Here is a 57671-nt window from a genome sequence, read left to right as displayed (position 1 = left end):
GGGAACAGCGTTCGCCTATCTGCGCCATTATCATCACGAAGACGACTTCTGACGTAAAACCAGAAGCCGCCTATGGATTTAGAAGTTTATGCGCTTTTGCGCACGCTCTTTATTGTGTCGCTGAAACCAGCGAGAAGGCCACGCCCTTCGGATCAAGACATTGGATGATCCACTCGCCATTCGGGACTTCCGTTGGTCCGAATGTCACCGTACCGCCCAGCGATTTCACACGTTCGGCAGCAGCGTTCGTTCCATCCACCATGAAATAAAAGCCCCAGCCACTTGGCACATTCGGCGGTGCGGTCATGATGCCGCCCGCATCTGCTCCGTTTACGCTAAAGATCTTATATTTGCCCATTGCGCCCATATCGAAGTCGCGCGCCAGCTTCCAGCCAAACACTTTCTCATAGAAACCAAAGGCTTCTTCGCCATTCTTGGCATAAAGCTCATGCCAGCTCGGATGGCCCACCTTGCGCGAACCGAAATCAGCCGGAGGCTCCGGCGGGTCTTTCGGCTCGAACAGCGCAAAGACCGAGCCTTGAGGGTCTGCCACGACAGCAAATCGCCCGACGCTTGGGATATCATGAGCCGGTTGCAGGATTTTGCCGCCTGCGGCTGTGACCTTCTCGGACATGGCGTCTACGTCGGCCACGCCGATATAGCCAAGCCAGCCGGGCTTTGTGTCACAATTTTCGCTCGGCATATCGGAAAGCGCCATCATACCGGCAACCGCACAACCCGGTGCTTCAAACAGCGTGTAGTTCACGCCGGGAACACCTGAGTCTTTCGTGTTCCAGCCGACGACCTTGCCGTAAAAATTTGCGGCCTCGGCGGCATCTTCAGTCATCAGTTCGTACCAGACGAACGGTGATGCTCTGTTATTCATTGTCATTCCTCCCAGAATTTGATTTTGGCGTTCAACTGCAGCAGCTGTGGTTTGCTGCAGGCGCGGCATATTCATCGTGGCGCCTCACGAAATGCATGGTGCTGTCTTCGTTGCGTCCTTTGGGTGCGCGGTCGAGGATCATGAGTGTGCTGATCCACTCCTCAATGCCGCGCGCATAGCTGGAATAGGTATGGTAGATCGTGCCGTCGTCGGCCTTGATGAAGGCGCTCATACCGGGCAGTTCATCATGCGCCTGTTCCGGCGGCAGCTTGTCGAAATTGTAGAAGACGCGCCCTTCTTCGATCTCGGCCTTGTCGAACGATACATGGAAATCGAAGTTGAAATCACCGCCATAGGACGACACCCATGGAAAGTGCCAGCCCATGCGGCGCTTGTAGTCTTCAAGCTTCGCAAGCGGCCCACGCGAAACGGCAATGAGCGTGACATCGTGATTGTTGAGATGGGGCAGCGCGCCGTCGAGATTGTCGGCCAGGAATGAACAGCCGACGCAGCCCTGCTCCCATTCCGGCCCGAACATGAAGTGATAGACGACCAGCTGGCTGCGTCCGTCAAAAAGCTCTGCCAGCGTTCGGCGTCCTGTCGGGGTGTCGAAGACATAGTCTTTCTCCACCTTGACCCAGGGCAGCGCCTGTCTTTCCTGATTGACGCGATCGCGAAGATGCGTCGCTTCCTTTTCTCTGGCCAAAAGCGCGCGCCGCGCCTCCAGCCAGACTTCGCGGGATACGACTTCATTCATGATGCAAGTCCTCCTCCGCCCCCGGATGGTAAAACGCCCAGTTTTTATAGGATATTAGCTTGACGATTTACATTGATATCAATATTAATGGATCATGTCAAACGCTGCCGAAGTTCCTTTTGAAACGACCCTTTTAGTCAAAGACACCTGCCTTTGTCTGCATGTTCAGCGCGCGGCCCGCGCACTTGCACGGCGATTTGACGAAGCACTTCGTCCGGCTGGCATGACGAATGGGCAATTCTCCCTGATGATGTCGCTCAATCGGCCCTCGCCGCCGCCAATGAAGCCGGTTGCCGAATTGCTGGCAATGGATCAGACCACCCTCACCGCCGCTTTAAAGCCGCTGCAAAGGCAGGGCTGGGTGGAAATACTGGTCAATCCCGCTGACCGGCGTGAGCGCCTGCTGCAACTGACACCGGAAGGCAAAGCGGCACTGGCTGCCGCTGTCCCCATCTGGACCTCCACGCATGCGGAAATCGAAAAGAACCTGTCGCAAGGCAATGGCGACCAGATCCGTAGCGATCTGATTGCGCTGTCGTTCTAAAATTTCAAAACTCGGCCTCAGATAGTCTGCAAGAATTCATGCAGCACGACGGCCTGATTGTGTTCCTCGTCCTTCGCGCCATAGAGTAAAGTCAGCGGCGCATCACCGGCCTTGGCAACCAGCGCTGAGAGATCCGGCAATTTATTTTGCAACTCGCGGTGATAGCGTTTCTGAAACTCGCCCCACTTCGACAGATCATGATTGAACCATTTGCGAAGCTCCGTGGACGGGGCAACATCTTTCGCCCAGAGATTGATGGCGGCCTTCTCCTTGGTCATGCCGCGCGGCCAGACACGATCAACCAGAACCCGGTAGCCATCATCAGGTGATGGCGCTTCGTAGATCCGTTTGAGGCGAATATCGGTCAAGTTGGAATCTCCGCATCGTCGCTACTGTCACTTATTTAACGTAGCTGCGGGGAATAGGCGACAACAGAAGCGCCACGCGGGGGCGCAGCGCTTCTGTGTTTCGCAGGATTACGCGGCTTTGCCGAGCAAACCGTGCGGATCCAAGACGAACTTTTTCGCCACACCCTGATCGAAGCTTTCATAACCGGCTGCCGCATCTTCAAGCGAAATGACTTCCGCATTGACGATTTCGGCAATATTCAAACGCCCGTGCAGGATCGCCTGCATCAGTTGTCGGTTATATTTCAACACCGGCGTCTGCCCGGTATGGAACGATTGCGCCTTGGCCCAGCCAAGCCCGAAGCGAAGCGACAGGCTTCCCTGCTTGGCCGCGCCGTCCACCGCGCCCGGATCTTCCGTCACGTAAAGTCCCGGAATACCAACGGACCCGGCAGGGCGCGTGATTTCCATCATCTGGTTCAGCACGATGGCAGGCTGCTCACCACCGCTATGGCCTCTGGCTTCGAAGCCCACCGCGTCAATGGCGCTGTCAACCTCGTTGCTGCCGGTGACTTCCGCAATCATGTCGCCCAGACGGTCGCTGGCGGAAAGGTCGATCGGCTCGAACCCGACCTTGCGGGCATGTTCCAGACGTTCCTTGTTGAAGTCTCCGACCATCACGACAGCCGCGCCAAGAATTCGCGCGGAAGCCGCCGCCGCCAGGCCGACAGGTCCGGCACCGGCCACATAGACCACCGACCCGACACCGACACCCGCCTTGACCGCGCCGTGAAAGCCCGTTGGCAAAATATCCGACAACATGGTCAGATCGCGAATTTTCTCCATCGCCCGGTCACGATCCGGGAATTTCAGCAGATTGAAATCGGCGTAAGGCACCATGACATAGCGGGCCTGCCCACCGATCCAGCCACCCATATCGACATAGCCATAGGCGCCGCCAGCGCGTGACGGATTGACGGTCAGGCAGACGCCTGTGTCCTGCTCCTTGCAGCAACGGCAACGACCACAGGCAACATTGAACGGCACGGATACGATGTCGCCGACATCAAGCATCTCGACATCTGCGCCCTTTTCGATGATCTCGCCGGTAATCTCATGACCAAGCACAAGTCCGGGCATCGCCGTCGTGCGACCGCGCACCATATGCTGGTCCGACCCGCATATATTGGTCGAGATGACTTTGAGAATGACGCCGTGACCGAGTTTCCTCCCATCAGGTGCAGACAGCACCGGGTCTTCGATATCACGGACTTCGACTTTTCCGGGTCGCATATAGACGACGCCACGGTTCCTGCTCATGTCTACCTCCTCCAGGTTGGACAACAAACGAAGATGTCAGAAGTGAAAACGTAACGGCGATGGGAGCAATGCTCAGTCTCAATCGCGACACGTCTCATTCAATTTGCACGCCGCAGAACAGCCGTCATAATTGCGGGTGATGATAATAGAACATTGTATATATTAGCGAAGCAGCTTGACTCTGGGTTGTGCGCAAGCTTCACATGACGCGGATTCTTTCCGCTCTTCCAGGGGACATTGGTCGGGCATGAAATCGCAAGGAGAGGCAGATGCTTAACGGTTTCAAACGGCAACTCGGGCGTGCGCTATCGGCACAGATTTTCCTGACGCTGGCTGCAATCACCGGTTTGACCGCAGGGCTTGCGATTGCGCCTGCGCCTTCGAACGCCGCTGAAACGCGCCGTATCGAGATAACTGAAGATAGCGATTATTTCGGCTTCGACCTGCGCACCCAGAAGAACCTCACGCTGGACCAGTGCAAGAGCACCTGCCTCGGTGACAATGCCTGCCGTGCCTTCACCTATAATCCGAAGGTGAAGTGGTGCTTCCTCAAGACGGATTTCAACAAGCTCAATCCCTCTGTCGGTTCCATTGCGGGTAAGGTTGTATCGGGCGCGGCCAAGGACACCGCCAAAGCTGACATTGGTGCCCCACCGGCCATCACCTTCTTCGCTGACAATCTTGTCGACGAAGCGCGCCGTTTCCGCACCTCTATCCTGGCTGCCGACAGCAGCGAGGGCCTCAGCACCCTGAAGGCCGATGCAGCCACGGCGCTCGCCAACAGCGACCCGCGCACGGCGATGGAAAAGTTTGCAGCCGCAGCGGGTGCTGCTCCTGACGACAGCGCGCTCTGGACCGGGCTTGCTCTCGCCACTTTGGCGACCGAGCCTTCCAACAGCGAAGAGACGGCCAAGTTCAAACGCGACGCCACATCAGCAGCCTGGAACGGCTATCAGACCTCGCGCAGCAAGGCCGCGCGCGCCGACGCGCTGAACGCGATGGCGCAGGCGCTTGACCGTCGCGAGCTGTCCCGCCCTGCGCTTCAGGCCTATGATGCGAGCCTCAATCTCGTCAATTCAGCTTCCGTTCGCGCTGCCTATGAAGACCTCAAGGCCCGCAAGGGTTTCCGCATCGTTGACCACAGCGTCGATAATGACAATGCGTCGCCGCGCATCTGCGCCCAGTTTTCCGAAGAACTGGTCAAGAGCGGTGCCGACTATTCCAGTTTCGTGACGCTGGATAGCGCTGCGCCCAAGGCGATTGAAGCCAAGGATCGCCAGATTTGTGTCGAAGGTCTGGAACACGGCCGCACCTATAGCGTGACGTTCCGCGCCGGCTTGCCTGCCGCCATTGGCGAAACGCTGCCAGCGCCGGTAACCCTGTCTGTCTATGTGCAGGACCGCGCACCCTCGGTACGCTTTACTGGCGACAGCTTTGTGCTGCCTGCCAAGGCGCGTCGTGGCATTCCGCTGGTCAGCGTGAATATGGATGCGGCCAAGGTGAAGCTCTATCGCATCGGCGACCGCTCCTTGGCGCAGCTTCTGTCTGGTTATCAGTTTCTGCGTCAGCTCGACGGCTATGATGTCAGTACGGTTTCCGACCAGATGGGCGCGCCCGTCTGGGAAGGTGAGATCGAAACGGCTGGCGGCGAGCTGAACAAGGAAGCCACCACCAGTTTCCCCATCGATGAAGCACTGCCGCAGCGCAAACCGGGCGTTTATGTGCTAACGGCAGAACCGATCAAGGCAAGCGGTGAAAGCTATGACACCAAGGCAACGCAATGGTTCGTCGTATCGGATATCGGCCTTTCGACCTATGCCGGTCAGGATGGCATCAATGTCTTCGCGCGATCACTTGAAACGGCTGAGCCCCTTTCCGGCGTCAAGCTGACGCTGCTGGCCCGCAACAATGAAGTGCTGGGTGAAGCGACAACCGATAGCGACGGTCGCGCCACCTTTACCGCCGGTCTCACCCGCGGCTCCGGCGGCATGGTTCCCGCCGTCATGATGGCCAATCAGGGCGAAGACGATTTCGTCTTCCTCGATATGGCGCGTGCTGGCTTCGATCTCTCAGATCGCGGCGTCACCGGTCGTGCAGCGCCCAAGGCGCTCGACGTCTATGCCTGGACCGAACGCGGCATCTATCGTGCAGGCGAAGTGGTTCATGCCGCTGCCCTTGCCCGGGACGATGCGTCGCTCGCCGTGGACAATCTGCCGCTGACCTTCATCTTCACGCGCCCAGACGGCGTGGAAGACCGCCGCCTCGTCTCGGACAGCAGCAAGGTTGGTGGACATTCCGTCGACCTGACACTGCCCGCCAATGCCATGCGTGGCACATGGAACCTGAATATCTACACCGACCCCAAGCAACCGGCGGTCGCATCGCAGATGTTCCTGGTTCAAGATTTCGTGCCAGACCGCATCGAGTTCGACCTGACATCGGACAAGCCGGAAATTGCGAGCGGCGAAGCTGCCAATGTGACCGTCGATGGACGTTTCCTTTATGGTGCGCCCGCAGCCGGTCTGGCGCTGGAAGGCGAAGTCACGCTTTCAACCAAGCGCGACTGGGACCGTTTCGAGGGCTATTATTTCGGTTTGGCCGATGAAGGTCAGGGCGAAGCTACCCGTCTGCCACTCGACCAACTGCCCAAGGTTGGCGACGATGGCAAGGCGACATTCCCGGTCGTGATTGACGACCTGCCATCCACCACCCGTCTGATCAATGCAGCCGTCACCGTTCGCATGCGCGAAAGCGGCGGTCGTGCTGTGGAACGCAAGCTTGACCTTGCCGTTCGTCCGCAAGGATCGATGATCGGTATCCGGCCAGATTTTTCCGGCGATGAAGTACCGCAAGGCGGCACCGCAAAATTCAGCTTCATCGCTTCCGACGCCAAGGGCAACCGCACCAACATTGACGGCGCGGTCTGGTCGCTGGTGAAAGTCGAGCGCAATTACCAATGGTATCGCAGCGGCAATAGCTGGAACTACGAGCCGGTCACATTCACCAAGTCGATCGCAACCGGCAAGATCGACCTCAAGGCCGATGTGGAAGCCAGCATCACTCAGCCGGTCGACTGGGGCCGCTATCGTCTTGAAATCGAGACGGGGGATGCTTCGGGTCCGGCTTCAAGCTACGAATTCGACGCGGGCTGGTATGTGGCCGCAACCTCGACGGAAACGCCCGACGGCCTCGAAATCGCGCTCGACAAGGATCATTATGCAGCCGGTGAAACCGCCAAGCTGAAGGTCAGCCCACGTTTTGCCGGTGAACTGCTGATCACCATCGGCGCAGAAAAGCTGCTGACGACCATCAGCGAAAGCGTTTCGGCGGATGGCGCAACCATAGACATTCCAGTCGGCGAGGACTGGGGTGCTGGCGCTTACGTCACTGCAACGCTGTTCCGTCCGGGCAGCGCGCAAGAAAGCCGCATGCCCGCCCGTGCTATTGGCCTCAAATGGCTGAAGGTTGATCCTGCCGACAAGCAACTGGCAGTCAAGCTGACGCCACCGGAGAAAGCCACTCCGCGCGGCACGCTCTCGGTTCCCGTTTCTGTGGAAAATGCAGGCGGCGAACAGGCCTATGTCATGGTCGCCGCTGTCGATGTCGGCATTTTGAACCTCACGCGCTATCAGCCGCCTAATCCGGACAACTGGTTCTTCGGCCAGCGCCAGCTCGGTCTTGAACTGCGCGATATGTACGGACGCCTTATCGATGGTTCGCTGGGCACCACCGGCAAGCTGCGCACCGGCGGCGACGGCGGCAACATGGCAGCTGAAGGCAGCCCGCCGACTGAAAAGCTGGTCGCGCTTTTCTCCGGCCCGGTCGAGCTGGATAGCGATGGCAAGGCAACCATTGATTTCGATATTCCGCAATTCAACGGCACTGTCCGCGTCATGGCCGTAGCTTGGACAGTCAAGGCCGTGGGTCACGCTTCCAGCGATGTGATCGTGCGCGATCCGGTGGTCATTACGGCTGGTCTGCCGCGCTTCATGGCGCCGGGAGATCAGGCGACACTGCGCCTCGATATCGCCAATACGGACGCGCCCGATGGAAATTACCGTCTTAGCGTCGAAACGAGCGACAATCTCGGCACGGAAATCGGCTCTTATCCCGACACGCTTGCGCTGGCCGGTGGCAAACGCCATTCCGTCGCTGTGCCGCTCAACGCGCAGAAGACCGGACAGGGCAATATTACGATACGCCTTGCCAATGATGCCGGACTGGCCATCGAACAGAAGCTTTCGCTGCCGGTGCGTCCCGTCGATCTGCCAGTCACGACACGTCAGGTGGTCAGCCTTCCGGCCAATGGCGGTAGTCTCAAGATCGATGGCGGCCTGCTTTCCGAAAGCCTGCTCGACGGTGCTTTCGTGAGCGTCGGCGTCACCCGCAGCGCGGCGTTCGACGTGCCGTCGCTTCTGATGGCGCTTGATCGCTATCCTTATGGGTGTGCTGAGCAGACCACGAGCCGCGCCCTGCCCTTGCTTTATCTGAGCGAGATGGCGGCAGGCTCCGAAGCAAGTGCTGGCCTTGGCGATCAGGATGAACTGAAAAAGCGCGTGCAGGACGCCATCTATCGCGTGCTGAGCTATCAGTCTTCGTCCGGTTCGTTCGGCCTGTGGGGACCGGGTTCCGGCGACCTGTGGCTTGACGCCTATGTCACCGACTTCCTCACCCGTGCCCGCGAGAAGGGCTATGTGGTTCCGCAGGAAGCCCTGCTCTCGTCGCTGTCGAACCTGCAAAATGCGCTCGGCTATACGACCGACGCCAAGGAAAAAGGCAACGAAATCGCCTACTCGCTCTATGTGCTGGCGCGCAACAAGAAGGCTTCGGTCGGCGATCTGCGTTATTACGCGGATACGCAGCTCGATAATTTTGCAAGCCCGATGGCGATTGCCCAACTGGCCGCCGGACTGGCGCTTTATGGCGACCAGCAGCGTTCGGACCGGGTGTTCAACGTCGCTCTCGACCGGGCAAGCACCAATACGGCATTTGACTATAATCGCTCCGATTATGGTTCGCGGCTGCGTGATGGCGCGGCCATGCTGGCGCTGGCCGCCGAAAGCAAGCCTGCGCCGAAAGTGCTGCCTTCGCTTGTCACGCTGGTCGGTTACGAACGCGACCAGGCGAAATATCTCAGCACGCAGGATCAGGCGTGGATGCTGCTCGCAGCCCGTGGTCTCAAGGAGAACAATGCAGCGATTAATCTCGATATCAACGGCACGGCCCATGATGGCGCTTTCTCCGAACGCGTCAATGGCAACGCGCTGGAAGCTGAACCGCTTGTTCTGACAAACAGGGGCAGTGATGCAGTGGACGCGGTTGTAACAGCCGTTGCGCCGCCCGCGCAATCGCTGCCTGCCGGTGGCGAAGGCTTCAACATCGAGCGTGCCTATTACACGCTCGATGGACAGGAAGCCAACATCACCAGCATCAATCAGAACGAGCGTTTCGTCGTGGTGTTGAAGATCGACGATCTGCAACAATGGCAGTCGCGCCTGCTGGTCACCGATCTTCTGCCAGCCGGTCTGGAACTCGACAATCCGGGCCTCGTTTCGAGTGCCGATCTCGGCAACTTCCCATGGCTCGAAAGCACGCAGGCCGCGCATCTCGAATTCCGCGATGATCGCTTCGTCGCTGCGTTTGACCGCTCGGCAGGTGAGAAAAAGCAGATTGTTCTTGCCTATGTCGTACGTGCAGTGACGCCGGGGCTTTACACCCATCCGGCGGCGACCGTCGAGGACATGTATCGCCCGCAATATGCTGCGCGCACGGCGACTGGCATGATGGAGGTCACTGCGCCGTAGGACGGGCTTTCGGATAAGATATGAAACGGCGTTGGAAAATAGCAATTGGCGGTGCCGTAGTTCTCGGCATCGCCGCCGTTGCGACGGTCGGCCTTGACTGGCTCGACCGCGCTTTTCCTCCACCCTTGCCTGAACGCCTGACCATTTCCACGGAAGTGATGGACCGTGACGGTGAATTGTTGCGCGCCTATGCGACACCGGACGGCTATTGGCGTCTCAATACACGCATTGAAGATGTCGATCCGAAATTCGTGAAAATGCTGATCGCCTATGAGGATAAGCGCTTTTACGATCATAGCGGTATCGATCTCTGGGCCTTGGCGCGCGCAGCGGTGCAGCTTGCAGGCAACCAACGCATCGTGTCCGGCGGCTCCACCCTCTCCATGCAGTTGGCCCGGCTCATCGAACCACGCGAAAGCCGCAGCTTCGGCTCCAAATTCCGCCAGCTTGCCCGCGCCATGCAAATCGAGCGCCGTTTGAGCAAGGACCAGATATTAGAGCGTTATCTGACACTTGCCCCCTATGGCGGCAATCTGGAAGGCGTGCGCTCAGCATCGCTTGCCTATTTCGGCAAGGAGCCACTGCGGCTCACCACATCGGAAGCCGCAACGCTCGTCGCGCTGCCGCAATTGCCGGAACGTCGTCGTCCGGACCGCGCCGCCAGCACCGCACGCATGGCGCGTGATCGCGTGTTGACGCGAATGGTTCAGGCCGATGTTCTGACCAACGACGAAGCCGAACGCGGCAAGCGCGAGGCGATCTCCGCCGCCCGTCATGCTTTACCCGCCCTTGCGGCACACTTTACAGATCTGGCGCTCAAGAAAGCGCCGACAGAAGCCCGCCACACACTGACGCTGAAGAAATCCGTCCAACGGGGTCTCGAAGCATCGGCCCGCGAGGCGGCATCAAAACTTGGACCCACAGTGTCAGTGGCCATGGTGCTGGCCGATAGCCGCAACGGCAATATTCTCGGCGAAGTCGGGTCCGCGGATTATTTCGATGGCAGACGGCAAGGCTGGATCGACATGACGCGCGCCGTGCGCTCGCCTGGATCGACGCTCAAGCCATTCATCTACGGGCTGGCCTTCGAACAGGGCATGATTGCGCAGGAAACCATCATCGAAGACCGCCCGCAGGACTTTGCCGGTTATCGCCCGCGCAATTTTGACATGAGCTATCAGGGCGATGTCAGTATCCGTCAGGCGCTGCAAATGTCGCTGAACGTCCCGACCGTCAGCCTGCTGGACGCTATCGGTCCTGCCCGGTTGACCACGCGGTTTCGGCAGGCGGGTGTCAGCCTGCAACTGCCCAAGAACGAATCACCCGGTCTCGCCATCGGGCTTGGCGGCGCCGGGATCAGCCTGCGCGATCTGGTGCAGCTTTATACCGGCCTTGCCAATGGCGGACGTGGAGCCGCCTTGCGCGACGGAACCGAAATGGCAGAGCCGACGCAACCGTCCGGCCCTATTCTCACAGAACAAGCCTCATGGCAGATCGGCGATATTCTGGCCGGTGTCGTGCCTCCTCAAGGGGCACCCCGCCGTGGCCTCGCTTACAAGACCGGCACATCCTATGGTTATCGCGATGCATGGTCGGTCGGCTATGACGGGCGTTATGTTCTCGGCGTCTGGGTCGGGCGCGCCGATGGCGGTTCCGTGCCAGGGATTGCCGGTTATGCATCCGCCGCGCCAATTTTGTTCGATGCTTTCGTCAAGTCGGGCGTGGTTTCCGTGCCATTGCCGCGCGCGCCAGCCGGAACATTCCGCACGGCCCGTGCCGATTTGCCTGTTACGCAGACACGGTTTTCGTCGGCGAGCGATCCGCTCCCTGTGCTGAAAGCCGCAACCGAACCCGCACCGCGCATCATTTTTCCGCCCGATGGCGCGCATGTGGAGTTAAAAGCACTGACTGAAACCGCATCGCCGCTGGTGCTGAAATTGCAGGGCGGGCGCGCACCGTTTCGCTGGCTCGCCAACGGCAAGCCCGTGGCAGAGCCGGAACGCCGCCGCACCGCCACATGGCAACCGGACGGCACGGGCTACTCGACCCTGACCGTGATCGACGCCGCAGGCCGCGCGGCAAGCGTGAAGATTTTCGTGGAATAGCGCTTATTGCGCCGCTTCCGCGACGACCTCGCGAACCTCAGTCTTTTTCTCCAGCGACATGACTTTCAGATTGCCGGAAAACAATATGCCGGTGATCGGCAGAACAGGTTCGGCTGGCAGTTCATCCTGACGAACGCTATCCTTCGGCACATGCAGCTTGTGTTCGACATCGCTATCCGCACCGGAAAGCGTCAACGCGACATTGCCCCGCGCGTCGAGAAGATTGGTGCCGTAGAGAAATTCGAAGCTCAGCATGGAGACGAGAAACTTGTACGTTCCGTCGCGCACACCACCCTTCATCATCGCTGCGCGGTGCAGCTCGTCGCGGATCTTGACATCGAGCGGCGGAATGCGTGGATCGCAGACATAGCCGACCGCCAGCAACTGGCCGTTGTCCACTTCAAAGCGCATACGCTCATTGCCGAGGTTCAGGGCGGAAATGGAAAAGCGGCGGTTGCTATATTCCACCGGAACACGCCCCAGCCGCTTGCATAGCTGCTCGCCACTTAAGGCGCGTGCATTGGCAAAGTGGTCGGGATCGATTGCAAAGGGAAGCGCCTTTGGACGATGGGGCGCGGAGAGCGCCGGTTCGAGCACATCAGCAATCAGGTTGGCGACGATGGTGGTGGCGATGGGCCGCGAATAATGCCCCTGATCGAGATAGAAAGACGGGTTGGTCACGGCATCGCGACCATATTGCTGCATCAGCATGCGCGAAACATCGGCGCAGATCGTGCCATACCATTGCGAGATGTAATTGATGCCCGCATCGATAGACGGAACCGAATTGAGGAAAGACCCGTTGCGCGCACCGAAGACGAGCGTTGCGATACGCAGGTTCGGATTGCGCTCCAATGCATAGCGGATAATCCCTTCATAGAACCGCGCCCAATGGCGGAAGGGCCTGCGCTCGTCGCCATAGACGAAAGCGTCGTTGATCGCATATTCGATCAGCAGCAATTCGCAGTCTTCCAGCTGCTCGAAAATCTTCAGCTGATAAAGACCGAGCGCGCTCGTCGTACCGCCGACCGCCAGATCGGCAACGATATCCAACTCCACCCCGCGTCGCGCCATGGTTGAAAGCAGGGTCGGCAGATAGCCGGGCAGCATGACGGTGTTGGAACCGCCAATGATTACAGTCTTGAGTTTCATTTCGTCACCGTTGCGGCCTGACCTGCAGGGGTCAGAGCCCCGCAGCGCCAGACGCCGTAATTTCCCTCATCCCAATCGAAATAATAAGCAGCCGCGATCTGGCCGCTATCCATCATCTGGCGAAAGCGTTCCCGCGCTTTCTCGACCAGTTGCTGGCGGTTATTGTCATCTGCCGGGCAGGCCTTGGATTTGTTGGCAAAGCCCCATTCCGTGATCCAGCACGGCTTTCCATCGGCACCGCCGCAGAAGGAAAGCGCCTTATCGACATGCTTGGCCCGCGCCGCCCGCGTTCCACTGCTGCCGGGATAAATGTGAATCCCGTAGCCATCGGCCACCGTATCGAGGCCGTGCTTTTTCAGAAGATCGGTGAAGGCCGCCGGATCGACCGTATCGATCCCGCGTCGATCTGCGTCGGCAAAGGGGATATCCGAAAGCCCCGCTGAAACCACCTTTGCGCCCGCATTGTGTCTGGTTTTCGCCAGTTCGGTACGAACGACGCGCAGCAGTTCGACATATTTCTCCGCGCCCTTCTCCACGAGAGGCAGTTCTTCCATTTCGCTCAGCGAGCGAGCGGTCTTTGTCTTTTCCTTCGGCAGAATGGCCAGATCGCCATTATAGGCGCCCCAGTTGATTTCGTTGCCGGTCTCGACACCGATCAGCTTCACGCCAAGCGCGTCGATTTTCTGCAACGCATCACCAATCGCTGTCTGAAAGCGTTTCGGATCAATATCCGATAGCCGGTACATGTCCCAGATACGGCCTCGCCCTGAACGCGGCTTTGTGCCTTCCGGATAGAAGTCCACATTGTTCAGCGAAACTTCCAGCAGGACTGCGAGCTTCTTCTCATGCGCAAGCCGCACTGCATCAATGCTCTGGTCGATTGGCCGCGTCAGCGAAAGCCGCACGGCAACAACGCCATTCTTCACCATCTGGTCGAAGATCTGTTCGCGCTCCCCAGCGGGCAACCAGGCCATATTGACCCGGTTGACGCCGAAGCGCGTATCGGCAAGAGCACCGTTCGGCACGATGTTGAGCAGGACAGCACCCAAAAGCGCTGCAATTGCCCGTTTGCTGCCCCCGGTGCTCCTGACCGTCAGTTTCATCGGATACCGATATCCTTCAGCGCGCCGTTGAAATTGGCTTCGCATTCCGAATAACGATTGATGGCGGCGGGCACATCGATCTTCGAAAGGAAGTCGCGCAGGTAAGCCTTTTTCTGCGGTTCACGGTTCCACACGCTGGCATCAATATGCGGAAAACCGACAAAACCCAGCATTTCGCGCATTCGGTCATCGACGGCGATCATCAGCCCCGGAATGCCGGACTGCATGCCGATGATCGTGCCGTGGAAGCGGCGGCTCAAGCCGAAATCCTGACTGGAAATCCAGCTGCGCCATTTGTGCGTATCGAAGAACACCAGCAGCTCATTCTTGCGCTGCCATTTTTCCATATGCTTGTATTCGACAGGCGCCGTGATGCGGCTTGCCGCCTGATCATAGGCTTCGGAGTGGTCTTCACCCGCCATGTTCATGTTGTAGACGATCACTTCGTCCTGAAGGACATAGCTTGCGACACTGTCCTTTTCGAGCAGCGCATGCGCGTCCACAATCGTATCAGCAACGCTGCCGAGATAGCCGCCGAAAGAGATTTTCTGCGCGTCCGCAAGGCTTGGATCAGCCAGACGGCTCAGCGAGCGTTTCATCTGGTCCGGTGCATAATAAAGCGATGGACAGCCGGTCGGACGGACATATTTCATGCCCGCATCCTTCAGGAATTCCGCCGTGAAATGGCCACGGGTCAGAAAGAAGCTTTCCTTGCGGCGCAGAATTTCAAGGAAGCGGCGCGTGCCTTCCGGCAGCTCTTCCTTCAGATTTTCCTTCTTCTGAATACCGATACCCATGACGACAATCGGCATGTTCAGCTTTTCAAAGACGAAGGATTCGGTCGTTGCCGCATAGCCCGGGCGCAAGAGATTCGCCGAGGCGAACAGGCAAAGATCAAAGCTCTCATTGAGCTTTGCATAGGTGTCCGGTGAATTGAGGCTGTTGGCGAGATGCCAGAACGGAACATAGGTCACGTCGTGGCCGCGCACGGCGTTGGCTGCGCCCTCACCGATAAGATAATTACCTGTATTGGCAATCTTCTTGACCTGATCGATCACATCCTTCTTCGTGCGGATAGGTTCGAAATAGGGGCGATGCTTCACGCTCGCCCCGGAAACACTTTCGACGGTCCGCATCAAATATGACGGAATGCCGGTAATCATTATGCGCATGATGATCCATCTTCGCTGGAGTTATAAAACGGCTCGTGGATTGGGAGCTATCCAATGCCGATTTCTGAAAGGGCGCTTCGGAAGTTGCGTTCGCGGTCCGAATATTTTTCGATCACGTCGGGGATGTTCATCGCCGCAATATGATCGCTCACGAATGCGCGCCGGTCGTTGGCGGCGTTGAGATCGCGGGCGTCGATCTTCGGCAGGCCGGAGAAATTCAGCATTTCGCGCATGCGATCATCGACAGCCACCATCAGGCTCGGCACGCCAGCCTGCATGGAAATGACATTGCCGTGGAAACGGCGACCGAAGGAGAAATCCATGGTCGAGCACCAGGCACGCCACTGATTGGTGTCGAGAAAAGCGTGAACGCTGATCTTCTTCTTGAGATCGCCGGAGCCCTTATAGGTGAGCGGGCCGACCAGTTCGCCTGTGGTCGAATCGTAGGCGCGGCCATTGGCGTCTGGCTCAAGCTGCATGTCGAAATGCAAAAGCTCATCCTGCACGACATAGGCCGAACGACCATCATCGGAACTAAGTGCATTCATGTCTCCGATGGTTTCCAGTTCCGCGCCCATATAGCCGGTGAAGACGGTGCGACCCTCGCCCACTTTCACATCCGGCAAGCGGCTGATTGCCTTGCGCATATTGTCGGGACGGAAATAGAGCGACGGACAGCCAACCGGGCGAACATAGGAAAAGCCCTGATCGCGCAGATAACCGGCGGCATTCTCGCCGCGCGTGAGGAAATAATGCTCACGGGATTTCAGGACTTCGAGAAGCTTCTTCGTGCCTGCTGGCAGACCGTCTTCACCTTCAATGTCCGGACGATTCTGAATGCCGATACCGAGCATCACCACCGGCATGTCGAGCTTGGACAGGACGAGTGCTTCAGCATCCGCTGACAGGCCCTTGCGCAACAGATTGGCGCAGGTAAAGACGCAGATGTCGAATTCCTTGTTGATCTCTTCGAGACCAGTCCCGTTATTGATGCAGTTATAAAGATGCCAGAAGGGAACATGTTTTGCAGATGGCAGAAGGGCGGTCATGGCGCCCTCTCCAATCAGATAATTACCCGTGTTGCTGATGTTCTTCAGTTCCTGGATAAAGTTATCCTTGGATTCCGAATCCCGCTGCTTTTCCGAATAATAAACCTGCGCTTTGTCCGCGCGCTGGATGAGGCGGGTCAAATGGCTCGGAATGCCGGTGACGAGAATTCGTGGGTTGGCTGGGCGGCTCATAGGTCGACCTTTCTGGTATGATCAGGCAACTGCGCGGCCGGGGAGAACGGCAATCGCGCTGGCATCATCTGCAACGTCCGGCTGGGAAGACCGGGATTTCGGATAGACAGGGCTGATTTCATTGGCCCAGTCCGTGAAGTCGGAAAACGCAGCGCTCCATGTGCGGTGCGCCGCCGAGGCAAGCGCGCCTTCAGCCGTGCGCATCAAGGCGTCACTGTCCTGCGCAAGAATGGTCAGGATACGCGTCATGTCGGAGACGATCTGCGCATCATTGCCATTGCGGATCAGGATGCCGTCACGGCCATGATTAATGAGCTCGTCAACCGCACCGACCGCTGTTGCAACCGGCACACAGCCAAGCTGTTGCGCTTCCGCGATCATCAATGGCGCGCCCTCCCAACGGGAAGGCATCAGAAGCACATCGGCCCAGGCAAGATGGTTTGCGATGTCCTTGCCGTCGAAGACCGGCGGCGACACGCGAACGCCCGCCTCTTGCAGCTTCGTCATCCAGGATGCGCTCGGATCGTCGGACAGAATCTCTCCACCAATTGCCTGTGCGTCGAAGGAAATGCCCTGCTCTCGCAGCTTCATGATCGCGTCGTGCAGCCGGTCGATGCCCTTCTGGCGGTCAAGGCGGCCCATATAGAGGATGCGCAGAGGTCGGCCTTTTCGGCCTTCCTTGCGGGCTGCTGTCACCTGCGCGCGCTGCTTCGCATCGATTGAGAAGCTGGCGCCATTGGGCACCGAGAACACTTTCTCGAACGGCACGCCAAAACTGTGCAGGTAGATTTTCAGCTGATCCGAACAGGTGAGAAACGCATCATAGGCATGTTCGAAGGCGATGGCCGCATAAGGCTGTCCAGCCTGACGGCGGAAGACCGTTTCGTCCACCACATGGAGATAACAGGCCGTGCGCGTTCCCTCGGATCGAAGCTTGCCCATCAGCGGATGTGCGGCCATGACGTGGTTGTTCACGACCAGATCGAAGCCTGAAAGCTGACCACGGAGAATGCTCCAGTCGAGCGGATGATCCTCGGTGATGAAATCCTGCCCCAGAAAACGGTTCGTATCGCCCCAGGCCGGAATACCATCCTTCCAGAAATGGAGATAATCGAAGGACTGGTCGAACTCGTCCAGCACGTCCATGCGTTCATTGCCGAGGACGAAGAGATGGGTTTCAAAGCCCTGATTCTTCAATTCGCGGCCTGCGGCATAGGCCACCTTTTCCGCGCCGCCAAACGATGCGTTCGGAACCAGAACGGCAGCCGTCTTTTTCTTCGCTGGATTATGGCCGAGCGGCAGGACAGGCCCGCCGCCCAGCTCGTCACGCAGCACCTGATACATGTCCGACAAAGCGGGCAGACGGCGCGGACGCCACGTCCAGCGCATTGCCGCGCTCTGCTTGAGCGGGCTTGTGGCAATCGACGTGACCAGATTGAGCATGGATTGTTCCGGTCGCGACAAAGCGCGACGCTGGCGCACCCGCGGGAATGGAAAGCGCACTTTCATACGCGCCGATGTGGGCCACAATTGCTGCGTGCCGAGCGAGGCGAACCAGTTCAGCGCATCGTTCTCGATAATGTCCCGGATCAGTCGGGTCGAAACGAAAATCAGATCAGCATGCGGCTGTCGCGTACCGGATGGCATGATTTCCGTATCGATCCGCCGCTCGTTTTCGACATTCGTCAGTTCCACGAAAACGATATTGGCCTGCTCAGCGAGCTTCTCCAATCGCGACAGAATGTTCGGGAACAAGCGTGAGCGCGCCAGCAGTTTCAGCGTCTCGGTATTGGATGAGGCGAGGAATGGCGGGAAATGGAAATTATCGGGTTCCGACACACTGCCCCAAAAGGCCCGGATCGCATCATCGAATTTGAGATCGGTCGCACCGAGGCTCGGATCGGTGAAGAAACTGACGGTTCCCTCGCCTGCGCGAATGACGCCATAGCGCGGGCATTCCTCATGCTCGAAACCAACCAGAGTAGGACGACGGAACAGCGCCTTATGTCGCTTGCGCAGGAAATTGATCGAACCGGAACGGTCGCGATTGGCTTCCTTGAAGCGGCTTTCTGCGCGCAGACGATATTCGAAGCCGGTGTCATGGCACGGCGTACCAACAAAGCCTGCCTCAATCGCCGAAAGCCAGAATTCCCAGTCTTCAAATCCGTTCTGGCGGTCATCATCGAAGCGCACACCGCTGCGGAACACATCCGCCGATATCATCGACCCCGTATCGCAGATATTGTCCGTGATGCAGTGGATGAGCCGCGAATAGCTGTCGCCATAATGGGCACGCCAGTTGACCGAAAACGTATCGATATTCGTGTAGACCCAGCCCGCATTCGACGCGAGAAGCTTGCGGTAAAGCGTATCGATGGTGTGCGGCTGCACACGATTGTCGGCATCGACGAAATAGACCGCCTTGACGTCCGGCATCTCGTCGAGAATGTATTCAACAGCGCGATTGCGCGCGCCGCCCGGGCCGGCGTTTTCGCCGAATATCACATGGATATTCGGATGGGCTGCGGAATAAAGCGCCAGACTGTCGAATACCTCGCGGCGCGGATCGCCATCGACCGACACAACAATCTGCGTGCGGAACACGGTCTGTGACGCGAGGATCGATTCCAGTGCCTCAAGCGCCAGCGCCGCATGGCCGTAGAGCGGCATGGCGATGACGATCAAATCCTTCGATCTATCGTACATTCGCGGCCTCTTTCAGCACCTCTTGGGCGGGACTGGCTTCGATGTGCTTGACCAGCCGGAAGTTGAACACTTTCAGCCATGAGAAATCGACGGAATCGCCTGCCGCCTTGCTCAGCACGATGAGGTCCATCGTGCGGTCGATGGGTTCTTCCAGCATGAAATTGATGTCGATGGGACGATTGGGCGCCACTTCCGACCAGCCACTGAACAGCACCTGCGAACGCCGCCGGTCCATGGAAGCCAGCGCACCGATTTCTTCCTGCGCATCCGATGCCAGATTGACGAGCAGCAGACCGACAGCGCAAGCTTGGCCCTCGGGGTGATCGATCACAGCACGGGCCGAAATCCGCACGGTCCCCGGCGCGACCACGCGGCGGATGGCAGCGGCGGTGATCCCCTCTGCAAGCGGGTGGCAACCGATAGCGTCTTCGTGTTCCAGAAAACGTACCGTCGGGAAATCCGGCGTAAGCGGTGTCACCGAAACATTGGTGACATTGCGCAGCAATTCAATCGGCAGACGGTAATCATCCACCTTGCGACCGTTGATCATCGATGTCGGCACGATGGCGTTTGGCAGCGATGCCGGACGCACACCCGGCAGACCGGTGAAAATCCGCAGCGCCAGTGGGCGCATGTCGAGATCGGCATGCGGAATGCGCGCACGCGCGGCATAGCGCTCATTGGCGATCACATTGCCCAGCGAGATTTCTGGCGGCACGCCGCCCGTCGCCGCGATGCGAAGCCGCAACGTTCGATGGCTGCCGTCACAGGCTTTCGGGAGCGAGAAGAAGTTCCACTCCGAATGCAGCGTGCCATAAGGCACCAGCCATTCGGCGATACCCTCGCCGTTTTCGAGATAGTCCAGGGTGACGATCAGCTGACCGTTACGGTTGGCGGGCAGATCGCGGAAATGCAGCGCAAAGCCCGACACGGCATAGCTCGACACCGGGAAAAGCTGTTCGATTTCAGATTCGCGCAGCAGGCGCGCAAAGCCTTCGTCCTTGGGATCGACCAAAGGCGCGTGGCTGAATATCTCGGTGGAAGAATCCCAGTTGCGCGCATGAAAGGCGTCTTCGATAGCGCGATAGTTCTCGAACATCGTTTCGCGCTCACGTCGCAGCATGGCAAGTTCTGCATGCACCTTGCTGACATGCCCGACAAGGCGGTCCAGACTGCTTTCCAGCAGCTGGGTCACCAGCATGGGCACGGTTTCAGGCCCTGCCTCATCGACGCGCACAACCGGCACTTCCGGTATGGTGCGCATGCGATAAAGCTGCTGCAGTATAGCGTTCAGTTCGTGGGCGCCTTCATCGGAAGCGGCAACCGCGATGAGTGGAAATGTATTCGCCAGACGCAGACGCTTGCCGTCGCCTTCGACGAAAGCAGTCACGTCGCCCAGAGAAGTCGCCTCCAGCGCTTCACGATCACGCATCGAAGCAATGGCATAGCGGCGGTTCTTCCGCCCCGAGATCGCAGGAAGTGGTGTGCTCAACATAGTCGTCCATTGTCTGATGGCCGATTGGGAGGTTCGGCTTACAAGTACAATGAGAAAATACAGACAATGTATTGTCAACAGGGATATAGCATCAACTATATGATAATATTGCGAATAATTGGAAGCGGTTTAATTCAAAATTTGAAACAATATGCATCTATATTCATTATACGTCGTAAATACGCAGAATTGCGGGCTATTATATTATAAAACAAACCCTTGAATGCCCGATTGTCGCCACATACTGCTCATCGAACATTCAATACTGCGTCGATCAACGTTTTTTGCTGACGTAAACATTCCGACAACCGAAAGCGATTTTCGACGGTTCTGCGTGCCGCCGCGCGCATTTGAAGGCAAGCATCGGGGTGGGCTAGGATATCCAGCACTGTTTGAGCCAGCACATCCGTGTCATAAAATGGAACAAGCAGACCATTTTGACCGGCACGGATCACCTCGCGCACCGGCGGCGTGTCGGACCCGATGATGAGGGCGCCGCACGCCATGGCCTCGATCACCGACCAGGACAGCACGAACGGATAGGTCAGATAAATATGCGCTGTCGATATCTGGTAGAGCTTGCGCAAATCTGCATGGGGGATGGCCCCCAGAAACACCACCCTGTCGGGCGGCAAGTCGTGATTGCACACCAGATGTTCGCGCCATGATCCTCCACCCGGCGGCGGCGTTCCATAGCTGACCCCGTCTCCGCCGACGAAGACGAAGATGGCGTCCTTGTTCTGGCGAATGACTTTCGCCGCGGCCTCCAGCGCCTGCGGGAAGCCCCGATAGGGTTCGAGATCGCGCGACACGAAGGTGATGACGCGCGATTCTCCGGCCTTCAAAACGCGACCGTCGGTTAGCTGCAAAGATGCATGGCGGTCGGGATAGAAAACCTTGGTATCGACGCCCTCATGCACGACGGCGATGCGATTTTGCACAGCCTTCGGATATAAGCTCTTCTGCCAGTGTGTCGGGCTGAAACCGCCATCCATGCTTTCAAGCGTGACGAGCTGCGCCATATTTCTAAGCCGCAGCCGCTTCCGCATCTCCACATCAGGCTTGTCGTCGGGCGCAAAGCCGACATCCGCACCATGCGCCCGATAGAAAAATTCGCAATAGCCAAGCGCCGGCGTCGAGGGCAGCACGTCCTTGACGAACATCATGCTGCCCCAGCCGATATGACCGATGACTATGTCCGGCGGTTGACCGTGTCGCGCCATCGCTTCAAGCGTTTCGGCGACACGGTAACCGATCCGGGTATGATGATCCGGAACCTCGAGATATCTGGCCATCGCACCATCGGTGCGAGGACCAGATTCAACTCTGTGGCGAATGACGCGGACCGCAGGGAGGCGACGGTCCACCGTTTCGCAAATCAGGCTTACATCATGTCCGCTCTCGGCCAGATGTCCGGCGAAAGCAGCGAACTGACCAAATCCACGTCTGTGCACAAAAGCTATATGCATGTCACAAAACGTGTACGATTTTTGGTCGTTTTTCGTCGATCAACATCAAATGCCATACCGTGCGGCGTTGCCCCACAGCAATTCCAGCCTGTGTAAAGTCTGGTATGCGATTTCGAGATTTCTAAGATCATCGTCATCGCGAGCAAGGATATGATGATAGTCCCTGCTGGCGTTTCTCAGGTTCATGCAAAGGCGTTCGCCCTTGTCTGTCAGACGAATGCGCGCCGACCTTTTGTCTCGCTGGGAGGCGACACGATCGACATAACCACCATCGGTAAGCTGCTTTAAATAATAGGAAATGTTGGACCCGACATAATGCCCGCGATCCAGTAGTTCACCCACAGTGAGTTCAACATCGCCGATCGCCATCAGAACAAGCGTCTGTGCCGGGCCAATGTCCTCTACCCCCAGCTTGGTAAGCTCCGTCTTCAGAAGGCTCACAAAGCGGCGGTTCACTCTTTCAATCATCCGGGCCAGTTCGAAATGTGTAATAACGACTGTATGCACCGGATTTCTGCGTTCCTGTTTCTCGGCGGTTACTTCAGGAAAATCGACGGCTGAGTATCCGTCAATTGATGTTTCGACTTCCACTCCCTCGTGCAGAAGTTTTTGCATCTCTTACTCTCCATTTTCAATTTTACTTCAAATTTTGAAGAAATTTTCAATTAGATTTTCTTGTCTCCTTTCGCATTTCCCCGCCGTAATAACTTTTTTCCGTCACATTCTGAGCGGTATTACTTGAATAATACTGATAGAAGGGTGACTCTCTTTAGGGATATCCACGACCTGTGACCATACCAAGGCAGACCGCGTATGAACGATACTGGCCAAAAGAACCCAAATGGCAAGAGCTCCGTCGGCAAAAAAGCCACCGATGAAGTGGGGATTTCGCCGAAAAGCCTAATTTACCGGGCCCGGCGCGTGTTCCTGTCAGGGCTGCTTTATGCGGTGCTTTTAAGTGCCTGTATCAATTTGCTACAACTCACCGTACCGCTCTACATGTTGCAGGTTCATGACCGCGTCCTGAACAGCCGCAGTCTCGATACACTGACCATGCTGACGATTCTCGCGGTCGGCGCGATGATCGTATTCGGCGTTCTGGAGTTTATCCGGGCGTTGTCGTTTCAGGCCATGGGCACCGCGCTTGTGCGCCGTCTCAACCTGGCCGTGTTGACCGCCGCCGTTCAGGCCTCGGTCGATCAGGGGCTGCCGAAAGCGACGCAGACCCTGCGCGACCTGACCGAATTGCGTGGCTTCCTGACCTCGCCCGCCATCAATGCCCCGCTCGACGCGGCATGGTCGCCGATCTTCCTCGGCGTCCTGTTTCTGCTCCATCCGATGCTCGGCGTGATCGGCGTGATAGCGGTCGTCATTCTGGTTGCCTGCGGTCTGTTGACCGATCTCCTGACGCGTAATCTCATTCAGGAGGCCAATCAGGCCAATATCGAAGCCGTGACGAAAATCGGTAGCAGCCTGCGCCACGCGGAAGTCATCGAGGCTATGGGCATGCTGCCTGCTCTCGCCCGTCGCTGGCGCACTGTGCAGATGCAGGCGCTCGAAGTGCTCGACCTCGGCGGCACCCGCGTGAAAGCCCTGTCGTCTATTGCACGTACAGCGCGCTTCATCATCCAGATTGCTTCGCTCGGCATCGGTACGCTGCTTGCCATGCAGCAGGAAATCACCCCCGGCGCGATGATCGCGACCAGCATCATCATCGGTCGCCTGCTGATGCCTTTCGACCGCATCGTTGAGAACTGGCGTCAGTGGGTCAGCGCCATAGCAAGCTGGAAGCGCGTTCAGTCGCTCCTGTCTGAAAACCTCGCCGTGCGCCAGACCATGCCGACGCCGCGCCCCAATGGCGATCTGGTGATCGACAAGCTGATTTATGCCGCGCCCGGCGTTGAAGTTCCGATCATCAAGGGCATCTCCTTTTCAATTTCGCCCGGTGAAGTGCTGGGCGTCGTCGGCCCCTCGGCTGCAGGTAAATCCACACTTGCGCGCCTGCTGATCGGCATCGTTAAACCCACCTCGGGCGGTGTCTTCCTCGACGGCAACAATGTCTATCTTTGGGAGCGCGGTTCGTTCGGCGAGATCGCCGGTTACCTGCCGCAGTCGGTTTCGCTTTTGGACGGCACAATCAAGGACAACATTGCGCGCATGGGCGACAGCGATCCACATCGTGTGCTGGAAGCCGCCCGTCTTGCCGATGTGCACGAGATGATCGGGCGCATGCCGCTCGGCTACGACACGCCGGTCGGTGATGGGCGGCTGACGCTTTCGGGCGGCCAGCGCCAGCGCATCGGCCTTGCGCGCTGCCTCTATAATCGCCCGCGTCTGATCGTGCTTGATGAACCCAATTCCAATCTCGACGCCATCGGCGAACGCGCCCTGATGCGCGCCATCGAACATGCGCGCGACGACGGTGCCATTGTCATCATGATCGCCCATCGCCCGACCATCATGCAGGTTGCCGACAAGCTGCTGGTGCTGGAAAACGGCCGTATCACCCAGTTCGGCCCGCGCACCGACGTTGTGGCGTCGCTGACGCCCGGCAACAATAATCCGCAGGCAGGAGCCGTAAACTCATGACCGGAAAATCCGTCATTCCGCGCCGTGTTTCGAATTTGCTCGCGCCGCGTGCAGAATCGTCAGACCACACGGCACTTACCCGCTTCGGCAGCGTCAAACCCGAATGGGCCTATGATCTGGAACGCGAGGACAACCAGTCTCCGCTGCGCCGCCTGATCATCGCGGGCCTCGCCACTATCGGCGTCGCTTTTGGCGGCTTCTTCGCCTGGGCCTATTCTGCCGAGCTCGGCAGTGCCGCTGTCGCCAACGGAACCGTCATCGTCGATTCCAAGCGCAAGACGATCAGCCATCTGGAAGGTGGCATTCTCGACCGGTTGCTGGTGCAGGAAGGCGATCTGGTCAAGGCTGGCCAACCACTGCTTCGTCTCGATGCCACCAAGGCCCGCTCACAGCTGAAATCGCTGGAAAGCCGTCGGATCGGCCTCATCGCCAAACTGGCGCGCCTGCGGGCCGAGCAGGCCGGTGAAACCGAAATCACCTTCCCCGATAAATTCGCGGAAGGTGGCGAGAACGCAGAAAATGCCATGCGCGCCGAGCAGATCTTCTTCGAAAAGCGGAAGACCCAGAAGCGTAGCAAGATCGATATTCAGCAGAAAACCATCGAGCAATATACCGAACAGGCCAAGGCATCGACGGCGCAGATCGCCGCCACCGACCGCCAGATCGCGTTGATCGAAGAGCAACGCAAGGCAATCGCCAGCCTGGTCGAAAAAGGCTTTGCGCAGAAATCCAAGCTGACCGAAATCGAGACCCGGTTGAGCCAGCTTGCGGGCGACCGGGGTGAATATACCGGCGACAAGGCCAAAGCCGAACAAGCCAAGGCAGGCGCAGAATTCGCCCTTTCCGGCATTGAAAGCGACCTGCAATCGGAGATTGCCGGTGAAATCACGACCAGTCAGGTCGAACTTTCTGACGCGGAAGAGCAGATCATCGCGGCGAAAGACGTGATGCGTCGCGTTGAGGTGCTCGCCCCGCAGGACGGCATCGTCGCCAATATTCGCCTGCGCACACCGGGCGGGGTCATCTCTCCCGCCGAAGCGATCATGGATATCGTTCCTGAAAATGAACCGCTTCTGGTGGAAATGAAAGTCAGCCCCAACGATATCGACAGCGTTGCGGTGGGTTCAAAGGCGCAGATCAAGCTGACTGCCTATAATCAGCGGTCCATGGCGCCCTTCGATGGCAAACTGACCTATATCGCCGCCGACCAGACGATCGACGACAAAACCAACACGGCCTATTTCGTGGCCCGCGCTGAGATTAATCCGGATTCTTTGTCCGCCAATCCGACAGCCCGTATGTATCCGGGCATGCCCGCCGAAGTCATCATCGTGCACAAGGAACGCCGCGCAATCGACTATATTGTTTCGCCGATCACCGACAGTCTGAACCGCGCATTCCGCGAGGATTAAGGTCGAAACTGCGCGTTCTTACCCGGACATTTAGAAAATGCGTTCTACAGTATAGTTTGAATTAAGTACGCAATTTCAAATTCTATCGCCGCCGCGCATTGGAAACGATGCGCGGCGGCATCGTTTTGAAAAACAGGCATTTTCTTGACAATTCCGTGACGTTTCAAATTTTGAAGCAATTTGCGCTTAAATATAATCCAAATACAAATTATATTTGATACAAAAGTAATTTTAAAAGAAGTTCACAATTCTGGAATATAAATTTTCCGTAATAAATTGTTACACGGCATTTCTATAATTATACCATTTTCCGATGTTGTATTTATCAAAGATACGTATCAGACTACTACGAGCATAATGGTCGGAGCATTCCGGCTTGTGAAACCCAACGGAACACAAGGAGAAGCAGATGGCCACTCTAGAAGGCGGCGCCTACGACGACGTGTTGTTCGGCTCCCGCTTTGACGATTTCATCCGTGCCCATGGCGGTGATGATCTCGTTTTCGGAGGGGATGGCAATGACACCATCTTCGGTGGGAATGGCAGCGACATTCTTTTCGGCGGTACGGGGAACGACACCCTATTCGGCGAGAATGGCAATGACATTCTTTACGGCAATGAAGGAAACGATGTCCTGAGCGGCGGCAATGGCAGCGACGTGCTGTTTGGCGGCAATGGAGATGACATTCTCCAGGGCGGCAACGGCAGTGACCTGCTCTATGGCGGCGCGCACAACGATATCCTGTATGGCGGCAACGGCAACGACATCCTTGATGGCGGCGCCGGAAACGACATCCTTATCGGGGGCAACGGGAGCGACACGTTCCTGTTCAATGGTGGCGGCGGAAACGACGTCATTCTCGACTTCAATCCTGGCGAGGACATCCTTCAGATTCAGAAGGGTATCAATGGCCTCGACATTTCGTCCGCGGACGATCTTGCCGATCGCGTCACGCAGGTTGGTGGCAATGTCGTTGTCGATCTCGGCAATGGCGACAGCGTTACCCTCGTGAACACCAGTGCCGACGACGTACAGTCGCATCCCGACCAGTACTTCACCGTTCACTGATTGAACCAATGATGGCGTGCCCGGCAGCCTCCCGCCGGGCACGTTTTCTTTTGAAGCGAATTCCGAAAAGTGACTGCCAGTTTTCGGATCAGAATGCGGGCTTGTTGTTGAATTCCTGCATCCGACAAGAATGAAAGGGTATTCGCATTGAACCTCGACCATTCGGCGGAATTTGCAAGCGGCATCGGGGCAAGCGATATCGGCTCGCGCGACCTCCGGGAAAGCAAACCCGAAAACCTTTCGATTTGCCGTCTTTGCGCCGATATTGCAGTGATTGCCTGGGATATTCCAAGCCCGGCACGCCAGTCGACCAAATGCGCGCTCGAAATGCCTGTTCAGCCGGTGCCTCTGCTGAGCGTCGGCATTCCGCTGGAAAGCGGCGGCACGCGTATGTTCTGGGCCATGCGCACCGGCAGCGAGCCGGTCGAGTTTGCGCTTTCTGCGGGTTCCCTCGGCCCCACTGTTCAGACCGTTCTCTACCCCGCCAACGAACTTGCATCCTTTGATAGCGAGCGCATCCTGTCGGACCTGACGCTGCCCGGGCATATCAAGCTGCTCTCGACCATTCTCTCCACGTGGCGCAGCGCGTTTCGCCTGTCGCGCAATCAGACTTTTGCAGCCCTCGTCCGTGACATCACGCTGGCGCTGACCCCGGAACCGCGCGATATCCAGAACTGTGGCCAGCCGGTTGCGGGGCATCATCTACTGGAAACCGCCGTTGACCCGATGCTGGGCGAAATTTCTGCCATCTATGGCGTCAGTAATGGAAGCGTCATCGTCATCCCGCCGCGCTTCACGGTCGGACAGCAATCACGCAAGGCGTGGCAACCCTGCCATCTTCTGGTCGAATCGCCACAGGATCTGCCATCATCCTTTCTGTTCGTCCTAACAGGACAAAAAGGTGTTGCGATCCGCAAACTCGCCGATGGCCCGTCAGAGCCGATGGATTTCGGCAAATGGTGGTCCAAATGGCAAGGCAATGCCGATCTGCGCGAATTTCTGGTTGGCGAACTCGCCAAACTCGGCACAAGCGGCCCTGCGGTCGCCATCGATCTGCAAAGCCGTTCGCCTCTTCCGGTGCGCCAGATCACGCAATCCGCAAGCCATAACCCGGCAGCGGAAATCGATCTCGCGCTTGCACTGGATAACGGGCTGATCGTTGGCGGGTGGTATCACGATCCCTCCGCCATGCTGGGCGATATCGAATATCTGCCGGCCAATGGCAGTGCGATTTCGCTGAAAGCCCATTTCCACAAATTCCCCGGCAAGATCGCCAAGCGTGAAGATGCCCCGCAGGCCGATGTGACGGGTTTCGTCGCGTGGCTGCCTGCGGCCAAGCACCTTGGCCCACTTCTGCAACCGCGTTTCCAGATGCGGCTTACATCCGGTGCAACCGCGCCGCTTGTTCCTGCCCCGCAGCCATTCGAACCGGCGGAGCAGCGCAAGCGCATCTTGCGCGCCGTGCCGCCGCAACATGCCCGCCCGAAGGTGTTCGAGACCATTCTCGCCCCGGCCTTGACCGAAGTGGAAAAGAAGCTCGGCGCAACCGTGCGCATTTCGGAGGTCAAGGATTTCGGCACGATACCCGCCAATCCGGTCGCCTCAATCGTCATTCCGCTTTATCGCAATCTCGATTTTCTGCGCTTCCAGTTTTCGGCCATGGCGACCGATCCATGGATCGTCCGCAATGCCGAACTGATTTTCGTTCTCGATTCGCCGGAAATACACGACGACACCGAGCATATGCTGGGCGGCCTGCATATATTGCACGATCTGCCGTTTCGCCTTGTCATCATGAACCGCAATGGCGGTTATGCCCGCGCCTGCAATGCCGGTGCAAGCGTAGCAACGGGCACCGCCATTGTGATGCTGAATTCTGATGTCGTGCCGGAAAAGCACGGCTGGCTGCAACAGCTTCTGCAACCGCTCTTCGATAACAAGCGGCTTGGAGCTATCGGCCCTCGCCTGCTGTTCGAAGACGGCTCGCTCCAGCATGCGGGCCTCTATTTCGCTCGTGACCGCCACGGCGTCTGGCTCAACCATCATTATTACAAGGGCATGCCCGGCAGCTATGCTCCTGCCCTTGTGGGACGCGATGTGCCCGGCGTTACTGGTGCCTGCCTTATAACCCGCAAGGATATCTTGGATCTCGTCGGCGGATATACTGAAGACTATGTGATCGGCGACTATGAAGACAGCGATCTTTGCCTGAAAATCCGCCAGCTCGGCTTTCAGGTCTACTACGACCCTGCCGTGGCGCTCTACCATTTCGAGCGGCGCTCGATCCGCCGCAGCGCCGATTATATGCGTGGTCTCGCCAGCCAATATAATTCCTGGCTGCATACCCAGCGCTGGGATGAAGACATCACCGACCTGATGGCTCCGCCTGAAGACGAAGCGCAGACCGCGCCGTCGGCCAATGTGATCGATGCCAAATATGAAAGGAGCGTCGCTTGACCGACGTGGTAGCGCTGAAACAGCCTGAAACCAAACTTCCAATCCCCGAAGAACAGATCGGCTGGCTGACACGCGCCGTCTTGAAGAACCGCTTCCTGCCCTCTCCCGACCCCAACAGCGTGTTTGTCGGCGACGGCGATTTCCGGGCTGTCGGTGCCGAGTTTCTCGGACATTTCATCCGCAAAGGTGGCCTCAGGCCCGACGCGCGCGTTCTCGATATCGGTTCGGGCATCGGGCGCATGGCGGTGCCACTGACGCAATATCTCGACCCAGCCAAAGGTCGTTATGCGGGCATCGACCCGGTTGCGGGCGGGACAAGCTGGTGTCGCCAGCATATCAGCGCGCTTTATCCGAACTTTCAGTTCCAACATATCGACATTGCCCATGCGCTCTATAATCCGCGTGGCGCTGTCGATGGCCTTCACCTCGTTCTGCCGTTTCCCGACAAGAGCGTCGATTTCGTCATCATGACATCGGTGGTGACACATCTCGACGCTGACGAAGTCAAAGTCTATCTGCGGGAGATCGCGCGCGTGCTGGCGCCCGGCGGCAAATTGTTCATGACGGCGTTTGTCGTGGATGATATTGCCGCGCGCGATCGCCATGGCAAACGCGATCCGCGCCTCAGTTTCGAACGCAGCGGTGCGGGGCCCTGCTGGTATGTGCCGGAACTTCCGCCGCTTGCCGCCGTCGGCTTTGAGAACGGCTTTATGGATCGCGCCCTTGCAGGTGTCGGCCTGTCGCTGGAACTGAAATCCTTCGGTCACTGGCGCGGGATCGCATCCGACCATTATCAGGACCTCTTCATCGCAACACGCGGAGGCGCTGCCTGATGGCCGAACGCATGCTCGTTGCTGCCCATAATCACCCCTCGCTGCATCCCGGCGGGACGGAAATCTTCGCGCATGACCTGTTCCGCGCCTATCAGCGCGCCGGTTGCGAAGCATTGTTTCTGGGAGCCACCAACAAGATTCACCGTCAGGAACGCCCGGGAACCAGCTTTCAGAGCATAGGTAACGGCGGCGATGAAATCCTGCTCTGGTCGGGTCATTTTGACCGTTTCAACCTGAGCCAGGTCGATCTCTACGGCATCGTGCCGGACATTGTGGAACTGCTGAAGGATTTTCGCCCGGATGTGGTGCATCTTCACCATCTGTTGCTGCTGGGCGCAGAATTTCCGCATATCGTCCGCCGCACATTGCCGGATTGCCGTATCGTCCTGACATTGCACGACTATTACCCGATCTGTCACCATGACGGGCTGATGGTGCGTACGACCGGCAAGGAACTCTGCTACGGCGCCAGCCCGGATCGCTGTCATGCCTGTTTCAAGGACATAGCGCTCGACAAATTCGTACTGCGCGAGCGCCATATCAAATCATTGTTGAGCGCTGTCGACGCCTTCGTGTCTCCCAGCGAATTCCTGAAACAGCGTTATGTTGACTGGGGCCTGTCGGAAGAGCTGATCAGCGTCATTCCCAACGGCCAGCCGGAGCGCCCTGCTATCGACACCCCGCGCCGCGCAAGAACCAAGCCTGTCTTCGGCTATTTCGGCAATCTGAACCCATGGAAGGGCGCGACGGTTCTGCTCCGGGCAGCGCAGCAACTCATCAATGAAGGTTTCGATTTCGAATTGCGCGTGCATGGTGCGGCACCCTTTCAAAGCGAGAGCTTTGTCAGCGAGATCGACCAGCTTTTCTCTGACACGGCCCCCTTCGTGCAACGGCGTGGCGCCTATCGGCGTGAAGATATCGCGCAGCTTATCCGCACCGTCGATTGCGCCATCATGCCGTCGATCTGGTGGGAAAATGCGCCCCTCGTCATTCAGGAAGCGCAGGGACAGGATTGCCCGGTCATCTGCTCCAATATCGGCGGCATGGCTGAAATGATTACGGACGGCGTGAACGGACTGACCGTTCCGCCCAATGATCCGCAGGCGCTGGCGGAAGCCATGCGTCGTATGGCGGAAAACCCGGAGCTGCGTCAGTCGCTGAGCCGCAATGCACGCCATCCGGACACTATCGACACGACGGCATCGCGCTATCTCGATCTGATCGGAACACTGCGAACGACCCGTGTCGAGGCAGCATAAGAGGTACACTATGAACATCGCGACCAAAGTTCCAGCCGAAGGGGCAGCAAATCCGGCAGCAGCACAGACTGCATCTGCCGCACCTCAGAGGACAGAAGCCATGAAAGGACGCGTTGACGCCATCGAGGAAGGCCGCCTTTACGGCTGGGCGTTTGATCCCGGAGCGCCCACGGAACGGCTTTTGATCCGCGTTCTTCTTGATGACAAACCCATCGCGGAAGCACCGGCGGACAAGGAACGTCCCGACCTGAAGCGCAACGGCATCGGCGACGGCCTGCATGCTTTCGAAGTGATGCTGCCGCAATTCGCGGCTGCCCGCGCCGGTGAACTTGTTGTCGTCGCAGCCAATGCGGCAGGCAATGAGCAGAAACTGCGTGTGCCGAAGCCCGACGAACAGGCCGCCGAAGCGCTAATTGCAGCGCCGATGACGCGCATTCTCGACAAGCTCGACATGCTGATGGCCGCGCAACGCCAATTGCAGGTCAACCAGCGTTCACTGCAACGCGTAGCCCCGGTGCTCGATAGTTCGGGCAACGCTGCGCCTGCCGAAATGGCGGACATAGCCACATCCGTCGACGGATTGCGCACCGATCTGCATCAACGCATGACCGAGCTCGACGTGCACATCATGCGCATGGATGGTGTGGTCGCTGGGCTCGAAAAGCGCATTGACGACGTGCGCAAACGCGCCGGTGGCGACGTGAAGCTGCTATTCATGCTGATGTATGTGATGGCGGGCTTCGTCGCGGGTGCTATCCTGACGCTTTTCGTGATGCGCTGAGGGGAAACCCATGACGCAAGACGAACGACCCGCCACGCAGCAACCGGCAGTAAAACCTGCCCGACCATCGGAACGCCCGCCCATGATGATGGAAGGCGAGATGGTTGTCGGCTGTGTGATCGAGGATACGCTTCTGCTCGTGCTTGGGATCGGCAATGCGACCGGCGATCAGGTCACTGCCTTTCTGAATGGCGATCCGGCATTGAGCGTCAAGGTGAACATCGTCACCTGGCCGCTGAAGGAGCCGTCGCCCGCCGGAACCCATGGATTCGTCGCGATTGTGCCGACCGGCATTTTGCGCCGGGGCATCTTGAAGACGATCATGTTCCAGCACAAGGCGAAGGTCGCGCGTTACAATTTCGCCTCGCGCGCAGCACCTGTGGCCGATTTCGTCGCCATGATCGGCGATCTGGCCGGGCCGAGCCTGCCAACGGTCATCGATGAACTGGTGGAAGGGCTGATCTCCGGTCCTATCGGACGCAAGAAACTTGCCGCCATCACCGTTCTTTTGCAGGTGGGTGCGCGCTCCGATGGCTGTATCGAGCTGATTGGCGGCAGCGATGAAGGCGAGATTTTCGTTCAGGGCTGGGCGCAGGATTTGACGCCCGCCGTCACACGACTGCTCATCAGCGGCAAAAACTCTTCACTGGCGGAATGTTCGATCAGCGTTTTCGCGCGCCCCGATCTCAACGATCAGGCGTCGGGCTTTGCCGGATTGCTGCTTGCCAATGAGCCGGTAGAGCCCAACGACATTGAACGGCTGTTGTTTCGCGGGCGGCGCGGCTGGCGCTTCACGGAAGTCTATGATCGCAGGCTGCTGGCGGGATCGCGCGAGACGCCAAGCCATATTCGCGCCATCCTGCCGCGTGTGCGCAGTTCGACGGATATTTTGCTCCGGCTGCGCTCCGCCGCCAACCGCTTTGACGGCGGCGAGACCGTTTCCGGCCTGCCTTTCCCGGTGCGGCTTGGCATCGACAATGTGTTCCGTGTTGAGGGCAGCGGCATACTGGTTTCCGGCTGGCTACTCGACCCCGACAGCCATGTGGAAAGCGTCAAGCTGCGCCGCCATCGCGGCGAGATACAGATCGACGGCACATGGACCCGTTATGACCGGCCTGACGTCACCCGCGAATTCGACAACCAGCCGCCCTTCAATGCCGGTCTCGACCCGAACCGCCATGCGCATGGTTTCGTGGCCTTTGCACCTGAACTCGCGGGCGATAGCACATCACCCTTCTATATCGAGCTTGCCATCAGCGATGGACGCCGCGCCTTTCATCCGCTGACGCCGACCCGTGTCACATCACGCGATGCGATTGTCCGGCAGATACGCGCGACGGACCCGAATGCCTGGGCGCTGCGCCACATTGTCGATCAGCAGCTTGTTCCGCTGCTCAGCGGCGTCAGCCGCCCGGCGCCAGAAGTGTTTGGCGTGGTCGATCTCGGCCCGTTCGAAGACGCGGTCAATCACGCCGCCAATCTGGCGATCATCATCGGCGTCGATGAACGAGTAGAAGAGATCGAGCCTTTGCTGGCCCTGCTCGCACTCGATCCCGAAACCCGCATCGCGCCGATTGTCATTTCGGCGGCGACGGAAATCATCGACCGCATCGGCGTGCAGGTTCGAAGGCTCGCCGACTTCTATCGTCTGTGCATCCGCCTTGTTTCTGCCAGCGGCTCGGAAGACCTCTACGATGCGCTGGAAGTGGGCGCGCGCGCCGTTACAACCGACAAGGTGGTCTTTTTGGCAGGTTCGCTGTTGCCGCGACGCGCAGGCTGGTTGAACAAGCTCGTCACGGCCTATGACGCGCATCACGACTGCGTACTGTCGCCGACACTCGTTTACGAAGACGATTCCATCCGCTGGGCCGGAACCTGGGTTGCCGGCCCGCAATCGGATCGCGCCCTCATCAGCCGTTATGCCGGTTATCCGATGGATTCCGTTTCCGGCATGTCTCTTACCGAAGTCGCCACCGCGACCTTCGAATGCTGCATCCTGCCCCGTGATGCGTTGTTTTCGGTCGGCGGATTCACGCGCGGCTATCTCGGCACGCATGAAAAAGGCCTCGACCTTGGCTTGAAACTCAAACAATCCGGCCTGCGCTCCTATTGGCTGCCATCAGCGCAAATGCTTGGCTCCGACGATGTGTCTGTCACCGACCGGGCATCAACCATCGCATTGATCGAGCGGATCGACCGTCAGGTCTTTGATGCGCGCTGGTCGACTATTCTTGCTGGCAGGCGCAGCGCACCGATTGAGGAACCCGCATGAGCGACAAACTCCGCGTTCTGGTTATATCGCACGCCCACCCGTCGATTTCCCTCGGCGGCGGTGAAATCGCATCTTATAATTTGCACAAGGGCCTGAACGCCATTCCCGGCGTGCAGTCGGTCTATTTAGCCCGCGCCGGGCACCCGATTCCGCGTCATGGCACGACGGCATTGATGAGCATGCGCCGCGCCAGCGACGAAATCCTGTTTCATGCCGACGAATACGATCACTTCTACCTGTCGAACAAGAACACGGACGAAATCCGTCGCGATCTGCTGCGTTTCGTGCGCGATTTCGATCCGGATATCGTGCATTTCCATCATGTGATGGGACTCGGACTGGAAACGCTTTACGCAATCCGCGAGGCCTTGCCGGATCGCATTATTCTGGTCACGTTCCATGAATTCCTGTCGATCTGCAACAATGACGGCCAGATGGTCAAAGCCGGAACCTCGAAGCTTTGCAACGAGGCCTCGCCCATCGATTGCCACGCCTGCTTTCCGCAGGTTCCGCCAGCGCGGTTTCTCAAGCGCGAGCGCTTTGTGCGCGGGATGCTGGAACTGGCCGATGCCTTCATTTCGCCAAGCCAGTTTCTGGCAAACCGCTATCATGAATGGGGGCTGAGCCCCGACAAGATGGCCGTCATCGAAAATGGGATCGCCATCCGCGAAGTTACGCCGCCACGCGAACTGACCGGCCCGAACCCGCGCCGCAGCCGCTTCGCCTTTTTCGGCCAGATCAATCCGTTCAAAGGCATAGATGTGCTGGTTGATGCGGTATCGCGTGTGCCGGAACAGGTGTGGGGCGAAGATTCCCGCCTGATGATTTTCGGCGGCAATCTGGAAAAGCAGCCGCCCGCCTTTCAGGAGCGCATGCAGAAACTGATCGAAGAGGCTGGTCCCCGCGTGCGCTTTTATGGTGCTTACCAGAATTCGGAAATGCCGCGTCTCATGCAATCGGTCGATTGGGTGGTGATGCCGTCGATCTGGTGGGAAAATTCACCCATCGTTATTCAGGAAGCCTTGCATCATCGTCGCCCGGTGATCTGCTCCGACATTGGCGGCATGGCCGAGAAAATCCGCGACGGTGAAGACGGTCTGCATTTCCGCGTCCGCAGCGCTGAAGATCTGGCTGACCGTTTCACGGAAGTTCTAAGCGAGCCGAGCATATGGGATCGACTTCACAATTCCATCCGTCGTCCTGTACACTATGTGGATTGCGCCAAGGAACATCTCGACCTTTATAACCGATTGCGCGAGGCGAAGCCTCGCAAACCGAAGCCGACAGTGAGTGAAACTGTCCTCTCTCAGGCAAGCTGAGCCTGGCTCGTCTGAACTTAAACTCAACTAAAGGAAAACCGAATGGCCCGTGCCCCCCGCGCCCTCGTGATGATTCCCGCTGGAGAAGTGTATGACCACGACAATGTGCGCTGGTATCGTCACACCGACGTGCAGGGCAGCATCAACCACTATCACAATATCGGCGATGCTTTCGTGTTCGAGTCATCGCTCAAGCTGATGAATTATGAAAAGGCGTCCGAGCTTCCCATAACCGCTTATTCGCCGGAAAAGATCGACCAACTGCGCGAGGAATATGACTATGTCATCCTGCGCGGGTCGAACTATGTCAACAAGGACATGAACTGGCGCGAGAGTATCGCCGTCCTGCAACGGTTGAAACTGCCCGTCATCGCTTTTGGCATTGGCGCGCAGGCCCCCTCCAAGGGTGCGCTGGAACTTTCCGAAGAAACCAAGGCCGTGCTACGCATCATCGCGGATTCGACCGTTTCCATCGGCGTTCGCGGCGCTTATACGGCGCAGGTCCTGAACGATATCGGCATTCGCAATGTGCGCATCATCGGTTGCCCCACGGCCTTCCGCCGCAACAACCAGCATTTGCGCATCAAGCTGCCGCCGCTCGACAGCGTGCAAAAGGTTGGCGTCACTGTACGCCGCGAGGTTTCACCTGCCTATGCACAGGACATTGAGCAATATCTCACCCGCCACCGTGATCTCATCAAGACAATGGCGCGGCGCTTCGACGTTACCCTCATGGCGCAAGGCGAGATTGACGAGAAAAAGATGGTATTCGGCACGCCCGAGCAGAAGGAAGAGGCCATCGCCGCACTGAAAGGCCATCGCTGGACCGCCGACTGGTATTTCGATGATGAAATCGAAAACCTCTACCGGAACAAGATGTTCTATTCCGATGTTGTGGCCGACTATGAGAACCTCGTGCGTCAGCAGCAGCTTGTGCTTGGTTATCGCCTGCACGGAAACCTGATGGCGCTCGCCAATGGCGTGCCGTCTGTCTATTTCACCTATGACAGCCGTACCGCCGAATTTGCCGAGACCTACAAGATTCCGAGCTATGACGTGTTCAGCGACAAGCCGTTCCGTCTGGAAGACTATTGGGATCAGTCGCTATTCGACAAATACAACCGCGCATGGTTTGAGACCTATGCGGAGATGAAGCAGTTTCTCGATGAAAACGGCATCGACAACAAGATGACCGATACCGGCTTGCCGGTGGAAACGCTCAAAGTCGCCTGATCTTTCTGCGACCTTATTTCGAGCGTCTTGCCTTCGCCGCTGCTGGTTTGGGACTGTCGGCGGCAATGGGCTTGTCCTTCTGTTCTTCGGCCAGCAGCGACCATGCGGCAATAAACATGGCGGCGATCAACGGCCCGATGACAAAGCCGTTAATGCCGACCAGTGAAATGCCGCCAACCGTCGAGATCAGCACCACATAGTCCGGCATGCGCGTGCCCTTGCCGACCAGCGGTGGGCGCAGCAGATTATCCACGAGACCGATAACCAGCGTTCCGATCAGGACCAGAATGACGCCTTTGCCCCAGTCGCCGCTGACGAAGAACCATACGGCGGCAGGCACCCAGACGAGAGCTGCGCCAACCGCTGGTAGCATGGAAAAGAAGGTCATCATCACGCCCCACAGCAGGGCGGCTTCGATGCCCAGCAGCCAGAAAGCGACGCCGCCGATCAAACCCTGAATGATCGCGATGATGATATTGCCTTTGACCGTCGCACGGATAACAGCGGTGAATTTCTCCAAAAACTGGCGCGTGTAGTCATCGCTCAGCGGGATTGCCTGCCGGATTCTGCGTCCAAGATCCGCACCGTCGCGAAACAGGAAGAACAGCAGATAGAGCATGATGCCGAAGCCGATAAAAAATTGCAGCGTGTTCTGGCCAAAGCTGACCAGACGCCCAGCGAATAGCTGGCTGCCTTGTAGGATCGTCGATGAAATTCGCGAGCGCCATTCGGCGAAACTGCCAAGCTCAAAGCGCTTGAGCCAGTCTTCCAGCGAATCCGGCAGTACGGAAAGAATGCTGGTGATATAGCTGTTCAGGTCAAATTCCCGGCTGCTCAGTCGTTGGTAAAGCGAGTTTCCTTCCTGCACCAGCGAGCTGAAAATGATCAGCATTGGAATGATGACCAGACAGATACACATCAGCACCGACATGAAAGCCGCTAGATTGCGCCGTCCGCGCAGAACCCGCACGAGATATTGCTGAACCGGATAGAAGATAACGGCGAGAATGACCGCCCACAGGACTGCGGTGTAATATGGGATGAGCAGCCAGGCGAAGGCGATCGTGACGAGCGCCAGTAGAATATAGAAGCTTACGCGCTGGACGGACATATTCACTCACCGACATTGTCTTGGGAGTAAACCCTGCCCAAAATCCGCTTTTTATTCAATAGGGTATTTCCGGCGGGGACTCGGAGACGCCAGCCGAAATGTCAAGCTGCGGCCCGGATGGAAACCGGGGCAGTTTGGGGCAGAACGCGCGCAATGGCACTGAGAAGGTCGCTTTTCGACACGACGCCGACCACAAACCTGTTCTCGTCCACGATCACCGCCACATGCGTCAGACCATCGGTCAGGACCGGAAGCAGGCCCATTGCCGCATCGTCCGGGGCAGCCGTGATCGCCGGGACCACATGATCCTTGAGGCTTTCACCGGGCTGAACCAGCTCACGCAGGCCCACCATGCCAGTCAGTCGCCCATCCGCGCCCGTCACCGGCAAGGTCAGGATGCGATGGCGCAGAAGAAGATGACGGGCCTGATCGGCGGTATCGTTTTCCCCAATGCTGATGACGTCACGAGACATGATATCGGCGCAGGTCAGATCGCCATGCGCGCGGATCGATGCCTGCAACTCAACCTGCCGCAGCAACCGGCCAAGATCGTTGCGATCAATGTCGAAACTTTCGTCCAGTGTGTTCAGCGCTTCATCGATATCCTCTTCGCGGATGCCTGCCCGCACGGAAGGGGGCAAGTCCTTGGTCGCGTGCATGCTCACCGGGGCAGCCGCCACATTATGCGGATATTTGCGCCGGGAAAGCTTGTGAAACAGGATGCCCAGCCCCACCAGCAGACATGAATTGAAGCCGACCGGCACAAGCGGGAACCACAGTCCCCAGCTGGCGACCGCCTGACCACCCAGCACAGCCGTCAGCGCAGCAGCGCCGCCGGGCGGATGCAGGCTGCGGGTGACCGACATGGCTGCGATTGCCAGCGAAACGCCAAGACCGATGGCGAGCGCCGGATCGCTGACATACTGGGCCACAATCACACCCACTAGCGCCGAAATCGTATTGCCGCCGATGATCGACCATGGCTGCGCAAGCGGACTGTTCGGCACGGCGAACAGCAGCACCGCCGAAGCGCCGATGGGTGCAACGATCAGCGGCAGATATGGCCCCTTACCCAACAAAAGCCCCGAGACGAAACCGGTGAGAGCAATGCCCACCAGCGCACCGACACAGGCAATGGCGCGTTCGCGCAGCGTTGCGCCAGCAAGCATCGGATTAAACATCCGGAATCGCCACCAAGGCGCTCCGTTATGGTCAGGAGGATTATGTCGTGTCATGTCACACTACAGCCAGAGGCGGCCTGTCTATTCCGAGCTTTCCCGGGAACTGCAACAGATCCCGCAATTCATGGAGCGTGAGTATCCTGTCTCCGGTATATGCGAACAAGAAAGCAAATCCGCATGTCTCGGATGAGAAAAGAAAATTCTTCCGCTATTGAAAGCTTAATAAGAAAATCGGCCTCACCAGCATTTCCGCTCCCAATAGCATAAGCCCGACAAGAAACCAGAGGCGAAACCGTTCTGGACTTATTTTATGGCGGAAAAGCTGCCCAAGCCCCATGCCAGCCAGCGCAGGCAGGACAGCTGCGAGCGAAATCAGAAGGATATCGCCGCTATAGGCCTGATGTGAGGAGAGCCCGATCGCCAGCGCAATCGTCGATACCGTGAAGGACAATCCCAGCGCCTGCACGAGATCGTCTTTCTTCAAGCCCAGTGCCTGAAGATAGGGAACGGCTGGAATCACAAACACACCGGTCGCACCGGCAATCAGGCCGGTCAATAAACCGATCAGCGGAGACAGCCAGACTTCATGCCGCCGCGATACCTGCCACTGTCGGGCGAAAAGGGTGTATCCGGCATAAATGACCAGACTTGCGCCGAGCAGCGACGCCGTCAGGATCGTTTCACCGCCCACCAGCAGGAAGGAGCCGATCCACGTTCCAGCGATGATTGCGACCATCATCGCCCACAGGCGCAGAGCCAGCGCACGAAAACTTGGCCCGGCCAGCAGCTGCCAAACATTGGTAATGAATGACGGAACAATCAGCAGGCTCGCGGCAGTGAGCGGCGAGATCAACGCCCCCAATACACCCATGGCGACAGTCGGCAACCCCATGCCGGTCAGGCCTTTGACGAAGCCTGCGCCGAGGAAAGTAAGCGTAATCGTGACGAGAAGTGCGACGGATTGGGTCATGCTTCCGCTATAGAGAATTCCCCATTTTGCGAAATGCGGAAGTTCCATATTCTGCCTTCGGCTTTACCGAAGGCAGAATATAAGCGATAAATATGCATGCGTTTTGACCTCACAGACCTTCGCCTTTTCATCGCCGTTGCCGACGCCGGAAGTATTACGCATGGCGCAACGGAAGTGGGGCTCGCCCTGCCCTCGGCCAGCGAACGCCTGCGTGACATGGAAGCCATTGGCGAGGTCAAGCTTCTCGAACGCGGCAGACGCGGCGTCACCCTCACTGCGGCGGGTGAAGCGCTTGCCCATCATGCGCGCCTCGTGCTGCGCCAGATGACCGACATGCATGCGGACCTCATCACCCATGCCAAAGGCATGCGCTCAACCGTGCGCGTGGCAGCCAACACAGCCGCTGTGACCGAATATCTTCCCATGCGGCTCGCGCAGTTCATGGCAGACAATCCACAGATCGACGTCGAACTGAAAGAACGGCAGAGCGCGGAAATCGCAAGGTCCGTTGCGAGCGGCTTTGTCGAGATCGGCATATTGTCCAACGCGGTCGATACCGGTGGTCTGGTTCTCATCCCCTTCACCATCGACCGGCTGGTTCTCATCACCGGGCAGCAGCACTCCCTTGCCGCCAGAAAATCGACGTGTCTTGCCGATGTCCTGCATGAACCGTTCATTGGCCTCTATTCCGGCGCGCTCTACGATCACATCGAAGCGCATGCGGCACGCCTTGGCGTCAAGCTGAAGATGCGCACGCGACTGCGCACATTCGAGAGCATTTGCCCCATGGTCGCCGCTGGCGTCGGCCTGGCGATCATCCCGGAACTGGTCGCTCATCGCATGATGACAACGACGAGCATCGTGCCGATTGCGCTGACGGACACTTGGGCCACACGGCATTTGTCGCTTTGCATACGCGCGCCGGACGAACTGACATCATCAGCCCGCGCGCTGATCGAACATCTTTCGGCAGAAACTCTGGTAGCGCTTCCCACGATTCAATCTTAACCGGAACGCTCTAGAAAACTTGCGGAGGCCCATCCTCTTGTCTATCACACGGCATCGAAGAACATGTTGTTTGGAAGCCGATGGCCACGCAGGACGAAGCAATCATCAGAACGGTTGGCGTTTCCGTCAGTTTTGACGGCGCGATGGCTCTGAATTCGGTCGATGCCTCGGTTCAATCCGGGCGGATAACGGTCATTTGCGGGGCCAATGGTTCGGGCAAAAGCACACTGTTGCGCAGCATGGCGCGGCTTCAGACGCCAACGAGCGGACAGGTTCTGTTTGACAGTGAAGACATCAACCGCATGAAACGGATTGATCTGGCCCGCAAGATCGCCGTGCTGGGGCAGATGCCGGAAATTCCCGCTGGCCTGACCGTCGAAGAACTGGTCGAAAACGGACGTCACCCGCATCGAGGTCTGTTTTCCCGACTGGGCAATCATGACCGAAAGGCAATCGAACGCGCCATCACGCAAACCGGCCTGCAAGCCCTGCGTCATCGTCAGGTGGCTTCGCTATCTGGCGGCGAACGTCAGCGCGCATGGGTTGCGCTGGCGCTGGCGCAGGAACCATCCGCCCTGTTTCTCGATGAGCCGACGAATTTTCTCGATATCCGCCATCAGGCCGAGTTGCTGACATTGCTCAAGCAATTGAACCGCGATCATGGGCTGACCATCGTTGCTGTTCTGCACGACCTCAATCAGGTGCTGGAACTGGCCGACGACGTTATCCTGATGCGTAAAGGCCGCTTGATGGCTTCTGGCTCTCCTGAAGAGGTATTCACAACGGAACGCCTCCGAGAAGCTTTCGATTTCGATATCGAAGTGACCGCGCACCCGGTTCTGCCGATCCCTTTCTGCATGCCACGCTGGGTCAACCATGTATACAACAAGCCATCTGCCGGAAATCAGCAGAACGAGCGGAGCGCGGAATGACCGCGCAGCCTCTGATCACAAGCCAAACTCAACCGGCAGGTTTCACAATTGGAATTGTCGTTCTGGCAATCCTGCTGCTGATCGCGCTGACGGCCGCCGAACTCGTCATCGGCAGTGGAAATGTCGCGCTACAGGACGTTTTGCAGTCGCCGTCGCGGCCGCAAACGCTGGCGCAGATTATCATCGAAACCATTCGCCTGCCCCGCGCAATCGCTGCCATATTGGTCGGCGCAGCGCTTGCCGCCGCTGGCACGGTGATGCAGACCATTTTGCGCAACCCGCTTGCCGCGCCAGACATTCTGGCTGTCACCAGCGGCGCGCAACTGGCCCTGGTTGTTTCCAGTCTGCTGCTTCCATTTGCCTTTCCGGGCTTCCTCGCCACGATCATCGGCGGCGCACTGGGCGGAACATTATGCCTGCTGGTCGGCGGCGGTTTGCGCGCCCAAGCGGTTCGGCTGGCACTGGCGGGCGTGGCGGTATCCCTCGCCTTCTCGGCGCTTTCTTCCGCCATCATATTGATTGCAGATGATCGCGCGTCCGGCATCATCCTGTGGTCTTCCGGCATGCTGGAACAAACAGGCTGGGCTAAAGTTGCACCGCTCGCCCCCTTTATTGTCGGAGCCATCCTGCTGCTGGTCGCCCTTGCCCGCCAGTTCGACGTCATGGCGCTCGGCAGCGACATGGCGGCAAGCCTTGGGCTTGGCAAAGCGACTGCGCTGATCGGCCTTCTGGCCACAATCGTGCTATCAGGTGCTGCCGTTACCATTGCTGGGCCTATCGGTTTCATTGGTCTCGCAGTGCCCAATCTGCTCCGCGCCACTGGCATGGTTCGGCACAAAGCGCTTTTGCCCGCAGCCTGCCTGTGGGGAGCGGTTGCGCTGCTTTCAGCCGACATTGCCGCACAATGGCTGAGCAGCGCCGGCACCATCATCCCGACCGGAATCCTCGCTGCCTGTTTCGCAGCACCGGCGCTGATCTTCGTCTTGCGTCGTATGAAAGCGGAGGCACCCGCCCACAACGCGCAGATCCTCGGGAAAACCATATTCAAGCGACCGGTCGCACTTTATGAGAGCCTTGGCATGGTTCTGTTAGCAGCTCTTCTGGCCGGGCTTCTGTTCGGCGACGGCATCGCAGGACGCGACATTGACTGGCAGGCGATACAGGCACTGCGCGCGCCACGCGTGTTGGTGGCCATGGGCGCGGGCGCTTTGCTCGCAATGGCTGGATTGTTGTTGCAAGCCGTGACGCGCAACCCGCTTTCCGGCCCGGAAACTCTGGGCCTCGCACAAGGCGCAGTACTCGCAAGCCTCGTCGCACTGCTCGGCGGCATCATTCCGGGAAGCGCGCTTTTTGCGCTCTGCTCGGCAGGCGGCGCCTGTCTTGTGGTCTTGCTTCTAAGCCTGCTCGGCAAAAACCTGTCACCGACCCGCACGGCGCTGACCGGACTTGCAGTGGCAGCCAGCCTTTCAGCGTTGAGCACGATTGTGGTGATTGAGGCAAAGCTTCAGATTGCCGAAGCACTTGCCTGGCTCGCAGGCTCCACCCATGGGCGCAACTGGCAGGATGTGGCGGCGCTTGCCCCCTGGCTTCTGCTGATCGCTATCGCACTTGCATTCGCGAAACGCCTCGACATTCTGGCGCTCGGTCGCGATGCGGCGGAATCTCTTGGCGTGGATACGGCCATGACCCGCTTATGGCTACTACTACTGTCAGCCCTTTCTGTGGCAGGCGCGGTGTCCGCCGTGGGCGCAATTGGCTTCGTGGGATTGATCGCGCCGCATGCAGCGCGCCTTTGTTGCGGGGCGCGCTACCGACATCAGTTGCCAGTGACAGCGTTGATCGGCGCAATATTGACCGTTCTGGCTGATACGCTGGGCCGCGCGATCTTCGCTCCGCAGGAAATCCCGGCGGGCATCGTGACGGCCTTCATTGGTACGCCACTCTTCATTCTGCTGATGCGCAGACAATCGCGCTGATTGCCAATCTCACAATAAAACCTCGATGAGAAGCGCCGGATTCGAGGGAGAACCAACACTGCTCACCGAGTGAGGACGGCGCTAACCGTCCTGTTTGACGCATCCGCGAATTACCGAGCGGCCATCACACCAGCGATAAGACCGGTTGCCGCGGTAATCAGAAGATACTGATTATCGACCTTCACCCAACGCTGCCCCTTGCCCGGTGCACGAAGCCCATAACGCTTGTAATCCTTGACTTCGCTTTGACGCGAACCATTGAAGCGCTGCCCTTTAGACCAGCCCTTTGCGGACTGTTTCTTGTTCTGCACCTGGTGCACTGCTGGTTTGCGCTGCGGCTGGTTGTCACGAGCTTGCGCCAACGGCGCGCCAATGAACGAAAGAGCAATCGCCGCGAGTAGAATTTTCTTGAACATGTTATTCTCCTTTCGTGATGAACTCACGCTACCCAACCCGCTATGAACAATAAATGAATTAAAACGAGAATAATCATTAAATAAAATCAATGTTATTATTGATTTTTCAATTCCATATTATTTCTTATTATTTGTAATTTAATAGGTATAAACTTGATAAGTTAAATTATAAATTCAAACTATTTAAATGATTTTCTTATTATTGTATATTTAATAAAGTATAATATTCTATATATTGAGAACGATCGATCACGCCAAGCGCAGGCTTGGAAAGCCAAAACCGTCGCCGGTTTTGACGGCACCATCGAAAACAAAAAGGGAAATAATGGCGGAGGGGGTGGGATTCGAACCCACGGTACAGTCTCCTGCACGCCGGTTTTCAAGACCGGTGCCTTAAACCGCTCGGCCACCCCTCCAAGTGATTGTAATGTCTTCTTTTCCCTCAGCGGGAAAAGCAGCAAATCACCGATTTGCGAACCAATCACTCAACGGGTGACTTCTTAGCAGCTTTTATCGCCGCGTCAACTTGATCGCGACCGTTCTGTACGATCTCTCAGGGGAACCGCAACTTCGCCGGAAAACAAAAAAGGCCGGGGCGAAAACGCACCGACCTTCCTGATCCATCGCTTTCCTACCAGTGCCAGTACATCCGTGGTCAAAAGCATTAAACGATGGCGGCAATAGCGAGCAACAGACGCGTCCAGCGCTCTTAAGCTTTGCCGATGGGAGCGATATAGGTGGCCAATGTGTTCAAAACAAGTCCGTGCGGGAAAAAATAGCATCTGCGCCACATCATGCTGTCCATCCGGTCTGCATTTCGTCGTTTATCGGCAATTATTATTCAATTGACCAATTCCACCAAAATTATAACAGTTCTAGGGTTGCTCTCATCGTTAATGAGACATAAACTTGAGTTTAATTATCATCATAAAGGGAAGCCATGAGTCTGGAATCCGTAAAGGCATTTTTTGCTGACAAGGCGCCCGAAGTCGAAGTCATCGAATTGCCGACCAGCACCGCGACCGTAGCTCTGGCTGCAGAAGCGCACGGCGTGGAACCTGGCCAGATCGCAAAGACGCTTTCCTTCTCGACCAAGGACCAGACAATTCTTGTTGTCACACGCGGCGATGCGCGTATCGACAATCGCAAGTTCAAGGATCGCTTCGGCACCAAGCCGCGTATGCTGGACGCCGACACCGTACTGGCCGAAACCAGCCATCCAGTCGGCGGCGTGTGCCCCTTCGGCTTGCCGAGCGCGCTTCCCGTCTATTGCGATGTCTCGCTGAAAGCATTCGAGGAAGTGGTTCCGGCAGCGGGGGCAACCAACAGCGCGGTTCGTATTGCGCCTGACAGGATGGCCGCATTGGTAACCGCCGAGTGGATCGACGTTTGCCAGTGAAATGCAAGCCGGGCACAGGAGGGCTCGCAATCAGAAAAATACGACTCGTTTTTTCCACTTTAAATGTGGTGAAAGACCTCGTATATATTAAGAATGATTCTAAACTGGGCCATCAAGGAAATCCGGTTTCCATGAAAATGCCATGAGCTGAGAGTGTTCTCGGCGCGGCTTTGTGGAGTTCAACCGAAATTTCGGTCCAGATTTTGGAACCAGGATACAAAGAGCGAGGGCATTTTCCGACCTGACTTGGTCGGGTTTGAAAATGCTCTGGACGTGCTGAAAGGAACTGTCATGCGCCTTACTCGCCAGACGAATTATGCCGTTCGGATACTCATGTACTGTGCCGCGAATGAAGGCAAGCTGAGCCGCATTCCGGAAATTGCTCGCGCTTACAGCGTTTCGGAGCTTTTTCTTTTCAAGATTTTGCAGCCGCTCGTGGAAAACGGGCTGGTAGAAACCGTGCGCGGTCGCAATGGCGGCGTGCGCCTTGGCCGTGCGGCCAACGATATCAGCCTGTTCGATGTCGTGCGCGTCACCGAAGAAAATTTCGCCATGGCGGAATGTTTTGAAAACGATGCGACCGAGTGCCCACTGGTCGATAGCTGCGCCCTTAACTCAGCGCTGCGTGAAGCGCTGAACGCCTTCTTCGGCGTCTTGATGAAATACAGCATTTCAGACCTCGTAAAAGCCCGCCCGAATGTACGCGCCCTGCTCGGTCTCGATGAAATGGAAGAACAGCGCGTCGCGAGCTAATCCTGCGACAGCGTGAGAAGCAAAAGGTCCGGTGAAAACCGGACCTTTTTTAATGCGTTGAGGTTACTCAGCGGCGGCGCGATAGGCCGATTGCGGCAGCACGAAGGGCACACCACGCGCAGGCGGCACCCCTACCCGCAGCGCGCATTCATAAACCCGTTCCAGCCGTTCATCGGTCAGCGCCTCCTGCGGGGAGCCGATTGTGTCGAGCCTGCCCTGACACATCACCGCGATCCGGTCGGCGAACATGGCCGTCAGATTGAGATCGTGCAGAATGGCGATCACGCCGCCGCCTTCAGCGGCAAAATCCCGCGCGATCTCCATCACAACGATCTGGTGCCGGATATCGAGGCTCGAAATCGGCTCATCCAGAAAAAGATAACGCGCGGAGCCATCGACCACGGGCCTCCAGACCTGGCAAAGCACGCGGGCGAGTTGCACCCTTTGTTGCTCGCCGCCGGAAAGTTCCTGATAGAGCCTGCCGCCGAAGCCGCCAAGGTCCACCCGCTGCAAGGCGAGGTCGGGCAAGCCAGTTTCCAGATCGCGCGACAGGCCGCTATAGCCGCCTGTCAAACCAAGGCCGACGATCTCGCGTACCGTGAACGGAAAGGACAAGGCGCTCGCCTGCGGCAGCACCGCGCGACGCGCCGCCATTTCCCATGGCTTGATATCCTTAAATGACCGCCCGTCCAGAAAGGCACCGCCTGTAAAGGGCACATCGCCGGAAAGAGCGCGCAAAAGCGTCGTCTTGCCCGATCCGTTGGGACCGACGATTGCCGTCACCTCTCCAGCGCGCGCCGTAAAATCGATGTTCTCGATAATCGACTTGCCCGAGAGACGAACACTGAGTGCCTTGGTTTCAATCATGACAGTTTCACAGATCAAGAAGGCCGCGCTGGCGCAGCAATATCCAGAGGAAGAACGGCGCGCCGCACATGGCGGTGATGATGCCGATGGGCAATTCCGCCGGTGCAACGATGGTGCGGCTGACCGCATCGGCCAGCAACAGCAGTATGGCACCCAGCAGAGCCGACGCAGGCAGAAGATAGCGGTGATCCGGGCCGATGCTGAGACGCAGCATATGCGGCACCACGATACCGATAAAGCCAATGCCGCCCGCTACCGCCACGGTCGCGCCAGTGGCCGCAGCCACGGTAACGATGGCGACATTCTTGATGCGCTGCACCTGAATGCCGAGATGTCCGGCGGCGGCTTCGCCCAATGCCAGAGCGTTGAGACCGCGCGCCAGCATTGGCGCTGCAATCAGCACCACGGCGATAATGGGTCCGGCAGCGACGATCTTGCTCCAGGTCGCACCCGCAAGCGAACCAAGACCCCAGAAGGTCAGATCGCGCAACTGCCGGTCGTCGGCCATGTAGACCAGAACGCCGGTCGCAGCCCCCGCCAGCGCGCCAAGCGCGATGCCCGCCAAAAGCATGGTGGCAACAGAGGTGCGCCCGCGTCGGGTCGCAACCCGGTAGAGCAACAAGGTTGTGGCAAGGCCGCCGAAGAAGGCAGCCAATGGCAGCGCGTAGATGCCGAGAACGGCGATAACAGGCGCCAGAACGGTGCCGCCCAATACGATCATCGACACCGCACCAAGACTGGCGCCCGAGGCCACGCCCACCAGACCCGGATCGGCAAGCGGATTGCGGAACAGGCCCTGCATGACGGCACCAGACACGGCAAGCCCCGCACCGATCAACATGCCGAGGATAATGCGCGGCAGGCGGATTTCCATAATAATCAGATGATCACGCTGGAAGGTTTCCGCGCCCTCGCCGCCAGCAAACCCGCGCAGCAGCGTGAGAAGCGAAGCATCCGAAGCCCCTGCCGTGAGGCTGAACAAAGCTGTCAGGCAGAGGACAACCGCCAGCACGACCAGCACCATGCGCGCGCGTTGCGTGCGATCCCCGACCTTTGCGCTGTTTGAGCCGGCGTTCTTCCGACTGTCTCCGGCTCGATGACGCATGGTGAAGGGCTCTCCGCCTGCCACACGGCCTTGGCTGGTCATTTGCTTATTCCTCATGTCGGATGCGTGATCCGATTATTGCGCTGCTGGCGCACCATAGAGTTTTGCCGACAATTCACGAATGGCAGCACCGGTGCGCGGGCCAAAGCCCAGCAGATAAAGCGCGTCCATGGCGACGACATTTTTGTTGCGGCCCGCAGGTGTGCTTGCAATGGCCGGGTTCTTCAAAAGTTCATCCGGACCGACACCGTCACCACCGTTGTTCATCATCAAAACCATATCCGGTGCGGCCTTGCCGATGGCTTCATCGGTCAGCTGCTTGTAACCGGGATATCCAGTGATGACGTTCACACCCCCTGCAAGCTTGATCATGCCGTCAGCCGCCGTACCCGTTCCAGACGCCATCAGACGCCCACTAGCGCCGTTCAAAACGAACAGCACGCGCTTGCGTTGCTCATGCGCAGCGGCGGCCTTTTCAGCAGCCTGAAGATCGCTCGCAACGCTATCCGCCAGCGCCCTGGCTTTGTCTTCGAGGCCAAGCGCCTTGCCGACAGCTTCGATCTTCGCAATGACGCTTTTGCCGGTATAATCTTCCGGCACGATGACCATCGGCACCGAGGCCTTCTTCAAGACCTCCAGCGTGTCCTGCGGCCCGCTGCCCTGAATGAGCAAGATGCCGGTCGGGTTGACCGACAGCACCCCTTCGGGCGCCAGCTGGCGCATGTAGCCGACATCTGGCAGAGCCTTCGATTCCGCTGGATAGGTGCTGGTCTGGTCGCGTGCGACAAGCATCTTTTCCGCGCCAAGCGCATAGATGATCTCCGTCAGCGGCCCGCCGACGGAAACAATGCGGGACGTATCGGCAAAACGCTCGACGGTATCGGCACCGGCAATGCCGGTTGCCAATGACCAAGCCAAAGCGGCGACAGCCCCAACGCGCATGAAACGTGCTGAAATGACAGACATGATGCGCGTCCTATGCAGCGGTCGACCGGGGAAGACGCGGCAGGTTTTCAGCAATCATGCGCCAGTCGGCCAATTCCGCCTCACCCTCGTGACGCTCACCGAAGAACTGCACGATCAGTTCGCCATTGGCGTCGTAAGCTTCCAGCGAAGTCACATGACCGTCCTTGGTCGGCTTGCGCACGACCCAGGCATCGGCAATGTGATCGAGACGCAGATGCATGTGGAAGGTCGGATCAAGCACATTGAGCCATGGGCCCATCATCTTGATCTCATGGATCGGGCCGGTATGGATCTGGATGCAGCCGCGATTGCCGACAAAGCACATGATCGGCAGCTGTTGCTGCACAGCGTGGTTCATCATCGCTTCCACGGATGAAAGATCAACACGCCAAGCGAAATCCTGTCCGGCAAGATGCATGGCCTGATGGCGGTCAACGCCAAAATCCTTCAGCAGCCCCATGAACTGATGCACATCGGTCAAAGCGCTCCAGCGCTCGCGGAAGGCATCGGTATCGACAAGCGCGACATTGGCCTTTGCACCTTTCGGCGCAATCGCGGTCGTTTCGATAGAACCCGACTGATCATCAAGCAGAAGTTCGGTGACAAGCGCCTCATAGGCTTCAACATCGGATGCCGGGCGCAGGTGAATCTTGTGAACGGCCTCACCGGAGGCATCGAAGAATTGCAGGCTGCGGCGCAGTTCCTCGCCGTCCTTTTTGCGAACCGCAAAACCATGCACCCAATGCTTCGGGAAAATACGCAGATCAATCTGCTTGCCCAGCACGATCGACGCATGCGGGCCCCAAACGGCCTTTTCGAACGGTCCGATCTTTTCGTGCACGACACTTTCGTTGCGCGTCAGCGCCATCACTTCGCCAAGGGTCGATGCGCGCTTAAGCAATGTCTCGACATCCACGCGAATGCGGCGGGCCGAAATGGCGGCATCGTCGCCGAGGCCACAATGGGCAGCAACGAAATCAGCTTCTGAAATACCGAGGCTCTGCGCGAAATCGCGTTCACGCGCCTTCGGGTTGTCCGCCCGTGCCTGAAGAATCTGCTCTGGGGAGGGCTTGGAATGTTGCGTCATGTGTGTCGTGCCTACTTGTTCAAAATGAGCTTGCCTTGGCGGGTAATCTTGAGGCGATAGAGCGATCCGCCATGCTCTATCCCTACCTCGCGGGAGCCGTCGAAAAGTTCGCGGCTGCCATAAATTTTGATCTGCGCTTCTTTCAGGGTCGCGCGAATCGGCGGCGCGGTGCGCTCAACCGAACGCCCCGTTCGGTCGCCAGTATTGTCGCCTGCCGGACCGTCGATCATGCGATTGGCAGAACGGTCGGCGGCGTGCCCGCGGGGCAAACGCACTTGCATGTCGATATGAATACGCCTGTTCATTTTATCGCCCTGACGTTGACTTGAAAGCTCCGCTCGGAAGCCCCGTTTTCACAAAACCATATCCGCCTGTTCATCGCGAAATTGATTTGTTGACATCACTAGTCATGTTTACTAATCACTGCATTACTGGATTAATCGAGTCAAGTTTAAATCTCGCCCTTCCAGCGCAAGCCACGAAGAATTCGTCTTCGCCAGCCAGCAGAGCTGCCTCCATATTGGAAGCATTCTAAACAATTGAATTCTCAGGGCTTCCTGCCGTGTCTCAGGTCGGCGGGGGAGCACATTTGCGCAGAGGAAATACAGCAATGCGGGCGACTGGTGGGGTACACAAGCGTTCATTCCTGGCGAGCAGCGGGCTCGCAGTCATTCTTGTCGCGATGGCATCGCAGTCATGGGCGCAGGAGCAAAAAGCAGCCGAAGGCGAAAACGACGTCACGCTAAAGACGATCACCATCCGGGGCGATGGCGCCAGGGGTGATGCGACCTACAACACGCCCGCCGCCGTCAGCACTGTTTCCAGCGAAGAGCTTCGCCGCAACGGCGATGTGAAGCTGGACGATGTGCTACGCGACAAGCCGGGCGTCTTCACCCGCATGAACGGCTCCCAGCCGGGCGTGGCCGTCAATATTCGCGGCTTCGAAGGTTCTGGACGCGTCAACATGATGGTCGATGGCGTTCGTCAGAACTTCCGCTTCACCGGCCATGAGGCGCAGGGCTTCACCTATGTCGATCCGAACCTTCTCGCCGATATCGACATTTCGCGCGGCGCAGTGACCGGCACCGGCGGCGGCGGGCTCGCAGGCAGCGTCAATTTCCGCACGCTCGGCGTGGATGACATCGTCCGTCAGGGCCAGCAATATGGTGTTCTCGGACGCGCCTCGTGGGGCAGCAACGGCGTCGGTTTCTCTGAAATGCTGGCCGCCGGTGCGCGCGTCAATTCGATGGGCGTTGCCGCAGCCATCAGCCGCCGCGATTCCAACAATTACAAGAATGGCGATGGCGTTGAACAGCCGGATACCGGTCAGGAACTGACCTCCGGGCTCGTCAAAACCGAGTTCGGCTTCGGCGAAGACCACAAGCTGGCGCTTGGCGGTGTTTTTTACAACAACGATTTTGGTGCCAATTCCTACGATCAGAACGTCAAGAACAAGACGTTCACGGCGAATTACACCTACAATCCGTCGGATAACGACCTGATCGACCTGCATGTCAACGCTTACTACAATCGCCTCGACATGACCTATTACAACAGCCTGTCCACGGGCCTTCCGGGCAGCGCGACAGGCCGTGGCATCACCGACAAGGGCTATGGCTTCGATATTTCGAACACATCGCGCTTCAATGTCGGCGAAGTGGGCGTCAAGTGGAACTACGGCGTCGAATATTTCCGCGACAACATTTCGGGCGACAATTCCGGCGTCAATCCAGTCGACGGACGCAGCAGCAACGGCGCAGTCTTCTCCGAAACCACCTTCAGCTACGGCATTGTCGACCTGATCGCCGGCCTGCGCTACGACTTCTTCAACACTTCTGGCAGCGCCGATACCGGCCTTGCCAATTTCGGTGACGGCGGCCTCTACGACGTCGATATTTCCAAGCAGCGCCTCGATCCGAAAATCACGCTGGCGATCAACGCGACCGACTGGTTGCAGCCATACGTGACCTATTCCCAGAGCATGCGTTCGCCAACGCTGCAGGAAACCATGTTGGGCGGCAACCATCCCGGCTCGACAAGCGTCAGCTTCCTGCCGAATCCGACCCTATCGCCTGAAACCCAGAAGGGTTGGGAAATCGGCGTAAACCTCAAGAAAGACGATCTGTTTCTTGCTGGAGACTTGCTGCGTCTGAAGGCCGATTATTACGACATGGATGTCGAGGACTACATCACGTCCACGTTCAACCCGACCTATCGCAAGTACCAGTTCGTCAATGTCGACGGCACTTCGCAGGTGCGCGGCTTCGAACTCGAAGCGATGTATGACGCAGGCATGGCCTTCGGCGGCATTACATATACCCACTCGAAGTCGGAACTTCCGGCGCAGACCCCAGGTCTCGGTGCAGGTCAGTACATGCCGGATGATGTCTTCTCCGTCAGCGGCGGCGCACGCTTCCTCGAGCGCAAGCTGACGGTTGGCGGTCGCTACTCCTATGTTTCGGGCGGCGATACCGTCGGTTACACCGGCGTTACCCAGTCCGACAGCTATGGCCTCGTGGATGTGTTCGCCAATTACAAGTTCACCGAGAACGTCGATCTGACTTTGAAGGTCAATAACCTGTTCGACAAGAGCTATACGCCATTCCTGAGCACATCAGGCTCCGGTCAGGGTCGTACGTTCCTCGTGGCGACACAGTTCCAGTTCTGACCATGGCGGGCGCCTGATCGCCCGTTTTAACCGTCGCATCTGTGAAGACTGGCCCACCTTCTGACCGCGGCTGTGGCCTTCTGATCCCGAGATGCGACGCGGCGCGTGCGGCCTTGACCCCGCACGCGCCTGAAATTCGAATTCAGTTTTCTGGCCATGCCGGCCCGAAAACCCATATAGTCGATCTAAAGCCAGTCCAAACCTAATGGAAAAGGATGAGCCATGTTCATAGCCATGAATCGCTTCAAGGTGCGCGTCGGCAGCGAAGCCGATTTCGAAGCCGTCTGGAAAAACCGCGATTCCACGCTTTCCGATTTGCCGGGCTTTGAAACGTTCCACCTGCTGCGCGGCGCAACCAATGAGGAAGAAGGCTATACGCTCTATGCTTCCCATACGGTCTGGCGCAGCCGCGAAGACTTTGTCTTCTGGACCAAGTCGGAACAGTTCCGCGAAGCGCATCGCAATGCCGGAACCAACAAGCCTCTCTATCTCGGACCACCGCAGTTTGAAGGCTTCAGTGCCGTCGAAGGCGCCTAGTGGATTGAATTTGGCGTTTTAATCCCGGCTGACACATAAGCTGTTTCAAACGTCAAATTCGAAAAAGCCATCGGATTACGCTTCAAGCCATTGCCACGCCCACCTTTTCCACATGGGTGCGGCGAAATGGCACAGCCTCTATCGGCATCGCTTCAACGCCCTTCCCGATAGAGCATTTTAACAGACAATTAGTGTTTAAACATGGGTAGTTAACTCATATTTAGAATGATTCTAAGTTATTGTTTTTTAGAACATTTCAAAAACATAGAATTTGACAGATACCCCGCTCGCCAGCCATAACCTGACCTAGTTTGGCGAGTTTAACAGACCGTCGAAATAGACCTTTAATGTTCGGGCCTTTAACCCTTGCAATTGGAGGAACCATTGTCCGGTTCATCTTGGCCTTGCGCCACCAGTAAAATAACGCTGCGCGTTTCCAGCAGCGATCTTGAAGTAGAAGTACCGGGCAATCAGGTAAACTTCCTCCGTTTTTCGCATTCCGCGTCGGGTTTTTACTGCCAAAACGGCATGGGAGTATCCATCTCATGCTAGTTTGCAGCTGTAACGTCATCACAGATAAAGATATCGAAGCAGTTGTGATCGAACTTCTCGATCAGGACTGCTGGCAGCTTATCGTCCCCGGCACCGTCTATAATGCCATGTCCAAGCGCGGCCGCTGCTGCGGCTGCTTCCCAAACGTCGTAGAAACGATCATAAGGGTGACTGAAGAGTATCATCTTCGTCACAACCAAATGGACGAAAACGTTATCCAGTTCATGGATCGTGTACGTTCTCTACGCGACAAATTCGGGAGTTCATGGAATGAAAGGCGAACCAAAGGTCATCGAGCGGCTTAACGAGGCTCTGTTTCTCGAGCTCGGCGCCGTCAACCAGTATTGGCTGCACTACCGCCTGCTGAACGACTGGGGTTTCACGCGTCTTGCCAAGAAAGAGCGTGAAGAATCCATCGAAGAGATGCATCACGCTGACAAGATCATCGACCGCATCATCTTCCTCGAAGGTCACCCAAACCTGCAGACTCTCGCACCGCTGCGCATCGGCCAGAACGTCAAGGAAGTTCTGGAAGCCGATCTTGCCGGTGAATATGACGCTCGTGCTTCCTACAAGAAGTCGCGCGAAATCTGCGACGAACTCGGCGACTACGTTTCCAAGCAGCTTTTCGACGAGCTTCTGGCGGATGAAGAAGGTCATATCGACTTCCTCGAAACCCAGCTCGACCTGCTGTCCAAGATCGGTGAAGAACGCTACGGCCTGCTGAACGCTGCTCCCGCCGACGCTGCCGAATAAGCCTGTTTCACAGGATGTTATGAAACCGGGACCTCGAGTCCCGGTTTTTTTATTGCCTATAACAACCCGCCGCTTTTCGATGCTGCGGCCCTGGCTGCGGCAACACTACCCGGCATCCAAGCTTTACCTTGGCCCCTTGGTCGTGGTATTGCGCGCGCAATTTCCGAAATTTGCAAGGTTTCCCCCAATGAGCGCACCGCGCGTCAGTTTCGTTTCACTTGGCTGCCCGAAGGCGCTGGTTGATTCCGAACGCATCATCACCAGCCTCCGCTCGGAAGGCTATGAAATCTCCCGCAAGCATGACGGCGCCGATCTGGTGATCGTCAACACCTGCGGCTTTCTCGATTCTGCCCGCGATGAGTCGCTTGATGCCATCGGCCTCGCTCTCAACGAAAACGGCAAGGTGATCGTCACCGGCTGCCTCGGTGCCGAACCGGAGGTCATCCGCGAACGTCACCCGAATGTTCTCGCCATCACCGGCCCACAGGCCTATGAAAGCGTCATGAGTGCCGTGCACGAAGCTGCCCCGCCCGCGCATGATCCGTTCGTCGATCTGGTGCCGCCGCAGGGTGTGAAGCTCACGCCGCGCCATTATGCCTATCTGAAGATTTCCGAGGGCTGCTCGAACCGCTGCTCTTTCTGCATCATTCCGGCGCTGCGCGGCGATCTCGTCTCGCGCCCGATCGATCAGGTGCTGCGCGAGGCCGAGAAGCTGGTGAGCGCCGGGGTCAAGGAAATCCTTGTTATCTCTCAGGATACGAGCGCCTACGGCCTCGACATCAAGTATCAGGAAGCCATGTGGCAGGACCGTACGGTCCGCACAAAATTCCTCGACCTTTCGCGCGAACTGGGCGACATGGGCGTCTGGGTGCGCATGCACTATGTCTACCCCTACCCGCATGTCGACGAAGTCATTCCGCTGATGGCGGAGGGCAAAATTCTGCCTTACCTCGATATTCCGTTCCAGCATGCTTCGCCTGCGGTTCTGAAAAACATGCGCCGCCCAGCCCATCAGGAAAAGACCTCGCGCCGCATTCAGGCATGGCGTGAAACCTGCCCTGATCTGGCGGTACGCTCGACCTTTATCGTCGGCTATCCGGGTGAAACGGAAGAGGATTTCCAGCTGCTGCTCGACTGGCTCGACGAAGCCAAGATCGAACGCGCGGGCTGCTTCAAATATGAGCCGGTCAAGGGTGCAAAGGCCAATGATCTTGGTCTTGAGCAGGTGCCGGAAGAAATCAAGGAAGCCCGCTGGCATCGTTTCATGGCTAAGCAACAGCAGATATCCACCAATCTTCTCAAGAAGAAAGTCGGCAAGCGTCTGCCGGTCATTATTGACGAGGCAAACGGCACCGTTGCCAAGGGCCGCACCCGCTATGACGCACCCGAAATCGACGGCAGCGTGCATATCCAGTCGCGCCGACCGCTGCGCGTCGGCGACATTGTGACTGTAAAGATCGAAGCGAGCGACGCCTACGATCTGCATGGCATCGCGGTCTGATGGTGGCTCCGGCTGCCATTGCCATCAGAAAAGCAACATCGGCAGATGTGGCGGCTATCGTCGCCATGCTTGCCGATGACGGGCTTGGCGCAAAGCGCGAAGACGCCAGTCTGCCATTGCGCGACGAATATCTGAATGCCTTCGCAGCCATCGACGCCGATCCGAACCAGTTTCTGGCCGTGGTCGAGCATGACGGGCGGATCATTGGCTGCATGCAGCTGAGCTTCATTCCGGGCCTGTCCCGCCTGGGCCAATGGCGCGGCCAGATCGAAAGTGTGCGCATAGCGAGCGATATTCGCGGCGGCGGCATTGGTCGTCAGATGATCGAATGGGCTATCGAGAAATGCCGCGAACGGGGCTGCGGGCTGGTGCAGCTCACCACGGACAAATCCCGTTCCGATGCGCTGCGTTTTTATCAGTCGCTTGGTTTCACCGACAGTCATGAAGGCCTTAAACTGTCGCTTTAAGGTAAGCGCTGTTTTCAGGCCACGGCTTTGAGATCGTGCGTTGCGGCATAGGCCCAAGGCAGCAGGTCGTCGATCTGGCTATTTGGATGATTGT

45 protein-coding genes and 1 tRNA gene are annotated in these 57671 nt (G+C 57.8%); 24 read left to right on the top strand and 22 right to left on the bottom strand.

The window, feature by feature from the left end:
- Positions 1-109 precede the first annotated feature (109 nt).
- Together D8666_RS16780 and D8666_RS16775 are read right to left on the bottom strand one after the other, a co-directional pair.
- Entirely contained in the window at positions 110-886 is a 777-nt protein-coding gene (locus D8666_RS16780; protein ID WP_109367432.1) for a VOC family protein, read from the bottom strand.
- Positions 887-917: 31 nt separating this feature from the next.
- Positions 918-1646, bottom strand: a complete 729-nt coding sequence (locus tag D8666_RS16775) for a DUF899 domain-containing protein (protein ID WP_180917898.1) — start codon at positions 1644-1646, stop codon at positions 918-920.
- 91 nt (positions 1647-1737) lie between these two features.
- Between D8666_RS16775 and D8666_RS16770 the strand changes: the two genes are divergently transcribed.
- Entirely contained in the window at positions 1738-2187 is a 450-nt protein-coding gene (locus D8666_RS16770) for a MarR family winged helix-turn-helix transcriptional regulator (protein WP_109367434.1), read from the top strand.
- Between the two features lie 17 nt (positions 2188-2204).
- Here the strand turns inward: D8666_RS16770 and D8666_RS16765 are convergent, their stop codons facing one another.
- Both D8666_RS16765 and fdhA read right to left on the bottom strand, forming a co-directional pair.
- Entirely contained in the window at positions 2205-2555 is a 351-nt protein-coding gene (locus D8666_RS16765) for a DUF488 domain-containing protein (RefSeq protein ID WP_109367435.1), read from the bottom strand.
- A 108-nt stretch (positions 2556-2663) separates the two neighbouring features.
- A complete protein-coding gene (gene fdhA, locus D8666_RS16760; RefSeq protein ID WP_109367436.1) occupies positions 2664-3854 on the bottom strand; it encodes a formaldehyde dehydrogenase, glutathione-independent in 1191 nt (396 codons plus the stop codon).
- A gap of 269 nt (positions 3855-4123) precedes the next feature.
- On the opposite strand from fdhA, the gene D8666_RS16755 reads away from it, so the two are divergent.
- Together D8666_RS16755 and pbpC are read left to right on the top strand one after the other, a co-directional pair.
- Positions 4124-9658, top strand: coding sequence for an alpha-2-macroglobulin family protein (locus D8666_RS16755; protein WP_109367437.1), 5535 nt, complete (start codon positions 4124-4126; stop codon positions 9656-9658).
- A 20-nt stretch (positions 9659-9678) separates the two neighbouring features.
- On the top strand, positions 9679-11763 hold the full coding sequence (pbpC, locus tag D8666_RS16750) for a penicillin-binding protein 1C (protein WP_121538821.1): 2085 nt from the start codon (positions 9679-9681) through the stop codon (positions 11761-11763).
- Positions 11764-11766: 3 nt separating this feature from the next.
- Here the strand turns inward: pbpC and D8666_RS16745 are convergent, their stop codons facing one another.
- From D8666_RS16745 to D8666_RS16710, 8 genes are all read right to left on the bottom strand, one after another.
- Positions 11767-12915, bottom strand: coding sequence for an SGNH/GDSL hydrolase family protein (locus D8666_RS16745; RefSeq protein ID WP_109367439.1), 1149 nt, complete (start codon positions 12913-12915; stop codon positions 11767-11769).
- Complete coding sequence (locus D8666_RS16740) at positions 12912-14018, bottom strand: glycosyl hydrolase (RefSeq protein WP_235858989.1); 1107 nt, start codon at positions 14016-14018, stop codon at positions 12912-12914. Before D8666_RS16740 ends, D8666_RS16745 begins: the two co-directional genes overlap by 4 nt.
- On the bottom strand, positions 14015-15190 hold the full coding sequence (locus D8666_RS16735) for a polysaccharide pyruvyl transferase family protein (protein ID WP_109367440.1): 1176 nt from the start codon (positions 15188-15190) through the stop codon (positions 14015-14017). The genes D8666_RS16740 and D8666_RS16735 overlap by 4 nt, the downstream gene beginning before the upstream one ends.
- Before the next feature lie 47 nt (positions 15191-15237).
- Positions 15238-16431, bottom strand: a complete 1194-nt coding sequence (locus tag D8666_RS16730) for a polysaccharide pyruvyl transferase family protein (protein WP_109367441.1) — start codon at positions 16429-16431, stop codon at positions 15238-15240.
- A gap of 21 nt (positions 16432-16452) precedes the next feature.
- Entirely contained in the window at positions 16453-19137 is a 2685-nt protein-coding gene (locus D8666_RS16725) for a glycosyltransferase (protein ID WP_121538819.1), read from the bottom strand.
- A complete protein-coding gene (locus D8666_RS16720; RefSeq protein WP_109367443.1) occupies positions 19127-20632 on the bottom strand; it encodes a DUF6212 domain-containing protein in 1506 nt (501 codons plus the stop codon). The genes D8666_RS16725 and D8666_RS16720 overlap by 11 nt, the downstream gene beginning before the upstream one ends.
- Before the next feature lie 248 nt (positions 20633-20880).
- Positions 20881-22101 (bottom strand): glycosyltransferase family 4 protein, encoded by a 1221-nt coding sequence (locus D8666_RS16715; RefSeq protein ID WP_109367444.1) that lies wholly within the window; start codon positions 22099-22101, stop codon positions 20881-20883.
- Positions 22102-22146: 45 nt separating this feature from the next.
- Complete coding sequence (locus D8666_RS16710) at positions 22147-22716, bottom strand: MarR family winged helix-turn-helix transcriptional regulator (RefSeq protein WP_109367445.1); 570 nt, start codon at positions 22714-22716, stop codon at positions 22147-22149.
- 198 nt (positions 22717-22914) lie between these two features.
- Here D8666_RS16710 and D8666_RS16705 point away from each other — a divergent pair, with 198 nt between their 5' ends.
- From D8666_RS16705 to D8666_RS16660, 10 genes are all read left to right on the top strand, one after another.
- Positions 22915-24690, top strand: a complete 1776-nt coding sequence (locus tag D8666_RS16705; protein ID WP_109367446.1) for a type I secretion system permease/ATPase — start codon at positions 22915-22917, stop codon at positions 24688-24690.
- On the top strand, positions 24687-26102 hold the full coding sequence (locus D8666_RS16700; protein WP_109367447.1) for an HlyD family type I secretion periplasmic adaptor subunit: 1416 nt from the start codon (positions 24687-24689) through the stop codon (positions 26100-26102). The genes D8666_RS16705 and D8666_RS16700 overlap by 4 nt, the downstream gene beginning before the upstream one ends.
- 409 nt (positions 26103-26511) lie before the next feature.
- Complete coding sequence (locus tag D8666_RS16695) at positions 26512-27171, top strand: calcium-binding protein (protein WP_109367448.1); 660 nt, start codon at positions 26512-26514, stop codon at positions 27169-27171.
- 147 nt (positions 27172-27318) lie between these two features.
- Positions 27319-29628: a glycosyltransferase family 2 protein gene (locus D8666_RS16690; RefSeq protein ID WP_235858988.1), complete on the top strand. Its 2310-nt coding sequence runs from the start codon at positions 27319-27321 to the stop codon at positions 29626-29628.
- Positions 29625-30461, top strand: coding sequence for a class I SAM-dependent methyltransferase (locus D8666_RS16685; RefSeq protein ID WP_109367449.1), 837 nt, complete (start codon positions 29625-29627; stop codon positions 30459-30461). The genes D8666_RS16690 and D8666_RS16685 overlap by 4 nt, the downstream gene beginning before the upstream one ends.
- The gene (locus tag D8666_RS16680; protein WP_109367450.1) at positions 30461-31720 is read left to right on the top strand and encodes a glycosyltransferase family 4 protein; all 1260 of its coding nucleotides are present in this window, start codon (positions 30461-30463) and stop codon (positions 31718-31720) included. Before D8666_RS16685 ends, D8666_RS16680 begins: the two co-directional genes overlap by 1 nt.
- A 10-nt stretch (positions 31721-31730) precedes the next feature.
- Entirely contained in the window at positions 31731-32501 is a 771-nt protein-coding gene (locus D8666_RS16675) for a hypothetical protein (RefSeq protein WP_109367451.1), read from the top strand.
- Positions 32502-32511: 10 nt separating this feature from the next.
- Positions 32512-34773 (top strand): glycosyltransferase family 2 protein, encoded by a 2262-nt coding sequence (locus tag D8666_RS16670; protein WP_121538817.1) that lies wholly within the window; start codon positions 32512-32514, stop codon positions 34771-34773.
- A complete protein-coding gene (locus tag D8666_RS16665; protein WP_121538815.1) occupies positions 34770-36092 on the top strand; it encodes a glycosyltransferase family 4 protein in 1323 nt (440 codons plus the stop codon). Before D8666_RS16670 ends, D8666_RS16665 begins: the two co-directional genes overlap by 4 nt.
- Positions 36093-36134: 42 nt before the next feature.
- Complete coding sequence (locus tag D8666_RS16660; RefSeq protein ID WP_109367454.1) at positions 36135-37325, top strand: polysaccharide pyruvyl transferase family protein; 1191 nt, start codon at positions 36135-36137, stop codon at positions 37323-37325.
- Between the two features lie 13 nt (positions 37326-37338).
- Here D8666_RS16660 and D8666_RS16655 read toward each other — a convergent pair whose 3' ends face one another.
- The 3 genes from D8666_RS16655 to D8666_RS16645 all read right to left on the bottom strand — a co-directional run bounded on the left by D8666_RS16655 (position 37339) and on the right by D8666_RS16645 (position 40587).
- A complete protein-coding gene (locus D8666_RS16655) occupies positions 37339-38436 on the bottom strand; it encodes an AI-2E family transporter (protein WP_109367455.1) in 1098 nt (365 codons plus the stop codon).
- A gap of 101 nt (positions 38437-38537) precedes the next feature.
- A complete protein-coding gene (locus D8666_RS16650) occupies positions 38538-39671 on the bottom strand; it encodes an HPP family protein (RefSeq protein ID WP_109367456.1) in 1134 nt (377 codons plus the stop codon).
- 154 nt (positions 39672-39825) lie between these two features.
- Positions 39826-40587 carry a sulfite exporter TauE/SafE family protein gene (locus tag D8666_RS16645; RefSeq protein WP_109367997.1) on the bottom strand — a complete coding sequence of 254 codons (762 nt, stop codon included), beginning with the start codon at positions 40585-40587 and terminating at the stop codon, positions 39826-39828.
- 96 nt (positions 40588-40683) lie between these two features.
- On the opposite strand from D8666_RS16645, the gene D8666_RS16640 reads away from it, so the two are divergent.
- From D8666_RS16640 to D8666_RS16630, 3 genes are all read left to right on the top strand, one after another.
- Complete coding sequence (locus D8666_RS16640; RefSeq protein ID WP_109367457.1) at positions 40684-41595, top strand: LysR family transcriptional regulator; 912 nt, start codon at positions 40684-40686, stop codon at positions 41593-41595.
- 80 nt (positions 41596-41675) lie between these two features.
- Entirely contained in the window at positions 41676-42527 is an 852-nt protein-coding gene (locus D8666_RS16635; RefSeq protein WP_109367458.1) for an ABC transporter ATP-binding protein, read from the top strand.
- A complete protein-coding gene (locus D8666_RS16630; protein ID WP_109367459.1) occupies positions 42524-44503 on the top strand; it encodes an iron ABC transporter permease in 1980 nt (659 codons plus the stop codon). Before D8666_RS16635 ends, D8666_RS16630 begins: the two co-directional genes overlap by 4 nt.
- Before the next feature lie 110 nt (positions 44504-44613).
- Here the strand turns inward: D8666_RS16630 and D8666_RS16625 are convergent, their stop codons facing one another.
- Together D8666_RS16625 and D8666_RS16620 are read right to left on the bottom strand one after the other, a co-directional pair.
- Complete coding sequence (locus D8666_RS16625) at positions 44614-44919, bottom strand: RcnB family protein (RefSeq protein ID WP_109367460.1); 306 nt, start codon at positions 44917-44919, stop codon at positions 44614-44616.
- A 326-nt stretch (positions 44920-45245) separates the two neighbouring features.
- Positions 45246-45335 (bottom strand) — tRNA-Ser (locus D8666_RS16620).
- A 524-nt stretch (positions 45336-45859) separates the two neighbouring features.
- Here D8666_RS16620 and D8666_RS16615 point away from each other — a divergent pair.
- On the top strand, positions 45860-46318 hold the full coding sequence (locus D8666_RS16615; protein ID WP_121538813.1) for a YbaK/EbsC family protein: 459 nt from the start codon (positions 45860-45862) through the stop codon (positions 46316-46318).
- A 291-nt stretch (positions 46319-46609) separates the two neighbouring features.
- Positions 46610-47071 carry an iron-responsive transcriptional regulator RirA gene (gene rirA / locus D8666_RS16610; protein WP_109367509.1) on the top strand — a complete coding sequence of 154 codons (462 nt, stop codon included), beginning with the start codon at positions 46610-46612 and terminating at the stop codon, positions 47069-47071.
- A gap of 63 nt (positions 47072-47134) precedes the next feature.
- Here the strand turns inward: rirA and D8666_RS16605 are convergent, their stop codons facing one another.
- The 5 genes from D8666_RS16605 to hemP form a co-directional block, all read right to left on the bottom strand.
- Positions 47135-47938 carry a heme ABC transporter ATP-binding protein gene (locus D8666_RS16605; RefSeq protein WP_109367510.1) on the bottom strand — a complete coding sequence of 268 codons (804 nt, stop codon included), beginning with the start codon at positions 47936-47938 and terminating at the stop codon, positions 47135-47137.
- A gap of 7 nt (positions 47939-47945) precedes the next feature.
- Positions 47946-49043 (bottom strand): FecCD family ABC transporter permease, encoded by a 1098-nt coding sequence (locus D8666_RS16600; protein WP_235858992.1) that lies wholly within the window; start codon positions 49041-49043, stop codon positions 47946-47948.
- Positions 49044-49118: 75 nt separating this feature from the next.
- Complete coding sequence (locus D8666_RS16595; RefSeq protein ID WP_109367512.1) at positions 49119-50009, bottom strand: heme/hemin ABC transporter substrate-binding protein; 891 nt, start codon at positions 50007-50009, stop codon at positions 49119-49121.
- A gap of 10 nt (positions 50010-50019) precedes the next feature.
- A complete protein-coding gene (locus tag D8666_RS16590) occupies positions 50020-51096 on the bottom strand; it encodes a hemin-degrading factor (RefSeq protein WP_121538811.1) in 1077 nt (358 codons plus the stop codon).
- A gap of 11 nt (positions 51097-51107) precedes the next feature.
- Positions 51108-51326, bottom strand: coding sequence for a hemin uptake protein HemP (gene hemP, locus D8666_RS16585; protein WP_109368004.1), 219 nt, complete (start codon positions 51324-51326; stop codon positions 51108-51110).
- A 380-nt stretch (positions 51327-51706) separates the two neighbouring features.
- Between hemP and D8666_RS16580 the strand changes: the two genes are divergently transcribed.
- The 6 genes from D8666_RS16580 (at position 51707) to D8666_RS16555 (ending at position 57577) form a co-directional block, all read left to right on the top strand.
- Positions 51707-53764: a TonB-dependent receptor domain-containing protein gene (locus tag D8666_RS16580; RefSeq protein ID WP_109367514.1), complete on the top strand. Its 2058-nt coding sequence runs from the start codon at positions 51707-51709 to the stop codon at positions 53762-53764.
- 222 nt (positions 53765-53986) lie between these two features.
- Positions 53987-54301 (top strand): heme-degrading protein HmuQ, encoded by a 315-nt coding sequence (gene hmuQ / locus D8666_RS16575; protein ID WP_109367515.1) that lies wholly within the window; start codon positions 53987-53989, stop codon positions 54299-54301.
- Between the two features lie 545 nt (positions 54302-54846).
- Entirely contained in the window at positions 54847-55158 is a 312-nt protein-coding gene (locus D8666_RS16570) for a (2Fe-2S)-binding protein (protein ID WP_109367516.1), read from the top strand.
- Positions 55124-55609, top strand: coding sequence for a bacterioferritin (gene bfr / locus D8666_RS16565; RefSeq protein ID WP_109367517.1), 486 nt, complete (start codon positions 55124-55126; stop codon positions 55607-55609). The genes D8666_RS16570 and bfr overlap by 35 nt, the downstream gene beginning before the upstream one ends.
- 187 nt (positions 55610-55796) lie before the next feature.
- Complete coding sequence (gene rimO / locus D8666_RS16560; protein WP_121538809.1) at positions 55797-57110, top strand: 30S ribosomal protein S12 methylthiotransferase RimO; 1314 nt, start codon at positions 55797-55799, stop codon at positions 57108-57110.
- Positions 57110-57577, top strand: coding sequence for a GNAT family N-acetyltransferase (locus tag D8666_RS16555; RefSeq protein WP_109367519.1), 468 nt, complete (start codon positions 57110-57112; stop codon positions 57575-57577). The genes rimO and D8666_RS16555 overlap by 1 nt, the downstream gene beginning before the upstream one ends.
- Positions 57578-57671 lie beyond the last annotated feature (94 nt).

The sequence above is a fragment of the Ochrobactrum soli genome (assembly GCF_003664555.1).
Lineage (GTDB): Bacteria > Pseudomonadota > Alphaproteobacteria > Rhizobiales > Rhizobiaceae > Brucella > Brucella teleogrylli.
This window is presented reverse-complemented; position numbering and strand designations above follow the sequence as displayed.

Excerpts from the sequence above, each read along its gene's own strand:
- D8666_RS16780 (WP_109367432.1), bottom strand. The coding sequence starts at position 886 with ATGAATAACAGAGCATCACCGTTCGTCTGGTACGAACTGATGACTGAA.
- D8666_RS16770 (WP_109367434.1), top strand. The coding sequence starts at position 1,738 with ATGTCAAACGCTGCCGAAGTTCCTTTTGAAACGACCCTTTTAGTCAAA.
- fdhA (WP_109367436.1), bottom strand. The coding sequence starts at position 3,854 with ATGAGCAGGAACCGTGGCGTCGTCTATATGCGACCCGGAAAAGTCGAA.
- D8666_RS16755 (WP_109367437.1), top strand. The coding sequence starts at position 4,124 with ATGCTTAACGGTTTCAAACGGCAACTCGGGCGTGCGCTATCGGCACAG.
- pbpC (WP_121538821.1), top strand. The coding sequence starts at position 9,679 with ATGAAACGGCGTTGGAAAATAGCAATTGGCGGTGCCGTAGTTCTCGGC.
- D8666_RS16745 (WP_109367439.1), bottom strand. The coding sequence starts at position 12,915 with ATGAAACTCAAGACTGTAATCATTGGCGGTTCCAACACCGTCATGCTG.
- D8666_RS16740 (WP_235858989.1), bottom strand. The coding sequence starts at position 14,018 with ATGAAACTGACGGTCAGGAGCACCGGGGGCAGCAAACGGGCAATTGCA.
- D8666_RS16735 (WP_109367440.1), bottom strand. The coding sequence starts at position 15,190 with ATGCGCATAATGATTACCGGCATTCCGTCATATTTGATGCGGACCGTC.
- D8666_RS16730 (WP_109367441.1), bottom strand. The coding sequence starts at position 16,431 with ATGAGCCGCCCAGCCAACCCACGAATTCTCGTCACCGGCATTCCGAGC.
- D8666_RS16725 (WP_121538819.1), bottom strand. The coding sequence starts at position 19,137 with ATGTACGATAGATCGAAGGATTTGATCGTCATCGCCATGCCGCTCTAC.
- D8666_RS16720 (WP_109367443.1), bottom strand. The coding sequence starts at position 20,632 with ATGTTGAGCACACCACTTCCTGCGATCTCGGGGCGGAAGAACCGCCGC.
- D8666_RS16715 (WP_109367444.1), bottom strand. The coding sequence starts at position 22,101 with ATGCATATAGCTTTTGTGCACAGACGTGGATTTGGTCAGTTCGCTGCT.
- D8666_RS16710 (WP_109367445.1), bottom strand. The coding sequence starts at position 22,716 with ATGCAAAAACTTCTGCACGAGGGAGTGGAAGTCGAAACATCAATTGAC.
- D8666_RS16705 (WP_109367446.1), top strand. The coding sequence starts at position 22,915 with ATGAACGATACTGGCCAAAAGAACCCAAATGGCAAGAGCTCCGTCGGC.
- D8666_RS16700 (WP_109367447.1), top strand. The coding sequence starts at position 24,687 with ATGACCGGAAAATCCGTCATTCCGCGCCGTGTTTCGAATTTGCTCGCG.
- D8666_RS16695 (WP_109367448.1), top strand. The coding sequence starts at position 26,512 with ATGGCCACTCTAGAAGGCGGCGCCTACGACGACGTGTTGTTCGGCTCC.
- D8666_RS16680 (WP_109367450.1), top strand. The coding sequence starts at position 30,461 with ATGGCCGAACGCATGCTCGTTGCTGCCCATAATCACCCCTCGCTGCAT.
- D8666_RS16675 (WP_109367451.1), top strand. The coding sequence starts at position 31,731 with ATGAACATCGCGACCAAAGTTCCAGCCGAAGGGGCAGCAAATCCGGCA.
- D8666_RS16670 (WP_121538817.1), top strand. The coding sequence starts at position 32,512 with ATGACGCAAGACGAACGACCCGCCACGCAGCAACCGGCAGTAAAACCT.
- D8666_RS16665 (WP_121538815.1), top strand. The coding sequence starts at position 34,770 with ATGAGCGACAAACTCCGCGTTCTGGTTATATCGCACGCCCACCCGTCG.
- D8666_RS16660 (WP_109367454.1), top strand. The coding sequence starts at position 36,135 with ATGGCCCGTGCCCCCCGCGCCCTCGTGATGATTCCCGCTGGAGAAGTG.
- D8666_RS16655 (WP_109367455.1), bottom strand. The coding sequence starts at position 38,436 with ATGTCCGTCCAGCGCGTAAGCTTCTATATTCTACTGGCGCTCGTCACG.
- D8666_RS16650 (WP_109367456.1), bottom strand. The coding sequence starts at position 39,671 with ATGACACGACATAATCCTCCTGACCATAACGGAGCGCCTTGGTGGCGA.
- D8666_RS16645 (WP_109367997.1), bottom strand. The coding sequence starts at position 40,587 with ATGACCCAATCCGTCGCACTTCTCGTCACGATTACGCTTACTTTCCTC.
- D8666_RS16640 (WP_109367457.1), top strand. The coding sequence starts at position 40,684 with ATGCGTTTTGACCTCACAGACCTTCGCCTTTTCATCGCCGTTGCCGAC.
- D8666_RS16635 (WP_109367458.1), top strand. The coding sequence starts at position 41,676 with ATGGCCACGCAGGACGAAGCAATCATCAGAACGGTTGGCGTTTCCGTC.
- D8666_RS16630 (WP_109367459.1), top strand. The coding sequence starts at position 42,524 with ATGACCGCGCAGCCTCTGATCACAAGCCAAACTCAACCGGCAGGTTTC.
- D8666_RS16625 (WP_109367460.1), bottom strand. The coding sequence starts at position 44,919 with ATGTTCAAGAAAATTCTACTCGCGGCGATTGCTCTTTCGTTCATTGGC.
- D8666_RS16615 (WP_121538813.1), top strand. The coding sequence starts at position 45,860 with ATGAGTCTGGAATCCGTAAAGGCATTTTTTGCTGACAAGGCGCCCGAA.
- rirA (WP_109367509.1), top strand. The coding sequence starts at position 46,610 with ATGCGCCTTACTCGCCAGACGAATTATGCCGTTCGGATACTCATGTAC.
- D8666_RS16605 (WP_109367510.1), bottom strand. The coding sequence starts at position 47,938 with ATGATTGAAACCAAGGCACTCAGTGTTCGTCTCTCGGGCAAGTCGATT.
- D8666_RS16600 (WP_235858992.1), bottom strand. The coding sequence starts at position 49,043 with ATGCGTCATCGAGCCGGAGACAGTCGGAAGAACGCCGGCTCAAACAGC.
- D8666_RS16595 (WP_109367512.1), bottom strand. The coding sequence starts at position 50,009 with ATGTCTGTCATTTCAGCACGTTTCATGCGCGTTGGGGCTGTCGCCGCT.
- D8666_RS16590 (WP_121538811.1), bottom strand. The coding sequence starts at position 51,096 with ATGACGCAACATTCCAAGCCCTCCCCAGAGCAGATTCTTCAGGCACGG.
- hemP (WP_109368004.1), bottom strand. The coding sequence starts at position 51,326 with ATGATCGACGGTCCGGCAGGCGACAATACTGGCGACCGAACGGGGCGT.
- D8666_RS16580 (WP_109367514.1), top strand. The coding sequence starts at position 51,707 with ATGCGGGCGACTGGTGGGGTACACAAGCGTTCATTCCTGGCGAGCAGC.
- hmuQ (WP_109367515.1), top strand. The coding sequence starts at position 53,987 with ATGTTCATAGCCATGAATCGCTTCAAGGTGCGCGTCGGCAGCGAAGCC.
- D8666_RS16570 (WP_109367516.1), top strand. The coding sequence starts at position 54,847 with ATGCTAGTTTGCAGCTGTAACGTCATCACAGATAAAGATATCGAAGCA.
- bfr (WP_109367517.1), top strand. The coding sequence starts at position 55,124 with ATGAAAGGCGAACCAAAGGTCATCGAGCGGCTTAACGAGGCTCTGTTT.
- rimO (WP_121538809.1), top strand. The coding sequence starts at position 55,797 with ATGAGCGCACCGCGCGTCAGTTTCGTTTCACTTGGCTGCCCGAAGGCG.
- D8666_RS16555 (WP_109367519.1), top strand. The coding sequence starts at position 57,110 with ATGGTGGCTCCGGCTGCCATTGCCATCAGAAAAGCAACATCGGCAGAT.